This is a genomic window from Halorientalis sp. (assembly GCF_028275115.1).
Taxonomy (GTDB): Archaea; Halobacteriota; Halobacteria; order Halobacteriales; family Haloarculaceae; genus Halorientalis.
This window is the reverse complement of sequence record NZ_JAQCNH010000055.1, coordinates 112,271-157,562: the sequence shown is the minus strand read 5'-3', so window position 1 is coordinate 157,562 and position 45,292 is coordinate 112,271. Positions and strand designations below refer to the sequence as shown.

Annotated in this window: 50 protein-coding genes, 2 tRNA genes and 1 pseudogene (1 of these 53 only partly in view); 26 read left to right on the top strand and 27 right to left on the bottom strand. The window is 63.4% G+C overall.

Going from position 1 to position 45,292, the window contains the following annotated elements; all coding sequences use genetic code 11:
- Positions 1–165 precede the first annotated feature (165 nt).
- Positions 166–572, bottom strand: a pseudogene (gene tnpA / locus Q0964_RS08925) (IS200/IS605 family transposase).
- A 44-nt stretch (positions 573–616) separates the two neighbouring features.
- Here tnpA and Q0964_RS08920 point away from each other — a divergent pair.
- Entirely contained in the window at positions 617–1,921 is a 1,305-nt protein-coding gene (locus Q0964_RS08920) for an RNA-guided endonuclease TnpB family protein (RefSeq protein WP_299266162.1), read from the top strand.
- Positions 1,922–1,961: 40 nt separating this feature from the next.
- On the opposite strand, the gene Q0964_RS08915 is transcribed toward Q0964_RS08920, so the two are convergent.
- From Q0964_RS08915 to purS, 5 genes are all read right to left on the bottom strand, one after another.
- The gene (locus tag Q0964_RS08915) at positions 1,962–3,188 is read right to left on the bottom strand and encodes an RNA-guided endonuclease InsQ/TnpB family protein (protein ID WP_299266157.1); all 1,227 of its coding nucleotides are present in this window, start codon (positions 3,186–3,188) and stop codon (positions 1,962–1,964) included.
- 183 nt (positions 3,189–3,371) lie between these two features.
- On the bottom strand, positions 3,372–4,022 hold the full coding sequence (locus Q0964_RS08910; protein ID WP_299266155.1) for a hypothetical protein: 651 nt from the start codon (positions 4,020–4,022) through the stop codon (positions 3,372–3,374).
- 124 nt (positions 4,023–4,146) lie between these two features.
- Positions 4,147–4,392 carry a DUF7967 family protein gene (locus Q0964_RS08905; protein WP_299266152.1) on the bottom strand — a complete coding sequence of 82 codons (246 nt, stop codon included), beginning with the start codon at positions 4,390–4,392 and terminating at the stop codon, positions 4,147–4,149.
- A gap of 180 nt (positions 4,393–4,572) precedes the next feature.
- Positions 4,573–5,250, bottom strand: a complete 678-nt coding sequence (gene purQ / locus Q0964_RS08900; protein WP_299266151.1) for a phosphoribosylformylglycinamidine synthase I — start codon at positions 5,248–5,250, stop codon at positions 4,573–4,575.
- Positions 5,251–5,326: 76 nt separating this feature from the next.
- Entirely contained in the window at positions 5,327–5,584 is a 258-nt protein-coding gene (purS, locus tag Q0964_RS08895; protein WP_299266149.1) for a phosphoribosylformylglycinamidine synthase subunit PurS, read from the bottom strand.
- Between the two features lie 175 nt (positions 5,585–5,759).
- On the opposite strand from purS, the gene Q0964_RS08890 reads away from it, so the two are divergent.
- Positions 5,760–6,713 (top strand): ferritin family protein, encoded by a 954-nt coding sequence (locus tag Q0964_RS08890; protein ID WP_299266147.1) that lies wholly within the window; start codon positions 5,760–5,762, stop codon positions 6,711–6,713.
- Here the strand turns inward: Q0964_RS08890 and Q0964_RS08885 are convergent.
- Both Q0964_RS08885 and Q0964_RS08880 read right to left on the bottom strand, forming a co-directional pair.
- Entirely contained in the window at positions 6,710–7,369 is a 660-nt protein-coding gene (locus Q0964_RS08885) for a DUF7504 family protein (RefSeq protein ID WP_299266144.1), read from the bottom strand. The genes Q0964_RS08890 and Q0964_RS08885 overlap by 4 nt on opposite strands.
- Complete coding sequence (locus tag Q0964_RS08880) at positions 7,366–8,259, bottom strand: GAF domain-containing protein (RefSeq protein WP_299266142.1); 894 nt, start codon at positions 8,257–8,259, stop codon at positions 7,366–7,368. The genes Q0964_RS08885 and Q0964_RS08880 overlap by 4 nt, the downstream gene beginning before the upstream one ends.
- A 175-nt stretch (positions 8,260–8,434) precedes the next feature.
- Between Q0964_RS08880 and Q0964_RS08875 the strand changes: the two genes are divergently transcribed.
- Both Q0964_RS08875 and Q0964_RS08870 read left to right on the top strand, forming a co-directional pair.
- Positions 8,435–9,418, top strand: coding sequence for a formyltetrahydrofolate deformylase (locus Q0964_RS08875; protein ID WP_299266139.1), 984 nt, complete (start codon positions 8,435–8,437; stop codon positions 9,416–9,418).
- A 267-nt stretch (positions 9,419–9,685) separates the two neighbouring features.
- The gene (locus Q0964_RS08870) at positions 9,686–10,039 is read left to right on the top strand and encodes a hypothetical protein (RefSeq protein WP_299266137.1); all 354 of its coding nucleotides are present in this window, start codon (positions 9,686–9,688) and stop codon (positions 10,037–10,039) included.
- On the opposite strand, the gene Q0964_RS08865 is transcribed toward Q0964_RS08870, so the two are convergent.
- Positions 10,036–11,055 (bottom strand): phosphoribosylaminoimidazolesuccinocarboxamide synthase, encoded by a 1,020-nt coding sequence (locus Q0964_RS08865; RefSeq protein ID WP_299266136.1) that lies wholly within the window; start codon positions 11,053–11,055, stop codon positions 10,036–10,038. The genes Q0964_RS08870 and Q0964_RS08865 overlap by 4 nt on opposite strands.
- Positions 11,056–11,233: 178 nt before the next feature.
- On the opposite strand from Q0964_RS08865, the gene Q0964_RS08860 reads away from it, so the two are divergent.
- The 4 genes from Q0964_RS08860 (at position 11,234) to Q0964_RS08845 (ending at position 16,050) form a co-directional block, all read left to right on the top strand.
- Entirely contained in the window at positions 11,234–13,063 is a 1,830-nt protein-coding gene (locus Q0964_RS08860; protein WP_299266134.1) for a sensor histidine kinase, read from the top strand.
- 249 nt (positions 13,064–13,312) lie between these two features.
- On the top strand, positions 13,313–13,510 hold the full coding sequence (locus Q0964_RS08855) for a DUF8144 family membrane protein (RefSeq protein WP_299266133.1): 198 nt from the start codon (positions 13,313–13,315) through the stop codon (positions 13,508–13,510).
- Between the two features lie 200 nt (positions 13,511–13,710).
- Positions 13,711–15,066, top strand: a complete 1,356-nt coding sequence (gene cofH / locus Q0964_RS08850; RefSeq protein WP_299266131.1) for a 7,8-didemethyl-8-hydroxy-5-deazariboflavin synthase subunit CofH — start codon at positions 13,711–13,713, stop codon at positions 15,064–15,066.
- Between the two features lie 285 nt (positions 15,067–15,351).
- A complete protein-coding gene (locus Q0964_RS08845) occupies positions 15,352–16,050 on the top strand; it encodes a helix-turn-helix domain-containing protein (protein ID WP_299266130.1) in 699 nt (232 codons plus the stop codon).
- Between the two features lie 329 nt (positions 16,051–16,379).
- On the opposite strand, the gene cofG is transcribed toward Q0964_RS08845, so the two are convergent.
- The 5 genes from cofG to Q0964_RS08820 form a co-directional block, all read right to left on the bottom strand.
- A complete protein-coding gene (gene cofG, locus Q0964_RS08840) occupies positions 16,380–17,495 on the bottom strand; it encodes a 7,8-didemethyl-8-hydroxy-5-deazariboflavin synthase subunit CofG (protein WP_299266128.1) in 1,116 nt (371 codons plus the stop codon).
- A 199-nt stretch (positions 17,496–17,694) separates the two neighbouring features.
- Positions 17,695–18,321 carry a 2-phospho-L-lactate guanylyltransferase gene (gene cofC, locus Q0964_RS08835; RefSeq protein WP_299266125.1) on the bottom strand — a complete coding sequence of 209 codons (627 nt, stop codon included), beginning with the start codon at positions 18,319–18,321 and terminating at the stop codon, positions 17,695–17,697.
- Complete coding sequence (locus Q0964_RS08830) at positions 18,321–19,103, bottom strand: hypothetical protein (RefSeq protein ID WP_299266122.1); 783 nt, start codon at positions 19,101–19,103, stop codon at positions 18,321–18,323. Before Q0964_RS08830 ends, cofC begins: the two co-directional genes overlap by 1 nt.
- Positions 19,081–20,262, bottom strand: a complete 1,182-nt coding sequence (locus Q0964_RS08825; RefSeq protein WP_299266117.1) for a tubulin/FtsZ family protein — start codon at positions 20,260–20,262, stop codon at positions 19,081–19,083. The genes Q0964_RS08830 and Q0964_RS08825 overlap by 23 nt, the downstream gene beginning before the upstream one ends.
- A gap of 145 nt (positions 20,263–20,407) precedes the next feature.
- Complete coding sequence (locus Q0964_RS08820; protein WP_299266114.1) at positions 20,408–21,286, bottom strand: complex I NDUFA9 subunit family protein; 879 nt, start codon at positions 21,284–21,286, stop codon at positions 20,408–20,410.
- A gap of 431 nt (positions 21,287–21,717) precedes the next feature.
- On the opposite strand from Q0964_RS08820, the gene tmk reads away from it, so the two are divergent.
- Positions 21,718–22,299, top strand: coding sequence for a dTMP kinase (gene tmk, locus Q0964_RS08815; protein ID WP_299266112.1), 582 nt, complete (start codon positions 21,718–21,720; stop codon positions 22,297–22,299).
- 376 nt (positions 22,300–22,675) lie between these two features.
- Here tmk and Q0964_RS08810 read toward each other — a convergent pair whose 3' ends face one another.
- Entirely contained in the window at positions 22,676–22,999 is a 324-nt protein-coding gene (locus tag Q0964_RS08810) for a DUF7991 family protein (RefSeq protein WP_299266110.1), read from the bottom strand.
- 282 nt (positions 23,000–23,281) lie between these two features.
- The gene (locus Q0964_RS08805) at positions 23,282–23,512 is read right to left on the bottom strand and encodes an Lrp/AsnC ligand binding domain-containing protein (RefSeq protein ID WP_299266107.1); all 231 of its coding nucleotides are present in this window, start codon (positions 23,510–23,512) and stop codon (positions 23,282–23,284) included.
- Positions 23,513–23,628: 116 nt separating this feature from the next.
- Between Q0964_RS08805 and Q0964_RS08800 the strand changes: the two genes are divergently transcribed.
- The 3 genes from Q0964_RS08800 to Q0964_RS08790 all read left to right on the top strand — a co-directional run bounded on the left by Q0964_RS08800 (position 23,629) and on the right by Q0964_RS08790 (position 25,159).
- Positions 23,629–24,318, top strand: coding sequence for a potassium channel family protein (locus Q0964_RS08800; RefSeq protein ID WP_299266104.1), 690 nt, complete (start codon positions 23,629–23,631; stop codon positions 24,316–24,318).
- 2 nt (positions 24,319–24,320) lie between these two features.
- Positions 24,321–24,551, top strand: a complete 231-nt coding sequence (locus tag Q0964_RS08795) for an Lrp/AsnC family transcriptional regulator (protein ID WP_299266103.1) — start codon at positions 24,321–24,323, stop codon at positions 24,549–24,551.
- Between the two features lie 188 nt (positions 24,552–24,739).
- On the top strand, positions 24,740–25,159 hold the full coding sequence (locus Q0964_RS08790; RefSeq protein ID WP_299266101.1) for a DUF1648 domain-containing protein: 420 nt from the start codon (positions 24,740–24,742) through the stop codon (positions 25,157–25,159).
- A 7-nt stretch (positions 25,160–25,166) separates the two neighbouring features.
- Here the strand turns inward: Q0964_RS08790 and Q0964_RS08785 are convergent, their stop codons facing one another.
- From Q0964_RS08785 to Q0964_RS08775, 3 genes are all read right to left on the bottom strand, one after another.
- Positions 25,167–25,682 (bottom strand): DUF5813 family protein, encoded by a 516-nt coding sequence (locus Q0964_RS08785; protein WP_299266098.1) that lies wholly within the window; start codon positions 25,680–25,682, stop codon positions 25,167–25,169.
- A 446-nt stretch (positions 25,683–26,128) separates the two neighbouring features.
- Positions 26,129–26,212, bottom strand: a tRNA-Leu gene (locus Q0964_RS08780).
- Between the two features lie 158 nt (positions 26,213–26,370).
- Positions 26,371–26,712, bottom strand: coding sequence for a ferredoxin (locus tag Q0964_RS08775; RefSeq protein ID WP_299266095.1), 342 nt, complete (start codon positions 26,710–26,712; stop codon positions 26,371–26,373).
- 86 nt (positions 26,713–26,798) lie between these two features.
- Between Q0964_RS08775 and Q0964_RS08770 the strand changes: the two genes are divergently transcribed.
- Positions 26,799–27,269 carry a hypothetical protein gene (locus Q0964_RS08770; RefSeq protein ID WP_299266092.1) on the top strand — a complete coding sequence of 157 codons (471 nt, stop codon included), beginning with the start codon at positions 26,799–26,801 and terminating at the stop codon, positions 27,267–27,269.
- Here the strand turns inward: Q0964_RS08770 and Q0964_RS08765 are convergent.
- The gene (locus Q0964_RS08765; RefSeq protein WP_299266088.1) at positions 27,250–27,798 is read right to left on the bottom strand and encodes a peptidylprolyl isomerase; all 549 of its coding nucleotides are present in this window, start codon (positions 27,796–27,798) and stop codon (positions 27,250–27,252) included. The genes Q0964_RS08770 and Q0964_RS08765 overlap by 20 nt on opposite strands.
- A gap of 37 nt (positions 27,799–27,835) precedes the next feature.
- A complete protein-coding gene (locus Q0964_RS08760; protein ID WP_299266086.1) occupies positions 27,836–28,480 on the bottom strand; it encodes an RAD55 family ATPase in 645 nt (214 codons plus the stop codon).
- Positions 28,481–28,742: 262 nt separating this feature from the next.
- Between Q0964_RS08760 and Q0964_RS08755 the strand changes: the two genes are divergently transcribed.
- Entirely contained in the window at positions 28,743–29,132 is a 390-nt protein-coding gene (locus tag Q0964_RS08755) for a hypothetical protein (protein ID WP_299266083.1), read from the top strand.
- 6 nt (positions 29,133–29,138) lie between these two features.
- On the opposite strand, the gene Q0964_RS08750 is transcribed toward Q0964_RS08755, so the two are convergent.
- Positions 29,139–30,206 carry an anthranilate phosphoribosyltransferase gene (locus tag Q0964_RS08750; RefSeq protein ID WP_299266080.1) on the bottom strand — a complete coding sequence of 356 codons (1,068 nt, stop codon included), beginning with the start codon at positions 30,204–30,206 and terminating at the stop codon, positions 29,139–29,141.
- A 100-nt stretch (positions 30,207–30,306) separates the two neighbouring features.
- Complete coding sequence (locus Q0964_RS08745) at positions 30,307–30,759, bottom strand: MaoC family dehydratase (RefSeq protein WP_299266078.1); 453 nt, start codon at positions 30,757–30,759, stop codon at positions 30,307–30,309.
- Between the two features lie 85 nt (positions 30,760–30,844).
- On the opposite strand from Q0964_RS08745, the gene ahbB reads away from it, so the two are divergent.
- From ahbB to Q0964_RS08715, 6 genes are all read left to right on the top strand, one after another.
- The gene (gene ahbB, locus Q0964_RS08740; RefSeq protein ID WP_299266075.1) at positions 30,845–31,882 is read left to right on the top strand and encodes a siroheme decarboxylase subunit beta; all 1,038 of its coding nucleotides are present in this window, start codon (positions 30,845–30,847) and stop codon (positions 31,880–31,882) included.
- Between the two features lie 202 nt (positions 31,883–32,084).
- Positions 32,085–32,678: a response regulator gene (locus Q0964_RS08735; RefSeq protein WP_299266073.1), complete on the top strand. Its 594-nt coding sequence runs from the start codon at positions 32,085–32,087 to the stop codon at positions 32,676–32,678.
- 178 nt (positions 32,679–32,856) lie between these two features.
- Positions 32,857–33,486: a HalX domain-containing protein gene (locus tag Q0964_RS08730; protein WP_414652141.1), complete on the top strand. Its 630-nt coding sequence runs from the start codon at positions 32,857–32,859 to the stop codon at positions 33,484–33,486.
- Between the two features lie 12 nt (positions 33,487–33,498).
- Positions 33,499–35,310, top strand: a complete 1,812-nt coding sequence (locus Q0964_RS08725) for a histidine kinase N-terminal 7TM domain-containing protein (RefSeq protein ID WP_299266071.1) — start codon at positions 33,499–33,501, stop codon at positions 35,308–35,310.
- 193 nt (positions 35,311–35,503) lie between these two features.
- Positions 35,504–36,436: a GTP cyclohydrolase MptA gene (mptA, locus tag Q0964_RS08720; RefSeq protein WP_299266069.1), complete on the top strand. Its 933-nt coding sequence runs from the start codon at positions 35,504–35,506 to the stop codon at positions 36,434–36,436.
- A 138-nt stretch (positions 36,437–36,574) separates the two neighbouring features.
- On the top strand, positions 36,575–37,081 hold the full coding sequence (locus Q0964_RS08715) for an AN1-type zinc finger protein (protein WP_299266065.1): 507 nt from the start codon (positions 36,575–36,577) through the stop codon (positions 37,079–37,081).
- A gap of 1 nt (position 37,082) precedes the next feature.
- Here the strand turns inward: Q0964_RS08715 and Q0964_RS08710 are convergent, their stop codons facing one another.
- Together Q0964_RS08710 and Q0964_RS08705 are read right to left on the bottom strand one after the other, a co-directional pair.
- Positions 37,083–37,886, bottom strand: a complete 804-nt coding sequence (locus Q0964_RS08710; RefSeq protein ID WP_299266062.1) for a TrmB family transcriptional regulator — start codon at positions 37,884–37,886, stop codon at positions 37,083–37,085.
- A gap of 57 nt (positions 37,887–37,943) precedes the next feature.
- Positions 37,944–39,566: a DUF255 domain-containing protein gene (locus Q0964_RS08705; protein WP_299266059.1), complete on the bottom strand. Its 1,623-nt coding sequence runs from the start codon at positions 39,564–39,566 to the stop codon at positions 37,944–37,946.
- Positions 39,567–39,678: 112 nt separating this feature from the next.
- On the opposite strand from Q0964_RS08705, the gene Q0964_RS08700 reads away from it, so the two are divergent.
- The 4 genes from Q0964_RS08700 (at position 39,679) to Q0964_RS08685 (ending at position 43,417) form a co-directional block, all read left to right on the top strand.
- Complete coding sequence (locus tag Q0964_RS08700) at positions 39,679–40,191, top strand: FxsA family protein (protein ID WP_299266056.1); 513 nt, start codon at positions 39,679–39,681, stop codon at positions 40,189–40,191.
- Between the two features lie 80 nt (positions 40,192–40,271).
- Positions 40,272–40,345 (top strand) — tRNA-Ile (locus Q0964_RS08695).
- 808 nt (positions 40,346–41,153) lie between these two features.
- A complete protein-coding gene (locus tag Q0964_RS08690; protein WP_299266053.1) occupies positions 41,154–41,324 on the top strand; it encodes a hypothetical protein in 171 nt (56 codons plus the stop codon).
- A complete protein-coding gene (locus tag Q0964_RS08685) occupies positions 41,321–43,417 on the top strand; it encodes an AAA family ATPase (protein WP_299266047.1) in 2,097 nt (698 codons plus the stop codon). The genes Q0964_RS08690 and Q0964_RS08685 overlap by 4 nt, the downstream gene beginning before the upstream one ends.
- A 33-nt stretch (positions 43,418–43,450) precedes the next feature.
- On the opposite strand, the gene Q0964_RS08680 is transcribed toward Q0964_RS08685, so the two are convergent.
- Positions 43,451–43,678 carry a hypothetical protein gene (locus Q0964_RS08680; protein ID WP_299266044.1) on the bottom strand — a complete coding sequence of 76 codons (228 nt, stop codon included), beginning with the start codon at positions 43,676–43,678 and terminating at the stop codon, positions 43,451–43,453.
- 58 nt (positions 43,679–43,736) lie between these two features.
- Positions 43,737–44,501: a bacteriorhodopsin gene (locus Q0964_RS08675; RefSeq protein WP_299266041.1), complete on the bottom strand. Its 765-nt coding sequence runs from the start codon at positions 44,499–44,501 to the stop codon at positions 43,737–43,739.
- 265 nt (positions 44,502–44,766) lie between these two features.
- Here Q0964_RS08675 and Q0964_RS08670 point away from each other — a divergent pair, with 265 nt between their 5' ends.
- Together Q0964_RS08670 and Q0964_RS08665 are read left to right on the top strand one after the other, a co-directional pair.
- On the top strand, positions 44,767–45,090 hold the full coding sequence (locus tag Q0964_RS08670; RefSeq protein WP_299266038.1) for a hypothetical protein: 324 nt from the start codon (positions 44,767–44,769) through the stop codon (positions 45,088–45,090).
- Between the two features lie 125 nt (positions 45,091–45,215).
- Positions 45,216–45,292: the start of a CHAD domain-containing protein gene (locus tag Q0964_RS08665; protein ID WP_349254453.1), read on the top strand. The gene runs 904 nt beyond the window's last position; the window shows 77 of its 981 coding nt (coding positions 1–77); its start codon is at positions 45,216–45,218; the stop codon falls past the right edge of the window.

The following is a 45,292-nucleotide window of genomic DNA, read 5'->3' as shown; positions in this document are numbered from 1 at the left end:
ACAATGGAAGAAAGGGAACTGGGGAATGTACCCGGCGCGTTTCGCGCCGAGGTTTCTAGAAAAGAGAACGTTTGTAGCAGAGATTGTGCTTTATTCTATACTACCGGACTCTAAACGAAAAGCAGCGCGAGTTCCCCGCCCCACCGTGGGCGGGGGTGAAGCGCGTCACTCCGGCGCCTGTTCCGTCTCTTCGATATACCGTTCAACCACTTCTTCCGACACTGCTCCCGTCGTCCCCACGTAGTAGCCGACCTTCCAGAATCCACCACCCCAAAAATACGCCTCCTGAATCTCGGGACGCCGCTCCAGCAAATGCTTGCCAGAGTACGACTTGAATTGCCGAGCAATGTCCGCCGGACTGTGCTTCGGGTCTGTTTGCACGAACAGGTGTACGTGGTCGTCGCAATCTCCAACGCCAGAATCTCGTGCCCAAAGTGGTCAGCAGTCTCACCAAACAAATCTCGCATATCGTCCTCCAGTACATCCAGAACCGGGTGGCGGTACTTGGGACACCAGACGAAGTGATACTTGCAGGAACTAACCGAATGTGCATGACTACGGTATTCTTCCATTCCTAATCCCTACATTTATGACAGTCTGGAACAATTGTCAACGTATGGGTGAGAAAGCCACGAAGACGATTCAGACGCGCCTCCACATAGCGTCTGGTGAACGGTCGTGGCTTCACGACGCCCGCCTCACCTCACGCGAGATATTCAACGACACCATCCGCCTCAAACAACGCGGGTACAATCGTACCGAGATACAGCGAGAGGTTGACCGCGACGACTTCTTGCGGAACAACAAGTGCGCGGTCGTCGGCAAAGCCCTCCAAACGTGGGACTCCTACCAATCGCTCAAAGAGTGGTGGGAAAACCAAGACGACCCTGATGGCGGCAAACCGACGCCGCCGAGTACGGACAAACCGGGCGCGTACCCGCTCGTGATGGCGCACACGGAAGGCTACCGTCTCACCGTGGACGACGACACGAACCGCGTCCAGTTCCGCATCAGCCCGAAACCCTACAAGAAGGTGAAAGGACACCTGCGCGGCGAGCCGGACGCGATGGATGAACTTCGAGACGCTCTCGCGTCGGATGAGGTGGATGTGGGGCAGGCCGAACTCCTGTACCGCGATGGCGTGTATTACCTACACGTCACGGTCACACGCGAGTTCGACGTGCCCGAACCAGAAACCGCTGATACTGTAGTCGGCGTAGACATCAACGAGCGCAACGTCGCACTTACTGCCCTCGAACGCGAGACGATGCGGACGAAAGGCACGCTCGTCCTCGACTACGGACAAGTCAAGCAGGAACGCCAACGCTACCACACCATCACCACTCGGTGTCAGGAACACGGCAAGGCGAGTATCCACCGGAAACTCGGTGACAAAGAAGAGCGATTCACCGAGTGGGTGTTGCACCGTCTCTCCCGTGCTGTCGTGGAGTTCGCGGAGCAGTTCCCGAAACCGGTTGTCGTGTTCGAGGATATGAGCGGCATCCGCGACGAAATCAAGTACGGGACGTATATGAACCGTCGATTGCACAAATTGCCGTTCCACAAGTTCGAGGCGTTCGTCTCGTACAAGGCGACATGGCGAGAGATTCCCACGGATACGGTGGACGCTTACTACAACTCAAAGACGTGTTCGTGTTGTGGTGAGCGTGGGTATCGGCAGGGGCGGCGATTCCGCTGTACGAACGACGAGTGTGACGTGGTTCAAGACCACGCTGACCGGAATGCGTCGGTGAACATTGCGTGGCGTGAGAAGGCGAAACTCGACGGTAACACTACGAATTACCGGACTCACAAAACCCAACCGCAAGTCAGGTTGGTGCGTCTGTCCGGGTCGGGGCGCGTAAGCCGCCCAACCTCATCCCGCTCGCTTGCCAAGCAGGGAGTGCTAGCGCACGGCTGAGGGAATTACAAAAGCCTCGGGCCACCGTGCCCGAGGCTGTTTACCTGCGTAGTGCAGTAGGTCGAAAGTGACCATTCGCGTTCACTGTCCCTGACTTCAGAGCCAGTTGACTGGTGGCTCGTTCAGCACCAGACTTGAGCCAGTGCTGAACAAGACGCCACCCGACGTTTCGAGCGGCGTTGTAATCGCTGTGTAGTTCCTTCCCGCATTTCAGACACTTAAATTCGTCACCGTCACGGTTATTTTCGTGAGTAAAGCTACATTCAGAATGACTACACCGTTGACTCGTGTAGTGTGGCTTTACATCGTCCACGTCGATACCATATTCTTCAGCTTTGTATTCGACGTGACGTTGAAGTTCACGAAACGCCCACTGCTGGAACTTTGAACCGTTTGAGATGCGTTCTCGAATATTCTTCAAGTTCTCGAACGCAATAGCCGTACAGTCGTTTTCAACGGCTTCTTGAACAAGGGCTTTTGAGACTCTGTGGAGGTAATCAGCACTCCACCGAGCGAACCGTGACCCGATACTCTTGATGGTGAGGTGTGCCGACCGAGTGCCTGTCTGTTGGAGGTTTCCGCGACGACGTTCGTACTCGTCGCGCTTGTGGTTGAGGCAGTCTGCGTTGCCAAGGAACGCTCCGGTACTGGTGACGGCGAGGTATCCATCCACGTTCAAATCGACCCGCAAAACCACTCCGTTTTGGGTTTGTTCGTCGGTAGAATCAGACTCAACTTCTTTCTTCACGGCGACGTGGAGGTAGTACGTGCCATCACGTTTGTGGAGCGTTGCTTCGCCTTTCTCCCATTCGTCAGTCCAGTAGTCCTCAAACGGCGTCCCTTCCTCGTTGACTGGTGTGACGTATTCGGCAGTCACGCGGTCGTCAACGGTGGCGAGAGATACGTGGTCGTCATTGTAGGTGATGGTTCGACCGTTGTAGACGACGACTGTGCCTTTGAACTCGGGTTTGCTGGCTTTTTCACCGTCTTTGATAATACGGTCTTTGCAGTTCCCGAGTGCTGTGGCTGCAAGGTTGCGGGCACTCTGGACGAGACTGGATTGTAGGGAGAGTTTGTCACGAACGTCAGAATACGTGTCGTCGTGGAGCGTATTCTTCGTGTCCGTGATTTCGTAGGGGTTGTCGTTCCATCCGTGGTCAGCGACGTGTTGGGCCGCCTGACGGAATTGCTCAAACGTCTCATCGAGGGTTTTGTGGTCGTCCTCGGAAACGTCGAGCTTTATTTGGATGTTTCGGACAACCCCCATATTTCATAAGTATAGTTGAAGATACTCAAACCTATATAATATAGTGGGGAGTCGGTTGGCTATCGAACGTAGAATGTGTCATAGAGTGTCGGCTTCCTCCTCGGGGTCAAGCCCTGAGGTATCCGCCTTGATTCTTGATGAATGCTGTCCCGAACTCTCGAACGGTGTCGACCCGCCCCGCAGTCAGATACCGCCTTCGGGCTGGCTCCCGCCACCGGAGCCACGGCCCAGCAGGCTCTTGACTTTCGCCTTGAGTTCGTCGTCGTCGTAGTGCCGAAGCAGTGCCCAGGTCCCGATTTGGACGACGACGCCGACGGCAATCAGCGCGACAGTCCAGGTCGGTGGCGTCGGCACCGAGAGGCTCGCCAGCGGGTCGACGATCGCGCCGGCGTCGAGTCCGGCCCAGATCAGCACCGCGCCCCAGGCCGCGCTGACGAACACGACGACGACCCTCTGGAGGAGTACCGCCAGGACCGCGCCGATGACCGGCCCGGCGAGAATCACGGGGTCCAACAGGTTCGTCAGTGGATTCATCGAGGTGCTCGTCAGCGCGAGCGCCGCGCCAAAGCCCGTCACCGCACCCGGGACGACGAGCATGATGAGGTACACCTTGTTGGCGATGGCGAGACCGACGAACCCCAAAAACAGGATCACGGCGACGGTGGGGATCGGCCCCAGACCGGCAGTGCTGGCCGTAAAAAAGCCCGCGCCGCCGCCAAGCAGGAAGCCGAACAGCTTCAGCCCGGCCCGGTAGAGGAAGACGCCGCCGATTGTCAGGGCGATTCCGACGAGCAGTAGGACGGCTGTGAGTACGATGTTCGACACCTGAATCACCTACCGAACACGTCGGACAGCTGATTTATAAGTGTGCTGGGCGGAGGGCGAGCGGGGAGGGAGGACCCGCGAGGCGGAGGGCGAGCGGGGAGGGAGGACCCGCGAGGCGGAGGGTGAGCGTCGACTACAGCGTGTCGTCGGGGTCGTGGCTCTCGATCATCCGCTCGACTTCGCCGGCGTAGCGCGCCTGGGTGTCCGGGTCGCCGGCGGTTCCGAGGTTCTCCGGTTCGGTCTCCAGTGACACCGTCGTGGCCCGTCCGGGACCAGTGAAACCCGTCAGGGCGCGCTCCTTGCAATACTCCTGCCGGTCGTCCGGCGTGGCGTAGGTCAGAATGACCCTGTTCTGCTCACCGTGAGAGCAAACTCTCACCAGCCTCGACTCACTTCGTTCGCAGAGACGTCGTCGCCGTAGGTGCGTTCGACCAGTCAGACACGCTCGTTCCCGACGGCCCCGTCTGTCGTCGCCATACTCGAACTACGGGCCGACAAAATTTCAGTCCTCGTCGCATTCCCGAAAAAAGAGCGATAGATATTCGCGGGCTGGAAGCGCCTATTCGGTGAATCCTTCGAGAACGCCCTGCCCGTCCGTCGGGCCGATGTCGGGCAGTGCGGCCCGTTCGGGGTGGGGCATCAGCACGGCGACCGAGTCCCGTTCGCCGAGCACGCCCGCGACGTTGTGCTTCGAGCCGTTGGGATTTGCGTCCTCGGTGACGGTCCCCTCGCTGTCGCAGTACCGGAACAGGACTCGGTTCTCGCGGTCGAGTTCCTCCAACCGCTCGTCCGCCACCTCGAAGCGTCCTTCACCGTGAGCGATGGGGAGTTCGATCACCTCGCCTTCTTCGTAGGCGGCGGTCCAGGGGGTGTCGGCGTTCTCGACGCGAAGGTGGACGTGCTCACACTGGAAGCGGGCGCTCCGGTTGGTGGTGAACGCACCCGGCGTGAGTCCGGATTCGGAGCCGATTTGTGCGCCGTTACAGACGCCCAGCACGGGCGTCCCGGACCCGGCGGCCTCCCGGACTGCCGCGACGATAGGCGAGTGGGCGGCCATCGCGCCAGCCCGGAGGTAGTCGCCGTACGAGAAGCCGCCGGGGAGGACGACACCGCTGGTGTCGTTGAGGAGTCCGTCCTCGTGCCAGACGAGTTCGGCGTCGACGCCGAGTTCGCCGAGCGCCCGCACGGCGTCACGGTCGCAGTTCGACCCACCGAACTGAATCACCGAGACCGTCACACGAGCCACCCCCTGGTGGCGACTGTGACCGGGCGGGCGACGAGCGTCCGTCGGCCGCGAGCGGGAGTGAGTGGGGTCATGTGTCCCGTTCGGCGACCGCCACGGTGTAGTCGTGTATGGTCGGGTTCGCGAGCAGTCGCTCGGCCATCTCGTCGGCGCGCTCCGTTGCCGCGTCGGCGTCGTCGGCGTCCACGTCGATCTCGAACTGGTCGGCCGACCGGAGGTCGTCCAGGTCGAAGCCCAGCCGTTCGAGTTGGCGCTGAGTCGTCTCGGCCTCCGGGTCGAGCACCCCGTGTTTCAGCCGGACCGTCACGGTCGCGGTGTACGTAGTCATCGTCAGGATTGGCGTGACCGTCGAGGTTAACATTTGTTATCTCTAACCGTATGCCAACTTTATTTCTAGATAGATGACATCAAAAGAACCTTACCGAAAGTCGGTCTGTGTAAAACTCCCTCGACACTGTGGCACCAGGGTTAATCACGGGTGCCGCGTTGGCAAGTACCATCCCATGACACAGATCAGGGACACCAGTCGTGACATGCGCATCGATCCGGACTCGTTCGCCGGTGGATACTTCCGCAACGCCGTCTACCGCCACTGGGACCCCTGCGAGGACGTCCCACAGGAACTGCTCGAGCAGGACCGCGAGCGCCTGCTGGCTCACGACGGCGACGAAGAGAAGTTCGAGGCACTGCGGACGACGCTCGCGCTGTTCGGGGCGGGCGAGGAAGCAGTCACGGAGGACCTGATGCCGCTAGGGATGGTGCTCGACGACATCGACGACCAGATGTTTCTCTCCACCCAGATCTACGAAGAGGCCAAACACACCCAGTTTTTCGACCGGTACTGGCGCGAAGTCATCGATCCGGTTGCGAGAGCGGAGGACGCCGAGGTCACTCGGCCCACCGACCAGCGGTACTTTCCCGAGGGGTACGTCGAACTGTTCGACCGGACGGAGGAAGCTATGGAGCGACTTCTGACCGACGACACTCCCGAGAACCGCGCGAAGGCATACTGCCACTACCACCTCACCGTCGAGTCGGTGCTGGCACAAACCGGCTACTACGGCATTTCCGCGCGGTTCAGCGACGGTGGCCCCGACGTCTACGACGACGACGTCGACACCCCCGAACTCGAAGGGCTAGTCGAGGGGATCAACTACATCCGGAGCGACGAGGGTCGACACGTCGGCTTCGGGATGCAGAAAGTTCGACACCTTATCCACGAAGAGCGCGTCGACGAGACCGTCGTACAGGACACACTGATGAACCTGCTGCCGTTCGTCTCCGAGGCCGTCGAGGCGACCCGAACAGAAGACATCGACCCGACGCCGCTGATCGAGTACGCGACGGACAAGGTGCGCCGACGTATCGACGTGCTGACGGAGAGAGACGCCGAGTTGCCGGCGGTCGAGCGACTGGTGACCCTCGAAGAGGACCGCGACGGGACCAGCGCCGATTAAATCTTCTGCCAGCCCTCTGGCTGGTCGGGGAGACCCCGAACTCGGAGTTGATGCTTGCCGTCGTCGGTCCGGCGCACGTCGACACGACCGTCAAACGTCTGGGCGATCGAACTGACCGTGCGCTCGTCCCGTGCGCTCGGGTCGACCACACAGGCCGCCACTCCGTCGGCCGACCGGACGCGGCCGGTGACCGTGTGGAGGAATCGGTAGACCGGTTGAAGTTCGTCGACGTACATCAACAGTGTCGAAATCGAGAGTAGCCCGGTTCGAACCCGCTCGACGCCTCCGGTGTACAGCCCCTCGTACAGCGAGGAGAACTCGATGCCGATGCCGGTCAGGTCGCCGGGCGAGCGCACAGTTTTGATGTTCGTGTCGTCGCTACTGCCGCTCGTCGAGCCACACTCGATGACGGCCATCCGCGCCCGGTCGAACGTGCCGCCGACGCCGCTGTAATCGTCCAGAATCGTCGTGCCTGTATCGTCGGCAGCGACGAGGACTACCCCGTCTCCGGCCCGTTCGCCGGCCGCGAGCATCCGGAGCGCGACCGCGTTCGTCCCGGCGAACGGTGGGCCGGCGACGAGCAGGTTCGTCCCTGGCCGGACTGGCTCGATCGGCAGTTCGTCGAACTGATAGCGCTGCTGTGCGTCCTGACTCATCGGTGTTCGCCCTCCCCCCGTGCCGCTCGCAGGCGACGCCTGAGATCTAGCTGCTCGGCCGCCTCGCCGGCCAGCAACTGCAGATACTGAACCTCCGACTCGGAGAACGACCGCGGTTCGTCGTCGGTGAGACAGAAACTCCCGAGGGCCGCGCCGTCGGGTCCGTGAAGCGGCACGCCAGCGTAGGCGCGGATATCCAACCGGTCCAGCGCGTCGTTGTGTTCGAAGCGGGCGTCGTCGTGTGTGTCCTCGATGGTCATCACGTCGGGCTCGAGTATCGCGTGGGTGCACATCGTCTTCTCCCGCGCCAACGGGTCGAGAGCCGGACCCTGACACGAGAGGAACCGTTCTTCGTGTTCGTCGAGGATGCCGACGAACGCCCGGTGGACCCCGAAGTGACGCAACGCCAGTTCCGTCAGCCGGTCGAGCGCCTCCTGTGCAGCCAGTCCCTCGATGTCGTACCGGTTGAGCGCCGCGAGCCGCGTTTCCTCATGGTCCGGCAGCGGATACCCAACCTGACTCCGCCGTGTGACGAGTTCGTCGATCAGCCGCCGCAACCGGTCGTGTGCGTTCGGGTGTCCCCTGGTGAGGAACTCCGCGACTATCCCCTCGAAACCAGTCGTGTCGACTTGACCCGTCGTCACGTCGGCAAAGAGGATACAGGGCGTATCGGGCACGGCCTCCCGGGCCGTGGTAAACAGCTCCAGTCCATCCCCGTCGGGAAGGGTGTACGCCGCCACGACACAGTCGACTGCTACTGTCGTGAGCGTCTCCGATGCCGTCTCGAGGTTTGCAGCCTCGTGGACGTCGAGTCCGGCCCCGGACAGTGCTTTCGCTGTCGCCGTCCGGGTCCGGTCGTCGCCGTCAGCGTACAACACAGTGACCGGCATACACTATTGTACAGGCGTAACTCCACCACGTACAAATATCTATGGCAGCTTTCAGGTCCGTGAAACGACCGCCGCGTCGGTTGGCCGACAGCACATCGAAAAACAACCTTTTTCGCCGGGCGTTGCACAGAGATATCATGACTGCGGTCGCCGACAGTGCCAGCTGGTGGTTACAGTGAAAAAACACAAACTGACAGAGATCACCGTCGTTGGAGAAGACGACACCGGTCTCATCGCGAACGTCACCTCCCTGCTGTTCGAGCGGGGCATCAACATCGAGGACCTCGACCAAGCCGTCAGGGAGGGCGTCTTCCGGATGACCATGCACGTCGACACGTCCGAGATGGTCTGCACCGAAACGAAACTCCGGGAGGACGCCGACGAGCTCGGCGAGGACCTCGGCGTCGACATCCAAGTCCGGTTCCCCGCCGAGCGCGAAACCCAGACCATGGCCGTCCTCGTCACGAAGGAGTCCCACTGCCTGGAGGCTATCTTCGAGGCCTGGGCCAACGGTGACCTCGGCGCGGAGGTGCGCGTCGTCATCGGCAATCACCCCAATCTGCGACCGCTGGCCGAGAAGTACGACGTCCCCTTCCACGACGTCGGCGACGAGAAGGGGACGCCCGACGAGGGCCACATGCTCGACCTCCTGCAGGAGTACGAGGTCGACCTCGTGGTCCTGGCGCGCTACATGCGCATCCTCAGCCCGGACGTGGTCTTTCGGTACGAGAACAGGATCATCAACGTCCACCCCTCCCTGTTGCCCGCGTTCCCCGGCGCGTCGGCGTACATGCAGGCTATCGAGGCGGGGGTCCGTATCGCCGGTGTCACAGCGCACTACGTCACGACCGACCTCGACCAGGGGCCGATTATCACCCAGCGGGCGTTCAACGTGCCCGACGACGCGAACGAAGAGGACCTGCAGCGTATCGGCCAGCCGCTGGAAGCCGAAGCCCTCATCGAGGCGATCACACTCCACCTCAACGACGCCGTCTCGGTCCACCGCGGCCGGACGACCCTGCGCGACGACCTCGACACCGACGCGGTGCAACTGGGCTCACCCGAGGTACTTGACGACGCCAATCCCGACCGGCCCATCGACGGGCTCGGCGAGATTGTAGCGAATCGGGGCGGGGAGGAAAGCGAAGCAGACGACTGAGGACAGCGAGTGAGTTGGCCTCGCGGTCGAACGGCTGACCGGAGTGCGACCGAAGAGCGAGCGACGATGGAGGAGCCCGAACAGCGGAGCGAACCGGCACGCCCCAAACGACCGAACGGGGAGCGTGGTGACCCGTGAACGGGCCGACCGACAGGACGCCGGTGGGAACGAGTGAGTCCCCGACACGGCCCGAACTGACTCCCCACTATATTAAATACCAGATTTGTTCGGGTGCATTTATTATCCACGACGAAAAATACAGGCACAATGCTGTCGAACAAACTGACCGAACTGGGGGGCGTCGTCCTCATCTTCGCCGGCATGCTTACCGTCGGCTACCTGACACAGGATGACAGATTCGGATTCATTGTTCCGATCCTGTTCGTGATGAACATGGGGGTCGGCATCTCCGGGATGGGACTGCTCGCGCTCTCGAAGCCGAAACTCGCGCCTGTCGGGGGTGTCGTCGCCATGGGTCTGTCGTTCCTTACCTTCCTCGTCATCTGGGACGCACCGCTGTGGGTAGTTCCGACAGTGTTCGGCGGGGCTCTCTGTATCGTCGGGCCGATTTCGGCGCGGTTCCTCCGCCCCCGACCCTCCGGCTCTGGGTCGGGTTCTTAGAGGGACTGGATGGTCTCGACGGCCGTGTCGAGCGGCGGTGCGTCGAACAGTTCTCGCCCAACGTAGGCGTTCGTCCCGGCCGTGTAGAGGTCTCTGGCAGCGTCGACGACGTGACCCGGGAGCGGTTCGGGTTCGCGCTCACAGCGTGACTTCCAGTCGGCTACGTCCTCGGCTCTGGCCCGTTCTTTGGCTTCGGTGACGGCCTCGACCCACTCGGGCTGGGTCCGCTTGTGGTACTGCCGAATAACCTCCTTGGAGACCTCCTGTCCGGCGACGGAAAACCGGTTCTCGTCGAAGGTACCAACCACGTCGGCGACTCGAACTTCGCCGTCGTAGTAAAACGTCTCGATCTTGCCGTCCTCGTGAACCAGCCCGACCTCACTGGCCCGTTCGGTGACGATTTCGTTCACCTCGAGAGCGAGCGCCTCGAGCCGGTCGACGTCGACTGAGCCGGCAAGCCGGTCGGTCTCGCTCCGGGCGAGATAGCGGTCCGACGCCTCGAGTTTCGTCGAGAACTCGACGACCGGTTCGGGGAGGTCGACCACTCTCTGGGGCCACTCGCTGTGACCGAGGCCGAACTCGGTGGGGTCGGCGCGGGACCGGAGGCTCGACCCGACGGGAACGGTGTTGCGGAAGACGATCTCCAGGGGGATCAGGTGATTCTCCCCCGCGTCGGCGTAGTAGGCGTCGTAATCGTACTCGCGGCCGTCGTGTGGCAGGTCCGGAACCTGTGTGAGTTCGATGGCCATCTCCCGGGGCGGACCGGCGACTTCGGTGAGCGGGACCACCTCACCGCCGCTGATAACGCCCTCGTAGTGGGTCGGGACGCCCGCGTCTTCGAGCAACTCGAAGTTGTACGCGCCCATCGCACAGAGGCTCGCGCCTTTGTTCGGGATGTCGTCGGGCATCTTCCCCCAGTCGAACACCGAGTAGTCGTCGGTGAACACGAACGCGCCCCGCCCCAGTTCGGTCGCCGTGGCCGGTCGCTCGACGCGAAAATCCTTGACGCTCGTCATCGGTCACACCCCGTCGCTCCGGGGCCGGTCCCGGGCGTGGCTGTCACAACAGTCATTGTCCGTTGGTCCCCGCGGCGTCACTAAGGGGTTACTATCCCCACGGGCGCCGGCCGGCCGCCGTGATTGCACGCCGCCCACGTGTGGAATCAAAACTGAAAATTCGGGGCGAACCTACAAGATGGCCTGTGGTCGACTGTCGATAGCACGGATGCTGGCGAACGCGCTGTGGGCGGGTTGGTACCTGTTCAGTACGATCGTGATGGCGGCTTTCGCGTACGTGTACTGGACGAACCGGAACGTCCGGGGACTGGAGTATCTGCTCGCCGCCGCGGTACTCGGCAGCCTACAGTCGCTTTTGTACCTGCTCTCGCTGGTCGCGCCGACGGTGACGACGACGGTACTCTTCTGGAAACTGTTCGGCGTTCTCGCGGCGGTCGTCGTCTTCCTCTGGTACCTGTTCGTGGTCGCCTGGACCGAGTGGGCCGTGCTGGCCCGCCGCTCGGCGCTCCTGTTGGTCGGCGGCCCGCTGGCGGTCTGTGTCGCCCTGCTCGTGACCAACACCGCCCCGGCGGTACCGGGGGTACACTCGCTGTACTGGTCGTCGGTGTCCGTCCCGACCTCGAACACTTTGCTCTCGCCTCCTGCCTTCGAGAGCGGGCCGGTCGCCCTCGCACAGAGTGTCTACTCGCTGGGCCTGCTGATGGGGATGGTCGGACTGCTCGTCGGCTTCACCCTGCGTTCGGACCAGCGTCTTTACCGCTGGCGCAACACGATGCTGGTCCTCGGCGGCATAGCTGGTCTCCTCTTTGCCGTCGGTTTTGCCTTCCTCGACCTGCCGTACGAACCTCACCCGCTGGTCTACGTCCTCGCCAACAGTTTCGTCGTCCTCGGAGTGGTCCGGTTCAGCGACTACGACGTGGTGTCTCTGCCGGAAAACAGCCTCATCGAAGCCATCGACGGGGCGATTCTCGTCTACAGCGTCGACGGGACCGTCATCGAACTGAACGAGGCGGCGAAACTCGTGCTCGGAGTTACGGACGAGGCCGTCGGCCGCGGTGTCGTCGGTGTGGTCGAACTCTCCGAGTCGCTGCCCAGCATCCGGGGCGACGAGAGCGGCACCGCGGCCGCGTCCCCTGCAGGGGTCGCCGACGTACTCGACGGTCACGAGTTCACCACCGGCATCAACGGTGTCTCCCGAACTTTCGTCGTCCGGGTGTCCCGCCTCGACGACGACGGTGACCATCTGGGCTGGACGGTCCTCTGTTACGACGTGACCGACCTCCGGCAGCAACAACAGGAACTCGACCTGCTCAAGCAGGTCCTCAGCCGCGTGTTACGGCACAACGTCCGAAACGACCTCTCCGTGGTCAAGGCAAACGCACAGATGCTCGCCGAGGAGACCTCCGGCCTGCAGGCCGAACGCCTCCAGACCATCATGGATAAAAGCGACAACCTGCTCGACGCCAGCGAGAAGGCCCGGACCGTCGAGAAACTGCTCTCGGGTAAACGGACCCGTAGTGAGTTCGACGTCGCCGAGATGGCCAGCGAGGCCATCGAGACCACCCATCGGGAGTTCCCTGGGGTCTCCTTCGAGACCGACCTGCCCGACACCTGTCCGGTCCACGCCCACTGGGCGCTCGCCCACGCCATCGACAACGTCGTCGAAAACGCCGCGATGCATAACGAGGCCGACGACCCACAGGTCGCCGTCACCGCCGAGTGTGACGACGACAACGCCGTCGTCCGGGTCGCCGACAACGGCCCCGGCATCCCATACAAGGAGGTCGAGGTCCTCGAACGCCGGGAGGAGACCGCCCTCGAACACGGTTCGAGTGTCGGGCTCTGGCTGATCGACTGGATCGTCGACCTCTCGCAGGGCGACATCGGATTCGAGAACACCGACCGTGGCTGTACCGTCACGATCGAACTGGAGGCCGCGATTCCCGGGACGGACATCGAGGACGAGGACGCGACCGACCTCAATCTCGGAATCGGCGCCGACGACTAGAACCCACTTTTTACTGCGGGGGGTTCGCGACGCGAACCCCCCGTTGCAAAAACTTGGGGAAAAACGACGGAACTCGCGCCGCTGGCGCGAGTTCCGGGATTCCCGCGAGTGACCGCAGGGAACGAGTGGGGACTTGTCAGAGGCGTGGCGGATGCTAGTTTCAGCGAGAATAGTGTGCAAATGCCGATAGATTTGGAGTGCAAACATAGCGCCGGAAAAGTTAGGATGATTGTTCAATACGATTGAAGTATGGCTGAGAAGAACCTCGTAGAGTTTATTAAAGAGTGGCAGACGGGTATGCTTCTTTTTTTCGGGTCCCTCGCAGTCGCTATTGTTCTAATGTCGATCCTGAGTTCTGCGGGACCAGTCTACGGTATATTGCTTGGGTTCTTTGGCGGAGGAGTATTGGCATTTCTTACGTTCTCATACGTACTGTACGGTCGGTAAAGACACGCTCTTCAATGCACACCAGCATCCGCGCGACCGAAGGGAGCGCGGTTCACGGAACTCGCGCCGGTGGCGCGAGTTCCGCCTTTTTTCACCCATGTTTTTTGACGGGGGTTGAGCGCTCGCCGTGGGCGAGCGCGAACCCCCCGTGAAAAAAGATGGCGCCACGTATATACCGGTCCCGCCCCTGCCACGAGTCAATGCCTGATGCGGTCACGCCGTCGGTCCCGCGGGGCGAGTTCGACTTCCAGCACCGCCCACAGACCGACCAGTCGTTCGAGAACGCGCTCGAAAAGGCCCGGACCGGGGACCGACTCACCGTCGACGACGGGATTGAGTTGCTCACAACCGGGACCGACCGACCCGGAATCGACCGCGCACGCAAAGAACGCGTCCTCGAAGCCGCCGACCGTCGGCGCGCCGAAGTGGTCGGCGAGGAGGTCACGTTCGTCGCCAATCTCAACAACAACGTCACCACAGCGTGTAACACCGGGTGTCTGTTCTGTAATTTCAAGGACCGCTCCGAACAGTTCCGGACGAGCTATCAGGACGACCACGATGGGTTCACGAAGACGCCCGCCGAATCCCGCGAGATCGTCGCTGGCGCGGCCGAACGGGGCATCTACGAGGTGACTTCGGTCTCGGGGCTCCACCCGGCGTTCGCGCTCGACGACGACCATCGCGAAATCTTAGAGACCAGCGAGCGGGGCGACCTGAACTATCGACCGCCCGCCGAGTACGAGACGGACCCGGGGAACTACGTGGGACAGATCGAGGCGATGAGCGTCGACGGCGTCCACGTCCACTCGATGACGCCCGAGGAGGCTTACCACGCCCGTCGTGGGACGGACTGGTCATACGAGGAAGTGTTCCGCCGACTGCAGGCGGCGGGACTCGACTCGGTTCCGGGGACGGCTGCCGAGATTCTGTCCGACGAAGTTCGCAACGTCATCTGCCCCGGTAAGATCGACAGTGGTGAGTGGCTGGAGGCGATGGAGGCGGCCGCAACCGTCGGCCTCGACACCACGGCGACGATCATGTACGGCCACGTCGAGAACGAGGCACACCGGGCGCTGCATCTGGACCGCATCCGGGACCTGCAGGACCGGACCGGCGCGATTACCGAGTTCGTTCCCCTATCTTTCGTCCACCAGGAGACGCCGCTTTTCGAGCGCGGGATGGTAGACACGGGGGCGACGGTCCACGAGGACGAACTGATGATCGCCGTCTCGCGGCTCTATCTGGACAACGTCGAGCACATCCAGTCCTCCTGGGTCAAGTACGGTGATGCACAGGGACTGAAGATGCTCACCTGCGGGGCCGACGACTTCATGGGAACAATCCTCAGCGAGGAGATTACGAAACGCGCTGGCGGCGGCTTCGGAGAGTGTCGCTCGGTCCGGGAGTACGCCGACATGATCACAGCCATCGGTCGCGTCCCCGTCGAACGGTCGACCGACTACGAACACCGTCGCCGAGTCGATCCCGCTGCCGACACCCTCGGTCCGAGGCTCGGCCCTCAAGCCGACGGGACGCCACTCGTCCCCGAAAACTGACTGGCGACCGTGGCTTCGACGGTCCGGGAGCGGCCGCGCGACCGTCGCGGTCTTTTATACATATACTCTCTCAGAAACGAATGTAATAAATCCACTTTGAATAGGCGGGTCAAAACCCAAGACGGCTCCCCGATTACGCTAGAGTTGCAGACGGGCTAACTGGAGTGTACGGCCCGGGAATTCCTGATTCGGCGGCCAGCAACGCCGCCGGTCGATTCCCCATCCCCCCTTCTCCACTTCGCATCAACGAAAGAACTATTTCACAGTTGGAACAACGAGCGGACGATGCGACATGTGACGGTTCGACTCTCGCTGGACGCCCCGCAGTTCCACCCGTTCGTGGGTGAGTTGCTCGCCGACCCCGTCGTGTCTGTCCAGCGGGTCCACCGGGCGGACCTCCTCGACGACGGGACCCTCGTCGTCCTCGCGGAGGGGACCGGCGACCGGGGCCGATTCGAGTCCATCGTGCAGGCCGCGGACCCGGTTCGAGAGTGTAGTCTCTCGGGAGAACGCACGTGGTACGCATACCTCTCCGTCGACCCGACGGAGTTCGCGCGGACGCTGCTGCAGACTCGGCGCTCCTCCGACGTGTTCGTCAAGTGGCCAGTCGGCGTCGTCGACCAACGGACTGTGGAGGTGACTTACGTCGGGCACGACAGCGGCTTCCGCGAGAAAATCGCGGCGTTACCGGAGACCATCGACGTGGAGATCGTCCGGACTGGGACCTCCTATCCCGACGCCGAGCAACTGCTGGAGAAACTCACCGAGCGACAGCGCGAAATATTCACCGCCGCCGTCGAGCAGGGATACTACGCTGACCCACGCCGCACGACTCACAAGGAACTGGCAGAGGAACTCGGTTGCTCGGCCGCTAACATCGGCGAACACCTCCGCAAAATCGAAGCGACCGTGTTCCGCGAACTCCGCGCGCTCGACCGCACCCCTGGCCCCACCGAGGACGACGCGGCCACCCTGTCCTGGTGACCGGGCGACTCTACGTGGCGTCGACCGCTGGTTCATCCAGGTCAAAGCTCGAACCGAGCGCCGTTTCGGGCGTCGCCTGACGCGAACGAGTAATGCGGCTCCAAACAGTGCCACTCCGTACGCGACCGTCACGTACAGGTAGTCGCTTCCCGTTTTTTGTCCGCCAACGAGAGAAACGAACCGTAGCCGACGACCGCCGGTGCCGCCCACGTGAACCGGGACACGTGGTCCGTAGTCGACAGCACCGCTCCGGCCCCGAGAGCGGGTGTTATTTCCACTGTTGATGCCCGAGCAGTAGACAGAAGACGGTCTGATACACGGAGCCAGTATCAATCGGACGACGCACTCGTCGGGTTCGTTCCGCGGTCGCGGACGGTCCGGAATCGGTCGCCAGTCCCGTCGGGAGCGTCGATGGCCGCGACGATGCGGTCCGAGAGCCACTCGTCCGTCGCGTAGCGGTCGTACACCGGCAGTCGCTCCCGCAGGGGGACGCCCGCGTGGTCGGCGACCGCCCGGAGTTCGTTCAGTGCGGGCCACTCGTAGTCGGGATTGACGTGATCGACGGTGACCGGCGACACGCCACCCAGGTCGTCGATTCCGCAGTCGACCACCTCGCGTGCAGGTGCGAGGTTCGGTGGCACTTGGACACTCACGCTTTCGGGCAGACAGGCCCGGGCCATCGCGACTGTCCGCCGGAGCGCCTCCACACTCGGTGACCCCCCGTTCCAGCGCTCGTTGTCGACGACGGGCTGGACGATTACCTCCTGGATATGCCCGTATCGCTCGTCGAGTTCGCGAATCGCCAGTAGCGACTCGGCTCTGTCCGCCCAGTCCTCCCCGATTCCGACGAGGATACCGGTGGTGAACGGGACGCCGAGTTCGCCCGCCGTCCGGATGGTGCGGAGCCGCTGACCCGGCTTTTTTCCGCGCGGCCCGCCGTGTGCCTGTACCTCCGCCGTCGTCTCCAGCATCACGCCCATTGAGGCGTTCAGGTCCGCGACTTCTGCCATCTGGTCGCGGGTCTGGTCGCCGGGATTGGCGTGCGGGAGCAGACCCTCCGCCAGCGCGATCTCGCATGCCTCCCGCAGGTACGTGTGGATCGAGCCGTGGCCCCACTCGTCGAGTTGGTCGTGGATCGCAGTGTAACGGTCGTCAGGGTCGTCGCCGAAGGTAAACAGTGCCTCGGTACAGCCGGCCTCGGCGCCGCGCCGGACCGTCTCCCGAATCTCGTCGGGGCTCATCAGAGTGGCCTGTCCCGGCGCGTCGTAGTAGGTGCAGTACGTGCAGGTATATCGGCAGGCCGTCGTCAGCGGCACGAAGACGTTCCGGCAGAAGGATAGTTTGGCGGCTGGGTCCACGTCCGCCGGCCGCACGTCGAGCAACTCCTCGATGTCGTCGTCAGCGACGGTCAGATCGACGTCGTACTCGTCGGTCCCCGGGATCACGTTCAGGTGTGTGTCGTGGACCGCAAAAAACGTGTCACCTCCGCATTCGGGAGGGGCCGCCGACGGCCGCCACGTCACGACCGGTCGACCGACTCCGCGCCGCGTCCGCACCGGCCGCCCAGGTCGTTCGACCACACCGGGCAGCCATCGAACGTCGACCGACGCCGGAGGACGACCATCGGGGGCACTCCGGCGGTCATCAATTGGCTCGGGTAACCTCGGCGCGACCGTCCGCGACCGTGACCGCGAAGCCGGCGTCGACCAGCCACTCGCGGGCCCGCCCCTCGCCGTGCAGGAGGACCTCCGCGAGGTCCGCCGGCTCGTCCACGTCCGTCGCCAGCCGGAAACTGTCGACCTCCGTCACGTCGGCGCCAATATCGTGAGCGGCTTCGCGGTGGTCGCGGATCGACGCGCCGTGGTAGTCCGTCCGAAACTCGGGGTGACGGGTCACGACGGCGTTAGTCCCTGCGCCACGGCCCGGAGCCAGCACCACGTCGCCGTCAGTCTCGAACAACCGGTCGACTGCGGCCGGCGTCGCCAGGGCGAGGTCCGCCATGACGACGCCGACCGCATCGGCCCCACCGTCGAAAGCGTCCGCGAGCGCGGCGTTTACTGCCGTCGTCAGTGGCCGGTCGTCGACCGTGACGGGAGCGTCCGCGTCGACGGCGGTCGTCGCGAGGACCTGCGGGTCGTGGTCACGCCCGCTAATTGCTTCGAGCACGTCGGCACACATCGCGCGAGCAAAGGCCGACCGCTCAGACGGCGAGAGTGTCCCCGCGAGCCGCGTCTTGGGTTCGTCGGTGGCCAGGGGGACGAGAACGTCCATCAGCGCAGTTTGTCGTAGTCGTCCTGCTGGTTGCGCCAGTACCAGACGCCGCCACCGACCAGTGCCAGCACGAGGATACCCGCGCCACCGAAGACGAGTAACTGGGTCGTCTGCTGTGACTGTTGGGTCTCCTGGGCCGCTTCTTCGGCGTTTTCGGCCTGCCGGATTGCGTTCCCGAAGTTCTCGTTGTCGTACGACGAGATGGCGCCCTGCAGGGTGTCTTCTGCCTCGCTATCACCGCCGACCGCATCGATGGCCTCCCGTGCGCTCTCGATAGCCTGCCGGGCCTGCTTACTGTTCTCGGTAAAGTATTCGATGTCGGCGGAGCCGATCTCGGTTTGCTGGTCGCCGCTCACCCGGTAGAGCGTGATCGCAGAGAGGTTCTGCCGGGGGTCGTAGTTGTACTCGCTCCGGTTGGGCATCGTCCCGGAGACGCTGATTGTGATTTCCTCGTCGTCGTTCTCCTGACTGACTGCCGTCTCGATGCTCGATCCCGACCCGCTTTCGTTCTCGATTCCGGCGTTCCCGAACTTTGCTTTGCTGAGCTGCCAGGTAACGTCTCCCGTGAGGTTCGACTCCGCACGGAGCGTCCATTCGCTGGGGGCGTCGTCGTAGAGATTACTCACCGTCAGCGTGGCGCTCGTCTCGGCCTCTGACTCAACCTCCTGTGGCACGTTCTCGTCTGTGACGGTAACGGCCGCTGCTGTCCCGACCACGCCAACGACCGCGACCGCGAGTAGTATGAAGACGACACTCCGTTTAGAACAGGGGATCGAGTTCATCATCATCGTCCTCGACTAACTCCTCTAAATTCGCTTTGCTTTCCTGCCGGATTTCGTCGATATTATCCTGGGCCTCGATAGCCACCTGCTGGAGTTCCTTGATCCGGGGCACGTTGTGGACGCCCGACAGTAAGATGACGCTGGCGACGTAGTCGGACTCCGGGACCGGGTAGTCACCACCGCGGACCTCCATACTCCCGGTCTGCTCTTCCAGCCACTTTCGACCGCGCTCTATCCCCTTCCGGTTGAGGTGACGTGGCGGACCACTCAACACGAGCAGTGCCCGCTCGGCACCGTCAATCTCACAAGGCAGGGTCAACCGCCCCAGCGCGGCTTTGCGGACGAGACTGGTGATGCGGTTGGTAGTGTTTGCGGTGTCCATCCCGTCGTCGCTGTCGTCTCCTTTGAACCGCGAGAGTAACCCGCCGCTGCCACTCTTGGGTTCGACCTCTTCGGCGGCGTAGCCGACCGTCGAGACGCCACCGCCTGCGAGCGTGTTGATAATCTCGCTGGAATCGACGACGCTCTCGGCGACTGCGCCGCCCTGTTCGACCTCCCCTGCACCGAAGAGGATACCAAAGCGTTTGACGATCTCGTCGTTGATCTCGTCGTAGCCGCCCTGGACGGACTCGCCGGACTTCCGCCAGGCGTCGTTGTCGAACACCAGTAGGTTGTCGACTTCCCGGACGAACGTCTGGAAGGAGCGCGCGGCATTAAGCGTGTAGATACCACCCTCGTCGCCGCCGGGTAACACGCCCATGCCGTACACCGGTTCGGTGTAGATCCGTTTGAGATGTTTCGCCAGGACGGGGGACCCACCCGACCCGGTCCCGCCGCCGAGACCGGCGACGATGAGGAAGGCGTCGACCTCGTGGACAGGGATGTTGTCGATCGCACCCTGCACCTCGTCGATATCTTCCTCCGCGATCTCGGCGCCGAGTTCGTTGTCGGCGCCGACACCGTGTCCCTTCACCCGGGCCTGCCCGATCAGCACCCGATTGTCCTCCGGTACACGGTCCAGTCCAAGTAAATCGGCTTTAGCGGTATTGACGGCGACCGCGGAGCGGACGATCCCGCTCCCGGTTCGTTCGTCGTATTCCAGGAACTTGTCGACGACTTTCCCGCCCGCCTGGCCGAAACCGATCATCGCGAGTTTCATGAATCGTCTCCGTGTGAGAAGAAACAATCAGATTACGGCTATAAGTTTTACCCCCAAATATCAGCAAATAGAACGCCGAGTTTAATTCGCGACCGCCTGAAAGCAGCCCGGTTAATGAGGGATTAGAAGCAGCAAAAATGGGTGCTTACGCCCGCGAATCCACGTATTCGCCGAGCTTCGTCAGGTCCTGGCGGTCGACGCCGAAAGCTGTAATATCGTTGTCGCTGGTGGTATTGTCGAACTGTAACGACCGGTACTGGTCGCCGCCCATCGGGAACCCAGGAATCGACCCCGCGAGTTTGAGGCCAACCCCAGCCAGCCCCATCGGAACCGGGACGATGATGCTCCCCCGGACCATCTTCGCGATCTCCCGGAGCGTCAGCACCTCGGCGCCGCCGATCTCGTAGACCTCGCCGACGTGGGGGTCGTCTTCGATGGCGTCCGCAAGCATCGGCACGAGGTCACCCACCCAGACTGGCTGGAAGTTGGTCTTCTTTCCGCCGCCGGGCAGCGGCGCGAGGCCGGGCGGCGTGAGCTTCTTTGTAAACGAGACGAACTCGCCACCCTCCCCGAACACGACCGACGGGCGGAAGATTACCCAGTCGAGATCTGAGGCGGTGACGATGTCTTCGGCCTGTCCCTTCGCTCGGATGTAGGCCGTCGGCCCGTCCGGATCGGCGCCCAGGGCGCTCATGTGGAGGAGCCGGTCCACGTCGTATTCCTCGGCCGCCTGCACGACGTGGCGCGCACCCTCCGTGTGAATCTCGACGTGCCGCTCGTTGCCGCCCTCGGGCTGGAACAGCGGTGAGAGCGCCACCAGGTACACCACCGCAGCCTGGTCTTCGAAGGCACCCTCGATCGAATCGTAGGCCGTCACGTCACCGCGTACCGTGTCGACGTCGGCCGGGAGGGCCTCGCTCTCCGGCTCACGTGACAGGACCGTCACGTCGTGGCCCCGGTTGCTCAACTCCCTACTCAGGTTCGTTCCGATGAAACCGCTGCCGCCAACGACGAGAACGTTCATACGACTCACCGTTCGAATTATCTGCGTTTAAAAGTACCGCGACCGGTCAGACACCGGCTAGCGGCCCGGTGTCCCGTGACTTTCCCCCGGAACGAGAAACGGCCGCAGGCGGGTCGCGCCCGTTAATGGAGTTCGACTGCGTCACTCGTCGCTCCGTTCGACGGTTCGGAACCGGCAGCGGCCGCACTGGCCGTGCGACTGAGTCCGTGGTTGCCCTCGATAAAAACGTGTGCCGCCTGTCCCCCTCGCTGAGAGCGCGGCAGTGGCGTTGCCGTCGAGGCGTCCCACGGTGTCCATCCTCGGAGACCGCAGTCCCGTCACGGTCGCGGAACCGAAAGCCGACCCGTCTCAGCGGACGGCGCGGCCGGCCCTCTGCCTCCCGGGCCGAACGGGAACGGCCGATTTACAAACACCGCCCGCCCAACACCGACATGCTCATTACGCTGGAGGGAATCGACGGCAGCGGTAAAACCACCGTCTGGGAGGGCCTGCGCGAGGAACTCGACGGCTCGGTCACTTTCACGCGCGAGCCGACCGATTCCTGGTACGGCGAGGCCGCCGAACGATCCATCGGCGACGAGGCCGCCGACCCGCTTGCGGAACTGTTCCTCTACACCGCCGACCACGCCGACCACCTCTCGCGAGTCGTCCGCCCTGCGCTCGACGCCGGCCACCTCGTCGTCTCAGACCGTTACTCGGACTCGCGCTACGCCTACCAGGGTGTGACCCTCGATGGAACTGTGGAGGACCCGATGGCCTACGTCCAGCGCGTCCACGACCCGTTCACGCGTGCGCCCGACCTAACCCTCTACTTCGACGTGGCTCCCGAGACCGGTGCCGAGCGCAGCGGGACGACGAACAAGTTCGAGGCGGCGGACTACCTCGCTCAGGTTCAGGACAACTACGAGCGGTTGATAGACGCAGAACCCGACCGGTTCGTCCGGGTCGACGCCACCCAGTCACCCGAGACAGTCCTCGCGACTGCCCGGAGTGAAATCGAACGTCGGCGCTAAGACGCTGTGATTCGGTTCCCGTCTTGTATTTCAACGGAGTATCAATATCACTATCCAGTTACATCTGGATTCGAAGGTCGGGCCAGAACTGTTGGTTGCTGGCCCTGACGAGCGACCGGCTTCTGGCATAATTATCGAAGACTGGAGTATTGAGCATCTGGAGGCGTTCGTGACTCGATTTATAACCTCCCTCTATGACGACCAGGGCAACGAGACGGCGAGAGTCTACCGCGTTCCCTACGAATGTTGTGTACGTTTTATGACCAGAGTGGTGGGAGAGGTCGCAGGCAGTGAGCTTCACGACAAGCAGAAAAAAGAACTATTCAAACTGGAATCGCGGCCATTTCAGCCGTCGGATGTAGTCTCTTCCGTTGAACTACGTTCGCTGGCGGCGGTTGTCCGGGACGGACACGTCGTCCGGCGCGGGCATCCAGAAGAAATCGAAGGCGATGCCCAGCGCGAGCGGGACCAGGACCGTGAGCGCCATGACGGTACTCGCGCTCCCCAGGTTCGGGCCCAGAACGCTCCCGAGCAGTATCGTCGTCCCCACCAGCGGTACCGGCGTGAGGACGACGGCGTAGAGCGCGCTCCCCCACTGCGTGTTCAGCCGGACACGAAAAAAGCGGGTCGCCAGCGCCGCGATAGCCATGTTCAGGCCGACGATGACCAACAGCCCGGCGATTTCAACCATAGAGACCATGTACGTAGTATATACCGAGACTGCTTGATGGTGTCGAAGTCGCGAATCTGCCACCGCGTTTGTTCACTGCCGTGTCCTGAGTGGAGCCGGACACCGGGCCGTCGACGAGCGCACAGTCCCGGACTCGGACGAGGCCACACGGCTGTCGAAACAGTCCCGGCCTTCGCGTCGAGCAACGCGTTTGAGTTCGCCTATGAGTCACTGCCGCCGCGACCGGTAGCACAGTGCGAGGCGGGTCGTGGCCGACACGGCAGCGAGTGACGGGCCGCCGTCGTTTCCTGACTACTCTAAGCAAATATAGGTTCGCGTGTCCACGACGCCGTCGAGGTCCCGGACGTCCGTCGCGACGGAGTGCATCACGTTGTACACCTCCTCGCCCTGGGCCTCAATAATAATGTCGTACTTTCCGGCGACGATATGTGCCTCGGTGACCCCCGGGAGCGACTGTGTCGCTTCCAGTAGCGCCTCCGACCTGCCCGCCGCCGTCTTCACCATGATGTAGGCCCGAAGCATGTCCCTTGCTACTTCACCACACATCAAAAGCTTTTATCCAGATACAATGCCGTTTCGCATCATAACTGGCAGGCCTCCGGAATAGATTTATCCCTTCCCGTGGCAGAGTATGGCACATGAGAATAGTCATCATGGGTATCGGTCGCGTCGGGCTCCGGACCGCCCGCGTCCTGCAGGAGAACGGCCACGAGGTCGTCGTCGTCGAGAATGACCCGACCTCGGCCGACCGCGCCCGGAAAGAAGGGCTCGACGTGATCGAGGGTGACGGCTCGACAGAAGCAGTACTCGCGAAGGCCGATCTGGCGACTGCGGATGCTCTGGGCGCGCTGTCGGGCAATCTGAACGACAACTTCATCGCCTGCATGATCGCCAAACACCACGGCTGTCGCACGGTACTGCGAATCGACGGGGGCTACCGCGAAGACATCTATCGGAAGTACGCCTCGGAGGTCGACGAAGTGATTTACCCCGAGCGACTGGGCGCCATCGCTGCCAAGAACGCCCTGATGGGTGGGTCGATCCGCGCCGTCGCCGACATCGCCCGGAACCTCCAGATGGTCGAGTTGACCGTGACGGCCGACTCGCCGGTGCACGGCTACACCCTGAGCGAACTCGAACTACCCGCGAACTCCCGCGTCCTCGCTTTCGGCAAACAGGACGCAGCCTACGGCCTCCCTAGTGCCGACGCCTCGTTGGAGGCGGACGACCGACTGGTCGTCCTCGCCGACTTCGGTGTGCTCGACGACGTGTGTCGAATCGTCGTCGGGGACGACCGGGCCCGCGCCACCGCTGCAGGGGGTGTCTGACCGTGGTCGTCGCCTACGTCATGGTGAAGGCCCACACTGGCGACGCCGACCGCATCAAGGCCGACATCGACAGTGTCGACGGCGTTGTTGAGTCATCCATCGTCGCCGGCGACGTGGACTTCATCGCGAAGGTCGAGGTGGACTCCCCCGCCGCCGTCAAGGACGTGGCCGCCTCCGGTATCCAGGAGACCGACGGCGTCGAGAGCACGCAGACGTACATCGCGATGGATTAGGGCTCCCACTTTTTACTGCAGGGGGTTCGCTGGGCGAACCCCTTTACAAAAACTTGGGGAAAAACTGCCGCGAGCGCGAACAGCGCGCTCGCGGTTGCTGTGCCCGTGCGACCGCAACCGCTCAGCCACCGCAACCGATCAGCCACCGCTCCGGTACGCACTTCTCCCCGCCAGCAGACACTGTCCCCATGGCCCGGTCCCTGACCCGTCTTGATGCGATGAGCGGTGGACTGGCTCTGCTCACCGCGCTGGCCGGTCTCGCCGTCTACCCCCGCCTCCCCGCCGAGATGGCGATCCACTTCTCGGCGTCGGGACAGCCCGACACCTTCGCCCCGAAGGCCGTCGCGGTGGCGGCCGTGCCGGTCGTGATGGTCCTGACTCACGCCGTGTTACGGTGGTCGGCCCGGGTCGATCCGCCGGACGACCCCCGAACGATGACCGGCATCACGGTCGCGACGATGCTCCTGCTCGCGGCCGTCCAGGGACTCGTCCTCGCCGTGAACCTCGGCTACGCCGTCCCGTTCGACCTCGTGCTGGTCGGTGTCCTCGCGTGGGGCACGCTGGTCGCCGGCTACGGCATCGTCCGCGAGTACGGACTCGGCGTCTGACTGCCGCTCACAGTGGCGTCCCGCCGCGGCTCCCGTCCCCACCCTGGCTCGCCGCCTTGCCCATGAGGTCCGCGACGACGCCCTCGTAGTCGTAGCCCGGCACGACGCCCTCGACGTAGGTCCCCTCGACGTACTCCGCGAAGGCCTTCGCCACGTCCGGCGCGCGGTCGGCGTTGTCGAACTCGAAGGCGAACTCGGCGACGGCCTCGGTTCCGTCTTCGGTGAGCGTCATCTCGTCGAGTGTCACGTCGGTCCGGGTGACCGACGGTGCGTCTTTCAGCCGGCGCTCGAGAGTGTCGAACCAACCCGCCTCCACGGCGTCCCCCACGTCGCCGTCGACGGCCGCCGATAGCATCGGTGTCTGCACTACCAACCGGTAGGAGAGCGCCCAGTCGTCGGTCTCGGCCGCCGTTACGCGGCCGTCGAATCGCGTCGTCGTCACGACGAAGCTGTCACCGTCGCGCTCGAAGGCCTCGTGACCCTCGAAGGCACGCTCGGCTCGCTCGGGAATCCCGTCAGTCATTGCCTTCGAATAGGTGAGCGGACGACAAAAACGCGTTGTGTCGGAGTTGGATCTATTACCGACCTTCGGCGGAGACGGACGCGCGTGCCCTTCACACCACCCCACTTCGCCGGGTTCGTGTGTTTCGACCGCTGCGCGGCCACTACTCGCGGTTACGACTCGGTCTCCATGCGGTCCCCGACCGTCTCTCACTCTTCTCTCCCCTCGCTCCGGTCGAGCGCGGCCGCCAGCGGTCCGGCCCGTTCGGGACCGGTCCAGCTCATCTCGCGGCCCCGAGAACGTCGAGGACGCCTCTCGTTGCGACTCCAGACGAGAACAATCCGTCGCGCGAGAGAGGGATTCGAACCACGTGGAGACGGTCGCCCTCAGTGCGTTCGGGTGCTGAGACTCCCCTGATTCAAATCACATAACGATTCGCCCGCGCCACGAACTGTGGCGCGGCCTCATGCGAGGGAGGGGATTTGAACCCCTGGACCCCTACGGGAGCGGATCTTAAGTCCGCCGCCGTTTCCAGGCTTGGCTACCCTCGCACATTCGTTTCTCCATCCGTGAGGGGTTTGTCGGTTTCGGTCCGCCACGGCTTCGTTCGCCCCGTCAACCGGCGGCGCGCCAAACGACCGCACCCCGGTGACGTCTGCTGGGCTGCAGAGGGCAACCGCTCCACAGCGGGACAACCCAGCGGTGACGCCTACCAGTCGACGCTGAGCGTCCCGTCGCCCTCGGGGTCAGGGGCGACCTCCTCGTTCGTCCGGCGATCCACGACGTGGATAATTCCCTTGTCCTTTTTCGCCGGACAGGCCTCCGCGGCCGCGACGTTGTGGTCGAGTTCCTCCTCGTCGAAGAAGTAGGCCTCGGGCTTGGCGATACCGGTCGAGATGTCCAAACTCCAGTTGTCCGAGTACTCCGCACACTTGCCCGCGCCGAAGCACTTGTTCGCCTCGAAGATGATCTTGTACGGCTTCGCTTCGACCGGCGGCGCGTTCTGCTCGCCGATCTCGCTGGGATCCACCGGTTCGTCCGCCTCGCTCATACCACCACGTTGTGCACTGCCGACCTTTCGTCTGTCGCTTCCGGTCCGGAGGAACACCCTCTTTCCACTGGAACACACGTCTACCCATGGTCGGTCGCAGACGCGCTATCGCAGCTACTGGCGTCACAGCCTTCGCCGGCTGTCTCGGCATTGGTGACTCGACCCTGACTCGGTCGTCGCCCGACGGTGACTTCGCTGTCTCCCGTGTTCGCGGGACCCGTCCCTCTGCCTGTCGAGTCGAGCACGCCATCGGCGACCGATTCACCGCCGCCAACACCGCACAATTCGTCGTCCTGACAGACGGCCAGCAGGGTGGCGGTTGGGCCGTCTGGGCTGGCGGGGAACTGGCCTGCCAACCGTCTCCGGCCGAACCAGGCGACGATATCCTCGTCGGTGCGCCGACCAACGTGGCCCGGTTCCGAATCCGCTGGCGTGGTCCCGGCGATGCAAAAAGACGACCGCGAGCGTCGACGCCGAAACCGTCTCACCCGAGCGTCCCGAGGACGGCCAAGACTGTACCGGCGTACAGACGCGGGATTAGCTACCGTGGAGCGTGACGTCTTCGATTTCGACCGGGTCGTGCGGCTCGTCCTGCCCGTCCGTCGACACGTTGCCGATCTCCTCGACGACGTCCATGCCGTCCGCGACTTCGCCGAAGACGGCGTGTTTGTCGTCCAGGTGGGGCTGGGCGTCCAGCGTGATGAAAAACTGTGAGCCGTTCGTGTTGGGGCCGCTGTTTGCCATCGAGAGCTTGCCGGGGCCGTCGTGGCGCAGTTCCTCGTGGAACTCGTCGTCGAACTGGTAGCCGGGACCGCCGCGGCCGGTGCCGGTCGGGTCTCCGCCTTGGATCATGAAGTCCTCGATGATCCGATGGAAGGTGACCCCCTCGTACAGCGAGTCGCCGCGGACCTCACCGCTTTCGGGGTCCTCCCAAGTGGTCGTCCCGGGCGCGGGGTCGTCGTCGGCCGCAGGGTCGTGTTTCGCCAGGGTGACGAAGTTCTCGACGGTCTTCGGTGCACGCTCGTCGAACAGATCGATCTCGATGTCGCCGTGGTTCGTATGCAGCGTCACCGCCATGTCGCTCATAGTTTTTCTTCCGCTCGGTCGGGTGAAAAGTCTGGTGCTAGTCGCCGACGGTCGCGGACACACCTGCCTCGTCGAAGCTAAGCTCGACCAGCCCGAACGGCGTCCCGCCCCGAACTTTTGTGACCGCCAGACAGGTCTTGACCGACCGGTCGACCACGTCCATCCGCACGTCCCACACCTGATCGGCCCGGGCCAGCGTCATGTCCCGCCGGAGGACCGACGGCGTGTTCTCGTGACAGTGAAACAGCCCGACGCTGTCGGTCATCCGGAGCGCCCGCTTACAGGTGTCCAGAAAATCGGTGTACCGATGTCGGTCGCCCTGTTCCAGCTCAGTCGTCGGATCGACGACCAACAGCGAGTTGGCTTCCAGTCCACCCAGGAACTCCTCGGGCGCGCCGAGCGCGTCGTCGCCGTCGACGGAGCGGACGTCGACGTCTAGTGCCGCTTTCTCGACGGGCACGGCCGTCGTCAGCGCGTCGGCGACCTCCTCCGCCGGCCGGAGCGCCGAGAGGTATCGCGTCGAGTTCGCGGCCGCCATCGCGTACAGGAGCGGTTCGCTCTGTGCGCGCGGGAGCGCCGATACCGCGACGAGACTCCCCGCCGGGACACCGCCACCGAGACCCCTGTCGAGCAGGTCGACACCCGTCGAGAGCCGGCCACTCGGCGTCGTATCGTCACTCATTGTCCGACCGAAGCGGTTGGGACCAATAAGCCTACCGCACCCCCACGTTTTTATTTCGTCGGGTTCGCGCCCCCGGCGCGAATCGCTCCTCGGAAAAAGCTGGGGCAAAAACTGGCGCGAGCGGCGTCGCCGCCCGCGAGAACCGGCGCGCTCCGCGCGCCGGATACTCGTCCACACCGCTGCCCACCTATTTGACACCGCCTCCACACCCGCACGACACAGACAGTACGTGTTTTATGTGCCTGCCCGCAACGGTTTCGACATGAGCAATCGAGAGGCCGACGCATCCGGGTCTGCGGGATGGCTGACGCCGGAGAAGACGATTTTCAGCATCTGTGCCGCTCTCGCACTCCCGGTCGTCTACTTCCTGACCGAGCGCCTGGGGACGATCACTTACCCCGCGACCTTCGCGACACTGGCCATCGTGTTCATGCCACCCTTCGTCTACCGGAGCTACTGGCCGGATAGCTACGACATGCCTCGCGCCGCCGGCTGGGGGGCGGTCGCCGGAACCGTCGTCGCCGGCCAACTCCTCGCCATTATTTTCCTCTCGGTCCCGGTTCTCGGCGGCGACGGGGCCGTGCTGCTGGCGTTCGCGGCGGTCGTCGCCGCCGACTACGCCGTCGCCCGATTCGTAATCGGGAGCCGGTGACGGGGGTCAGAACGCCCGGAGGTCGTCCAGCACCGCTTCGGCGTCGCCGCTTTCGATGACCTCTCGCGCGGCTTCGAGTCCGTCTTCGAGGCTGTCCACGTCTTCGCGGGCGTACATCCGCAGGGCGGCGTTGACTGCAACTGCGTCGGCGAACTGGTCGTCGCGGTCACCTGTGAGGACCGCTTCGGTGATCGCGGCCGACTCGTCCGCGATGTCCTCGACTTCCAGGTCCTCGCCGCTGAAGTCCATGCCGTAGTTTGCAGTTTCGATCTCGAAGTCCGAGAGCTCCTCACCGTCGGACCACTCCGCGACGACGGTCGACCCCGGCCGAATGTCGTCGTACCCCTCCTGGCCCTGGAACATCAGCACGCGGGACACGTCCTGTGCCTGGGCCTGCCGGAAGGTGTCGACGATTTTCTCCGCGAAGGCCAGGTGGTAGAAACTGCCCAGATGCACGTCGGCATCGGCCGGGTTGGCAAGCGTCTCGACGGTGTTGACGAACGAGCGCACACCCATCATATCCCGACGATCCCAGAGGTCCTCGATGCCAGGGTTGAACGCGGGCTGGTAGTAGTAGCCGAAACCGGCCTCGTCGACCATCGCTGCGCTCTCCGTGGGGTCGAGTTCCGTGCGAACGCCGAGTTCGTCCAGCACGTGCTTGTACGCGTCGAGCTTCTGGGTCGGCACGCGGTCGCCGGAGTGGACGACGACTGGCGTACCGGCCGCGGCCGCGACGACACCCGCGGCGACGCCGAGGATGGCCGTCGAGTGTTTGCCGTCGTAGTTGGCCCCGCAGTCGACGGGGTCGGCGTCGGGTGGAGCCACCACGACGGATTCCTCGCGCATCACGTCGGTGTAGGCGGCCAGTTCCTCCGGACTGTTGCGCTTCCAGCGGTTGGCCAGCCAGAACGCCCCCAGCGTCGTGGGGTCGGGCTCGCCGGCAAGGATTCGCTGGAACGCCTCCCGTGCTTGGTCACGGCCCATGTCCTCGGCGGACTTGTGACCGGACCCGACGACCTCGGTCATCAACCGTTTGAGCGGCCATTCACCGAACTGCTGACTCGCTTGTGCCATAATCGACTATCGGCACGCCAGCGCGAAATAGTTCACGAAGCCGGCGCTGTCGATTCGTTCGAAAATCGGGACCGACGCTCCGCAACCGGACAGTAACTCCTCACTCCTCGGTCGCTCGTCTCTCGATCATCCCGAGCCCGACCCAGGAGATGACGGGCTCGCCGTCCTGGTTGTAGCCGGTCAACCGGCTGTCGACCTCCCCGACACCGGGACGGTCGCCATCGCGCTTCTCGACGACTTCGTACTCGACTGAGAGTTCGTCGCCCGGTCGAACCGGACGGATCCACCGGAGTTCGTCGACGCCGCGGGCACCCTGTGAGGCCCACTCGGCGTTCTCCATGGTCTCGACCAGCAGCCGCATACAGACGGCCGCGGTGTGCCAGCCGCTCGCGGCGAGGCCGCCGAACATCGTGTCTTCGGCGGCCTCGGGGTCCGTGTGAAACTCCTGAGGGTCGTACTGCTTTGCGAACTCGAGAATCTCGTCCTCGGTGACCTCGTAGCTGCCGTGTTCCTGCGTGTCGCCGACCGCGATGTCCTCGTAGTACGTGGGCATTGGCGAGGCGAGTATCGCCGGCAACTTAGCGGTTTCGCGCCCCAGAAGCGACACCGTTACACTGTACAGGTCCTAACAACCGTCAATGAGTCTCCAGTCGGGTGACTGGCGGTCGGAGCTGGACGACGTGGACGCGGCACTCGTCGACGGCTACCAGAGCGGCTTTCCGGTGGCGGAACGCCCCTTCGCGGTCGTCGGCGACGACCTGGGAATCGACGCAGCCGATGCGCTGACCCGTGTTCGAGACCTCCGCGAGGCCGGTCTGTTCCGTCGGTTCGGCCCCGTTCTCAACCCACCGGTAATCGGTTCGTCTACGCTTGCGGCCGTCGCGGCCCCGGAGGACCGCTTCGACGAGGTGGCCGAGGTAATCAACGACCATCGACAGGTCAACCACAACTACCGCCGCGAACACGAGTGGAACATGTGGTTCGTCGTCACCGCCGGCTCCCGGGAGAAACGTGACGCGATCATCGACGATATCGAGTCCAAGACGGGCCTGAGCGTCCTCGTCCTCCCGATGCTGACGGACTACTACATCGACCTGGAGTTTCCGGTGGTCAACGGGGACCGGTTCGCGCGTGAGTCGATCAGCGAGACCGACGCCTCCGCGACACGGATCAGCGAGGACGCCGCCGCGAACCTCTCGGCGGTCGACCGCCGACTCCTGCTCGAAATTCAGGACGGCTTTCCGCTCACAGAGACGCCCTACCGGGACGTGGCGGCGGCCGTCGACGCGTCGGTCGACGACGTGCTCGACAGCGTCGTGACGCTGCGGGAAGACGGCTGTATCAAACGCATCGGTTGTGTCGTCAACCACGTCACGACGGGATTCGACAACAACTGCATGGTCGTCTGGAACGTGCCCGACGACGAACTCGACGCGTGGGGTGAGACCGTCGGCGCGCTGCCGTACGTCACGCTCTGTTATCACCGCCCGCGCCGCCCGGGGCAGGACTGGCAGTACAATCTCTTTACGATGATTCACGGCCGTGAAACCGAAGCCGTCGACACGAAAATCGACGAACTCGCTGGCGAGTACCTTCCCGTCGAGCACGAACGGCTCTACTCCACGGAGACACTGAAACAGACCGGCGCGCGGTACGACGAAATCGTCGGCGAGTAGCACAGCCGTGAACGAACTGGACGACCCCTTCTCGTCCACGTCCGTGGGACGCCGAGTGGGGACACGACGGCGTCGTCGCCGGGTCGGGGTGCCACGTCGCAGTGGGCCGCTGTTGGTGGGTTATCACCGGGGTTGACGCTTTTCCGGGCCGAAACTCCCGGAAGTCTTATGATTCTGTTAGGGTATAGCTGCTAGCGATTAAATGAGCACAGGTGACCTCCACACCGTGTTGGTGGTGGACGACGAACCGGACGTGGCCGACGCGTACACTGCGCAGTTGGAACAGGAGTACCACGTCAGGACGGCCTACAGCGGTGCGGAGGCACTCACAGCACTCGGACCGGACGTGGAAGTCGTGTTGCTCGACAGACGGATGCCGGACGTGTCGGGCGACGACGTACTCGAAGAGCTCCGTGACCGCGACCTCGACTGCCGCGTCGCGATGGTGACGGCGGTCGACCCCGACTTCGACATCATCGAGATGGCGTTCGACGATTACGTCATCAAGCCAGTCTCGCGCGAGGACCTGTTCGACACTATCGAGCGACTGCTCGTCTGTGCCGAGTACGAAGAGAAACTCCAGCACTACTACTCGCTGACCTCGAAGTACGCCACGCTTCTGGCAAACAAGAGCAACACCGAACTGGAAAACAGCGACGAGTTCCACGACCTCCGCGACGAACGCAACCACGTCCGGCAGGACTTGGAAGACACAGTCGCTCGATTCGACGACGAGGCGTTCGCGACGGTGTTCCGTGAACTCCACGACAACTCCCGCCCCGTCACCGAAGAGTGACACGGCCGACGAGCACACACCTGCCGGGTCAGCACCGAAGAACTCGGCCCGGATTTCGTGTTTCGTTCGTTACTGTATTCGATAATTGAAGACGGTTCGTTCGCCAATCCACGTTACAGAACGCTCCCGACCCCCGCATCTGGTTTTCAAGTCTGAATACCAGGCGGAAACTTTTTTTATGCCGTTCGTCAACTTCCACAGTGAGTGGATAGGTTTGGGCGAAACAACAGTCCTCATCGTCGACGACGAATCAGCCGTTACGGATGTCTACGCGGCTCACCTGCAGGACGAGTACGACGTCCGGACGGCGTATGGTGGATCGGAGGCGGTCGAGGAACTCGACGACGACGTCGACGCCGTGTTGCTCGACCGCAGAATGCCGGGGATGTCGGGAGACGAAGTTCTCGCACACATCCGTGAGCAGGGGTACGACTGCCGCGTCGCGATGGTGACGGCGGTCGACCCCGACTTCGACATTCTGGATATGGGTTTCGACGAGTACGTCGTCAAGCCAGTTTCGCGGGACGACCTCTACGACACGGTCGAACAGCTCCTGACGTACTCGACGTACGACGATACGTTCCAGGAGTACTTCTCACTGGTCTCGAAGCGCGCGGCGCTCGAAACCTCGAAGAGTCGGTCCGCGCTCGAAACCAGCGAGGAGTACCAGGCGCTGACCAACGAGATCGAGGAACTCGAGGGGAACCTCGACGACGCCGTCGGCGACCTCGAAGACGACGAGTTCGGCGCGCTCTTCCGGATGCCGGAACCCGACCTCGACTCGATGGACTCGACGTCACAGCCGTAACGGGCCCTACACATGGCCTGGCAACACTCACCGCCCGCACTCCTCTATGTGGGTCTCGCCGTAGTCGTTGCCGGACTCAGTGTGTGGGTGTACCGTAACCGGCGGCGCTCCGGCACGAAGCCGTTGGTCGGCTTGACCGCCGCCACGTCGCTGTGGGCGCTTTTTGCCGGCCTACAACTCACACAAACCGGTCTGTTCGGTCGGCGCGTGTTTGCCAACGCCACGTACCTCGCTATCGCGGTCGTCCCGGTTTTGTTTCTGTACTTCGCTGAATCGTACTCCGGCCACGAGACGCCGCTGACCGGATTCGGACCGGCACCGCTTCTGTTCCTCCCGGCTATCACGCAGGTCGTCGTCTGGACGAACCCGTTCCATCACCTGATGTGGGAGCAGTCTCGGTTGTTTCAGGCCAGTACGGCCGCGGTGCCGCCAGTGCTCACGGGGTCGTGGTTCCTCGTCCACACGGTCTCCTCCTACGCGCTGCTCGTCGTCGGATCGTCCCTCCTCGTCCGGATGCTTCTCGTCTCTGACACCCTCTACCGTGGGCAGGCAGTCGCGGTCCTCGTGGGCACGTTCACACCCTGGGTCGTCAACGCGTCCTATCTCGGCGGGGTCGTTTCCTTCCCGTTCGACCCGACGCTGGCCGCCTTCTCGATCACTGCGGCGGCGTTCGTCGTTGCCATCTACCGCCACCGCCTGCTAGAGATGGTGCCGGCGGCCCGCGAGGTCGCGCGAGACGAACTGATGAACAATCTCGTCGAGGCCGTGTTCATTCTCGACGACGACAAACGGATCATCGACTACAACAGCCGCGCGGCGCGACTCGCGGGCGACGACGACTCGCTGCGCGGCGACCCCGTCGTGGAGGTGTGTCCGAACCTGCACGACGTTCTGGCACAGGCGGAGAGCGTCGGGCCGGAGACCGAGGCCATCGGTACGGAGCTGGCGCTCCGACGCGATGGGAAACTCCGGCATTACGACGTACAGGTGACGGCGCTGCGGCGCGCCGGCGGCCTGTTGACGGGCCATCTCGTCAGCCTCCGGGACGTGACCGATCAGCGCCAGCGCGAACAGCGCCTGAACGTGCTCAACCGCGCGCTTCGGCACGATCTGCGCAACGAGGCCAACGTCGTACTGGGGTACGCGGAACTTGGCAAGCAGAACAATCCCGAGGCCGAGTGGGTCGACGCCATCGAGAGCCACGTCTCGGGGCTGATCGACCTGAGCGAAAAGGCTCGCCAACTCGAACAGGCGCTGGACAGTGAGCACGTCGCCTCCCGCCGGCTCGACGCGGTCGAGGTAATCGAGACCGTCGTCGACGACTTCGAGGCCGAACGGCCGGACGTGAGCATCGAGACCGACATCCCGGAGACCGCGCACGTCTCTGCTATCGAGTTCTTCGCCGACGCCGTGGGCAACGCCGTGGAGAACGCCATCGAACACAACGACAACCCAGAACCGCTCATCGAGGTTGCCGTCTCTGCGTGGGCCGACGACGACGAGTTTGCCATCGAAGTCGTCGACAACGGCCCGGGAATCCACGAGGAGGAGCGTGCCGTCCTGTTGCGCGGCCGGGAGACGCAGCTCAATCACATCAGCGGTCTCGGGCTCTGGATTATCAACTGGATCGTCACCGAGTCCGGCGGCACCGTCCAGTTCGAGGAGAACGACCCGCGAGGCTCCGTCGTGACGATTCGAGTGCCGATAGCCAGTGGCGAACCGGGCGAGCACGACCTGGACGACGGCGTCCGCGACACGGCTGGCGGTGACGACGCTGACGCGGACTCCGGAGTCGGACCGCAGGCACGGGACGCCCGCCGTTGAGGGCGCGCGGACGTCGTCTGTCGTCGTCCACCACCTGACTGGCGACGGACTGGCCCGTTCGATGTCCCGATAACCGTCCAGTCACGGCCCGCTGTCACGTCTCGTCAGTACCGCTTCGGTGGCTCCCGGTTTGGCTCGCACAAACGGTCGTCTTCGAAAGCCCTAACGACGGTTCAGTCCCAAACCACTCCTGATGAGTCAGCAACTGCCGGATGTCCAGGCGACCAGTCCGGATGTATCCGTCGGACTGAATCGCGTCGGAGTTACCGGTGTCGAGAAACTCGTGAAACTCGGCCGGACCGACGAACGCCCGATCGTGTTGATGGCCGAATTCGAAGTGTTCGTCGACCTGCCGTCCTGGCGAAAGGGTGCTGACATGTCCCGGAACATGGAGGTCGTCGACGAGACGCTCGAAGCCGCGGTCGCTCAGGAGGTCCACCGCGTCGAGGATGTCTGCGGTGACGCCGCAGAACGACTGATCGACAAACACGACTACACCACTAAAGCGGAGGTGAAGATGGAGGCCGAGTTCGTCACTCGCGAGCGAACCCCAGAGTCCGACCGCCCGACACAGTCGACGGCCGACATCATCGCCTCCGCGACCGCTACCGAGGACGGCACCCGTGAGGAGATCGGTGCTCGTGTCACCGGCATGACCGTCTGCCCGTGTTCGCAGGGCATGAGTACCTCCCGGGCCCGTGAGACCCTGCGTGGACTCGACGTGGAAGACGAGGTCATCGACGAGTTCCTCGAAGAGGTGCCCCAGGCGGGTCACTCACAGCGCGGGCACGCGACCCTGACCGTCGAGAGCGAGGGGGCACCCGAGGCCGACCTCAACGACATCATTCGAATCGCCCGCGACTCGATGAGCGCCCGCATCTACAACCTCGCCAAGCGCCCCGACGAGGACTACATGACCTACGAGTCTCACAAGGACGCCAAGTTCGTCGAGGACTGCGTCCGGGCGATGGCCGAGGGCGTGGTCCAGACGTTCCCCGACCTGCCCGACGACGCCATCGTGACGATGAAACAGTCAAACGACGAGTCCATCCACCAGCACAACGCACACGCCGAGCGAGTGGCGGAGCACGAGACGCTGAAAGCCGAAGTGAACGGCAAGGACTGACACAGCAACAGCAGCCGCGGGCCGCGATGAACGGGGTCTTTCCCTGGCGGAGACGGGACCGATCGCTAGTTCACGGCCTTCTTTCGAGTCGTCCGCACAGGAGTAACCTTCTTATCAGTCCTCGAATTGCACTGTTGCATGGGGGTTATCTGTCCGTCGTGTGAGAACGAGGTCTCGAACACATACGGCTGTCGGGACTGCGGGGGGACGTTCTGTGTCGACTGTCGACTGCCGGACGACCACGAGTGTGCGGCCACGGTCGAGGCCGATGGCGGAACGAGAACGGCCGGTGACCCGTGGGATCTCTCGGTGACGGTCCCGGCCGGACCGCGGATTACGGCGTTCGTTCCGGCCTGGCGCGTGCTTCCCTGGTGGGTGTACGTGTTGCTCGCGGTCGTGTTGTTCCCGCTCACGACGGTAATCCTGGCCCAGCAGGTGTACCACGAGCGAGTGACCGCCAGCGAATACGCGTGGCGACCCAGTCGCGTCTACTACGTGCCGCTACTGGTTTTCACCATCGCGCTGCTGATGTCGCGTCCGTCGCTTCCCGGAATAAACACTCACTGGGTCGTCATGGCCGTATTCGGGTACTTCTGGGGACTACCGGCGACGGTCATCTACGCCGTGCAGCGACGCGGCCGCTGAGTCACAGCGTAAGCGGGTCGGCCTCCTCCCACCGCGGGTCGAACTCCGAGCGGACGTTGGCGGCGAACTCCCGGTCTTTCAGGTCGATCACGGCGAAGGTCTCCTCGGCGTTGAGCGGGTGCGGCACCTCGATACAGACCTCGGCGTTGTCGATCAACTCGAACGTGCCCGACACGTTGTGCGAGGTGCGGACGGAGAACTGCTCGTGACGGGCCAGGTGTGACCGATAACGCTCGCCAACGCTCTCGGGCAGTTCGCTGACCAGTTCCGGGCGCATCAACAGCGAGACGTTGACGCCCCGGTCCAACGCGTTACCGAGTTCCTCGACGATCAGGTCGCCAACGGTGTCCATGTCGAACTGCTGGGAGGAACTCGAGGCGACCATGATGATGCGCTCGTCGGCGGCCGCGAGCCGTTCGACCAGCAGGTCGACGGTCTCGTCGGGACCGACCGCCGCGGTCCAGAACGTCTCCTCGACGGGTTCGGCACTCTCGAGTTCGCCGACGAGTTCGTCGACGATGCCCTCGTACTGCTGGGCTTTCTCCTCGAGTTCGCGCTTCTTGTCCTCGAGGAGCCGGTCCAGCGCCGTCTGCGGCTCGACGGCGACGTACTTTTTCGGTCGACTCGCGCTCTGACTGCGGACGAGATTGTAGGTCTCGATGCTGTTCAGAACGTCGTAGATCCGGCCCATCGGCACGTCGCTGACACGGGACAACTCTTTGGCCGTTGTGGGCCCCGTCTTCAGCAGCGCGCGGTAGGCGCGCGCCTCGTACTCCGACAACCCGAGGTCTCTCAAGCTTGCCATTGCAAAGCGGTCGGCTGCCGGGAATATAAACGCATCGCAGGTTTACCACAGTGGTTTTTATGAACCGGTGGCGAGTTCAGCGAGGCCGTCCGGCGTTTCCGCGGTGCCGGTCACCTCGCCGTCGTCGACGACTTCGGCCGTGCCGTTGAGTCCGTCCGCACCCGGCACGACGACGGCTTCGTGGTCTGCGACGCGGAGCGCGGCCCGGTGGAGGTCGCTCCCCGCGGGCGCGCCGACCCGGAAGACACGGAGCGACTGGAGCCGTGAGGCGACCGTCGCGTAACTCGCCACCTCGACGCCCATTCGCTCGGCCGCACCGGCGAAGGCCGCAGTCGCCTCGCGGGCCCGCTCGTGATAGCGGTCTTGGCCCGTGAGCGCCGCCAAATCGATCAGCGCGTCTGCGAATTCGATGTTCGTGTCCAGCGGATAGAGTGGTTCGCCGAGCAGTCCCGGACCGCTGGCAGCACCGTCGCGGAACGCGCCACCGTCGGCCTGACGTTCGGTCAGTGTGTACTCTGCCACCGCCGTGGCCTCGTCACCGTACTCTCCGGTGACCTGCCAGGCCGTCGTCAACCCGTGCAAGACGCCGGCCTGGTCGGCGAGCAGCCCCGACTCGCCGGTTGCCTCGTCGGTGCGGTAGTGGGTCACCTCGCCGTCTTCGACCAGGCCGTCGAGGACGGACTCGAGTGCCCGCTCGGCGTACCGACGGGCCGGTTCGTCGCCCGTGTACGCGTGGAGCGCGAACAGGGCACCCGCGGCCATACCGTTGCGACCCGCTAACACGGTCTCGTCGACGTTCGGCGGGTCGGCGTCCTCGCGGTCGGTCGGACTCATGCGGTAGTAGTCGTCGTCACCGGCCTGACTGGCGGCGAACGCCTCGCCCGTCCACAGGTCCGTGGTGAGAAACTCGACGGTTGTCTCGGCCGTTTCCCGATAGGACTCCTCGCCGGTGTAGCGGTAAGCGCGGGCGAACGCCCGGACCAGCGCCGCGTTCTCGTCGAGCAGTTTCTCGCGGTGCGGGTCGCTCCAGTCTCGCCCCGTGGCGAAACGGTAGAAGCCGCCGTCGTATGTGTCGAGCAGGTGGGTCTGGATCGCCTCCAGCGTCCGGGTGGCCTGGTCGCGGGCTCTGACGAGCGCGAACTCCACCGTTCGGGGGAGCGGAAACTTCGCGTCCGACCCCCAGCCGCCGAACTCGTCGTCGAAGGCCCCCAGCAGCTGTTCGACCATGTGTTCCTCGATACGGGCACGGACCTCGCCGCTCGGGGGCGTCCCGTCCCGGAGCGCACGCGGGACGCGGCCGGCGTCCTCGCCCTTGCCGTCCCAGGTGCGTCGCACGGAGTCCAGAATCTCCCGGAAGCCGTCGACTCCGAGGTATCCCGCACCGGTCAGGATGTCGCCGTCGGGCGTGCAGAACACCGTCGATGGGAACCCGCCCATGTTGTAGCGTTCGCGGACCCGCGGGTGCCGGTCGACGTTCACTCGGACCGGCACGAAACCGTCGTTGATGTTGGCCGCGATGCGTGGTTCGGTGTACGTGGTCGCGTCCATCTCGTGACAGTGAGCACACCAGGGGGCCGACAGCGAGAGCAGAATGGGCTTTTTGGCCCGGTCTGCGACGTCGAAGGCGTCCTGGCCCCACTCGCGCCACTCGACGTTGGTACGCGCCGCGGAGTCGTCCATATCACCCGGTAGCGGTCCCCGAACAAGTATCCTGCGCCCCGGGTCCAGGTCCGAAACCGGAAATCCGGCCGGAAGCGGTTCTATTTTGAGTGCCGGTCCGCTACTGACCGACATGCTCCGTATCATCGGGCTCCTCCTGCTCATCCCGCTACTGGACATCGTGTTGCTGGTAGCGATCGCGGGCTGGATCGGCCCCCTCTACACCGTAGCGCTGGTCGTTCTCACCGCGCTGATCGGGATGCTCTTGGTCCGCGCCGAGGGTCGTCACACCCTCCAGAGGATACAGGGAAAACTCGCACAGGGCGAACCGCCGACCGACGAACTCATCGACGGCGGGTTGCTGCTGATCTCGGGTGCAATGCTGCTGACGCCTGGGGTCGTCACCGACCTTGTGGGGTTAGTGCTGGTCGTGCCGTTCACCCGGTACCCCGTGCGTCTGGCGACAAAACGATGGGTGGTCACGCCATACGTCGACGCCAAGACCAGGGGTTTCGCCACTGGTAACGTGTACGTCGGCGGCTTCCCAGGCGGAGAGGGACAGGGCCAGAGCCAACCCGGCCAAGGCTCCCGGGACACCTACGAGGTGGATAGCGAGTCCTACGACGTGGACGACGACTCGAACTAACGGGCGTGACCCCCCGCTACTCTCCCGGTGAAGAGAAACGCTTAACAGAGGCAGGACGGAACGTACATTCGCGCTCACCTGGGCCAATAGCTCAGTCAGGTTGAGCGCTCGGCTGATAACCGGGAGGTCACCGGTTCAAATCCGGTTTGGCCCACCTTCGCTTCGGACACTCCACAACGACCAGACGACGGTGTGTCCGTCGTCTGTCGTCCGTCGAATCCGCTACCGTTTCGACTGTCCACCGGAAGCCAACGTCCAGTCCCTCAGAACGCGAACGACCGACAGAGCGTCCGGTCGAAACGAACTACACCCAGTCGGTGAGCACGCAGACAGAGGATGTGCCACACCGCGACGAGAGGTGAAACCCCGTGCCGGCGAGTGCGCGTAGAGCAACAGCAGTACACCGTCCGGGCCGACGGAACGTGAGCTCCGGTCCAGCGTAGCTTGTGGGTCCACCACCCGGGACTGTCGGCTCGTCTGTCACGGTGCGTCGACTCCAGCAACGGCCACCTGGCCGCCGGGGCGTAACTGCGCCGAACCGTGGCCGATGAAGATGTATACTCGAGGAGCATAACTGTGATGCCGCTGTGCAGTGGTTCAGCCGGGTGAGCAATCCAGGTCAGTAGCCCTCACTCACCGGCGTTCGGTATGGGAGTGATTATAGTGTCTGACGTGCATACTACACATACTAATGGACACAGCGAGAATCATATTTGGAGCGCACCTGTTTATCGGTGCAATTTTTGTGCTGTTCGGTGTGTTTGCTGGCGTAAACGGTAATCCAATACAGTTCGTCATACTCTCGGGCATCGCCGTTATGATCGGGTTTCTTGGACAGTATGCGGGTCGAGCCGCGGCGAGACGGTAGAGCAAACAGAGGAATGGCTAAGACGATAGAGGTCTAGAGACCGGAATACGGCAGAAATTCTATGAGTGGATTCAATCCAGAAGATCGAGCCCCGATGGCGGTCGCGGTCACCGTCGTGATACTGGCCAATATTATCGGCTATACCCTCGGTGTAGTCATCTTCGTGAGCATTCTTGCCGCTCCGTTGGCCGTCGGTGCGTTCCTCGTGTGCCGATACCTGCTCTACGGTCGTGCGTTGCCGGACGCGCTTGCCAACAAGTCATGACGCAGTCGGTCACGCTATCAGTCAGCATCAGCGACACCGTCACAGCAGCACGTATTCCCACGGCGGTGCAGTCCAAACTCGCGGTCAGCGACGGTGACACTATCGCGCTCAATCGTGGCGTCAACGACGGCACCGTCGCAGTCGTACGGGGAGACGAGTCCGTCCAGACGGGGCAAATAGTGGTCTCGCCCGACACGGCAAACCAGCTTGGCCTGTCCGGTGGCGAGTCGGTGGCGGTCACTGCCGCCGACACAGCGACAGCCACCGCGGTGACGGTCGCCCCGGTGCCGCGACTGGCTATCCGTAGTGGCGAGCAGTTGGTTCGGGACTCACTGCTCGGTCGTCCGATATCTATCGGCAACACAGTATCAATCTCACTGTTCGATGGGGCACTCGACGTCCCTCTCCGAATCGTCTCGACGAACCCGTCCGGGCCGGTGGTTATGCGCGAGAGCACAGATGTCGTCATCGAGGACGGGCCGGCTCCGCTGCAGGGCGCCGATACGGAAACCCCACTCCCCTCGACGGCGGTCGGCGGATACACGTCGACCATCGATTCGCTCCGCACGACCATGGAGGCCCTGGTGAGCTACCAATCGAAGAGTGGGGACGTGCCTGACCGTCGCGCAGGGATCGTTCTCTCCGGAACACACGGCGTCGGGAAGACACATCTGCTCCGTCACGCGGCCTGGCAGACGAATACGAGCATCTCGCGGGTCGGGCCACAGAAGCTCATCGACGGCGGCGTCGACAGTGTCGCCGACGCGCTCCGCTCGGCGGGCACCACTGCACAGGAAAGTGGGCAGGGCATCGTCCACCTCGACAAACTGGACACCGTTATCTCGGAAACCGACGAGGCGATCGCCGCAGCCCTGCGTGACTGGGTCGATCAGCTCCGCTCGGCAACCAGCGTGACAATCGTCGCCGAAGTCACAGACGAGTCCACGCTACCGGTCGACCTGACCGGTGGTGACCGTCTCTCCAAGAGTATCTCCGTTCCGGAGCCCACCCAAGCCGACAGGGCTGAGATACTCACGACCCTCGCGGTGGGAACTGATGTGGACGACACGGTCGACTTCTCGACGCTCGGGCAACGCGCGTTTGGCTACGTCGCGGCGGACCTCGTTACACTGTGGCTGACTGCAGTGGAGCATGCCGCGACGGGCATGAACGGCTCCGGGCCCGTCACGGTGACGCGGGCAGATCTGCACGCGGCTCTGGAGTCCACTGAACCGGCTGGAATGGGCGGCGTGTCACACCAGATTCCAGACGTGTCCTTCGACGATATCGGTGGGTTAGGCGAGGCCAAACGGGCGCTCCGCCGGACTGTCGAGTGGCCACTCACCAGGCCGGAGCTATTCGAGGCGGTCGATATCGACGCTCCGACCGGGCTGTTACTGTACGGGCCGCCAGGAACCGGAAAGACGCTGCTCGCCCGTGCCGTCGCCTCGACGAGTGACGCCAACTTCATTCCGGTCGACGGGCCGGAGATTATGGACCGGTACGTCGGTGAAAGCGAACGTGCTGTTCGGCAGCTGTTCGACCGAGCGCGTGCGAACGCGCCGACTGTCATGTTCTTCGACGAAATAGACGCCATCGGGACGACGCGGTCGTCAGACGAGACGTCGCAGGCGGCCGAACGCGTCGTTTCGCAGCTACTTACCGAACTCGACGGCGTCAAAGGAAAGGACGGGGTTATTGTGATCGGGGCTACCAATCGTCCCGACCTGCTCGATGACGCCTTGCTTCGACCGGGGCGGTTCGACCGAACTGTCAGTATCGGAATGCCAGACCGACAAGCCCGAGAGGAGATATTCCGTGTCCACACCGCCTCACACGCGCTCGACGACGCCCACAGGCGAGAGCTAGCCGAGCGGACCGACGGCTACACCGGGAGCGACATCGCTGCAGTCGTCCGGGAGGCGGGACTGTTGGCAGTGGAAGAAGCGGTGGAGGCGTCGCCGAGAGGCTCGGTGGACCGTGCCGAGATTCAGGTTACCCCGGACCACTTCGGACGGGCTCTCAAGCAGGTCGAACCGTCACTCACACCGGCGGCTCGCCGCCGCCACGAGTCGCTGGATCGGTCCGAGTAGTGTCGAGAACGCCCCGCCGAAGGGGGGCTACAATTACTCCAGTGTCCGCTCCCGGTGAAGCGTGAGCACTGACAGGATAACGCCGGTGAGGCCAACACCTTCGATGGCGAGTACGATCCAGAATGCGGGTCTGAACTCCAGCCCGAACGACTGAATCAGCGGTAGCGCGAACAGACCGAAGACAGCCACGGCTGCGGAGACGACGAGTCCGCCGAGCGATTGGTAGTTCAGTGACTTCGGGACATCGCCTGCCTCACTCATGATAGTACACTCTCTGGGGGGGCCGCGACAGCAATAAAAAACACGTCGTTCTATGTGATTAGTCGGCGGTTGCTTCTTCAGCCGATGGCGTCGGCGCGGAGTCGCCGCCCATGATGGCGCGGCTCCGAAGCAGAATGAAGCCGAACCCGATCTTGGCGAACAGGTCGAGCACCATGAAGATGAGCGTTTCGCCGAACAGACCGACGAGGCCGAACCCTTCGGTGCCGACGAGCCACGCGACGGGGTAGATTGCCCACGAAACCAGGATGATGTTCCGGAGCGTACTGAACGTCGATTGCGTGTCCGCGCCGGCATCCGACGCCGCCTCACCGACCACGACGACCAAGTAGTACAGCACGAACAGCATCGCGATGGTGCTGATGGTCCAGAAGGCGTAGCGTGCGACGGGAATCTTCATCAGCGCCGCAGCCAGCCCCGTGACGATCATGAACGCGTCGATGCCGACCAGCGTTGCCATGTCACGGTTGCTCGCTCCTGCGAGGAGACCGATGTCAAGCAACAGTAACGGCGTTGTGAACAGCCAGTCTGCGTACCTGGCCCAGTAGATATCCAACACCTGTCCGTTCACCAGTTCGACTTCTGTCAGGCCGAACCCGAAGAACATCGACAGGTACGACGCAGCTGCGATACCTGCGATGAGGATCGTGATGACGAAAAACTCCTCCTGTTCGGGGTCCTGAACGTCCCAGCCTTTGGCCATGAAGTAGACCATACCCAACAACATTCCAACCGTTCCGAGGGCCAGCCAGATGCCCTCTCCCTCGACGCCGAGGCTCGATACCTGCAGCAGTGATTGTACCATATTACATACTACGGTATGTGCCGATTACATATAATCAGGCACCCAAACTAGTGTGGCATGCACCGTTGAGTGTGGGGTACCCAGGGGGATTCGGTGCCACGAGCGGTCGTGACAGTAGCTTGGGCAGACGAGCCTGCTGGGGTGGTGTCGCCTGCGAGGCTGGTTCAACGTCGACTCACTCCCGAAGCCAGTGCGACGGTCAAAACGCCTCGAACGCGTTCACGGTACCAATAGATTGAATCAGCAGAGTCTCATATAGTGTGATATGGGACAGGAAGAGGAAACTATCGAGTCGGAAACCGAGGAGCAAAGTGCCGAGACGACAGAAAGCGAGAGCGACGCAGTTCTCGACGTCGATGCCGCCACCGAGACGGACTCCGTCGAAGAGCTTCGCGAAACGGTTCAAGAACAACAGGAGCAAATCGCCGAACTGAACGATCTGTTGCTCGACCTCTCGACGCGGGTCGCCGATGGGAACTCGATGGGCGTCTGTCCGGACTGTCACGGTGCGGTCGTCAAACTCAACCCGTGGTTCCGCTCGGCCAAAATAAAGTGCACAGACTGCGAGCGCGTCTTTCACGAGTATTGAACTGAACTGTGTCCGCGAGTTATTGCGCCCGCTCGTGAGTTCATACCAACCAGCAGACGCAGTCCAGGAGCCACCCCTGTGCGCAAAACGCCGGCCACGATTCGTTTACTGACTGTCCTGACGGCCTGATCATAGACTCCCACGAGACCATCCACGAGGTTCGCAAGCGGTGCAAAGAGGCACGGGCCACTGCCCGTCTCGT

Coding starts and splice junctions, on each gene's coding strand:
- Q0964_RS08920 (WP_299266162.1), top strand. CDS start 617: ATGGGTGAGAAAGCCACGAAGACGATTCAGACGCGCCTCCACATAGCG.
- Q0964_RS08915 (WP_299266157.1), bottom strand. CDS start 3,188: ATGGGGGTTGTCCGAAACATCCAAATAAAGCTCGACGTTTCCGAGGAC.
- purS (WP_299266149.1), bottom strand. CDS start 5,584: ATGACTACGTACACCGCGACCGTGACGGTCCGGCTGAAACACGGGGTG.
- Q0964_RS08890 (WP_299266147.1), top strand. CDS start 5,760: ATGACACAGATCAGGGACACCAGTCGTGACATGCGCATCGATCCGGAC.
- Q0964_RS08885 (WP_299266144.1), bottom strand. CDS start 7,369: ATGAGTCAGGACGCACAGCAGCGCTATCAGTTCGACGAACTGCCGATC.
- Q0964_RS08880 (WP_299266142.1), bottom strand. CDS start 8,259: ATGCCGGTCACTGTGTTGTACGCTGACGGCGACGACCGGACCCGGACG.
- Q0964_RS08870 (WP_299266137.1), top strand. CDS start 9,686: ATGCTGTCGAACAAACTGACCGAACTGGGGGGCGTCGTCCTCATCTTC.
- Q0964_RS08865 (WP_299266136.1), bottom strand. CDS start 11,055: ATGACGAGCGTCAAGGATTTTCGCGTCGAGCGACCGGCCACGGCGACC.
- Q0964_RS08860 (WP_299266134.1), top strand. CDS start 11,234: ATGGCCTGTGGTCGACTGTCGATAGCACGGATGCTGGCGAACGCGCTG.
- Q0964_RS08855 (WP_299266133.1), top strand. CDS start 13,313: ATGGCTGAGAAGAACCTCGTAGAGTTTATTAAAGAGTGGCAGACGGGT.
- cofH (WP_299266131.1), top strand. CDS start 13,711: ATGCCTGATGCGGTCACGCCGTCGGTCCCGCGGGGCGAGTTCGACTTC.
- Q0964_RS08845 (WP_299266130.1), top strand. CDS start 15,352: ATGCGACATGTGACGGTTCGACTCTCGCTGGACGCCCCGCAGTTCCAC.
- cofC (WP_299266125.1), bottom strand. CDS start 18,321: ATGGACGTTCTCGTCCCCCTGGCCACCGACGAACCCAAGACGCGGCTC.
- Q0964_RS08830 (WP_299266122.1), bottom strand. CDS start 19,103: ATGAACTCGATCCCCTGTTCTAAACGGAGTGTCGTCTTCATACTACTC.
- Q0964_RS08825 (WP_299266117.1), bottom strand. CDS start 20,262: ATGAAACTCGCGATGATCGGTTTCGGCCAGGCGGGCGGGAAAGTCGTC.
- Q0964_RS08820 (WP_299266114.1), bottom strand. CDS start 21,286: ATGAACGTTCTCGTCGTTGGCGGCAGCGGTTTCATCGGAACGAACCTG.
- tmk (WP_299266112.1), top strand. CDS start 21,718: ATGCTCATTACGCTGGAGGGAATCGACGGCAGCGGTAAAACCACCGTC.
- Q0964_RS08810 (WP_299266110.1), bottom strand. CDS start 22,999: ATGGTCTCTATGGTTGAAATCGCCGGGCTGTTGGTCATCGTCGGCCTG.
- Q0964_RS08805 (WP_299266107.1), bottom strand. CDS start 23,512: ATGCTTCGGGCCTACATCATGGTGAAGACGGCGGCGGGCAGGTCGGAG.
- Q0964_RS08800 (WP_299266104.1), top strand. CDS start 23,629: ATGAGAATAGTCATCATGGGTATCGGTCGCGTCGGGCTCCGGACCGCC.
- Q0964_RS08790 (WP_299266101.1), top strand. CDS start 24,740: ATGGCCCGGTCCCTGACCCGTCTTGATGCGATGAGCGGTGGACTGGCT.
- Q0964_RS08785 (WP_299266098.1), bottom strand. CDS start 25,682: ATGACTGACGGGATTCCCGAGCGAGCCGAGCGTGCCTTCGAGGGTCAC.
- Q0964_RS08775 (WP_299266095.1), bottom strand. CDS start 26,712: ATGAGCGAGGCGGACGAACCGGTGGATCCCAGCGAGATCGGCGAGCAG.
- Q0964_RS08770 (WP_299266092.1), top strand. CDS start 26,799: ATGGTCGGTCGCAGACGCGCTATCGCAGCTACTGGCGTCACAGCCTTC.
- Q0964_RS08765 (WP_299266088.1), bottom strand. CDS start 27,798: ATGAGCGACATGGCGGTGACGCTGCATACGAACCACGGCGACATCGAG.
- Q0964_RS08760 (WP_299266086.1), bottom strand. CDS start 28,480: ATGAGTGACGATACGACGCCGAGTGGCCGGCTCTCGACGGGTGTCGAC.
- Q0964_RS08755 (WP_299266083.1), top strand. CDS start 28,743: ATGAGCAATCGAGAGGCCGACGCATCCGGGTCTGCGGGATGGCTGACG.
- Q0964_RS08750 (WP_299266080.1), bottom strand. CDS start 30,206: ATGGCACAAGCGAGTCAGCAGTTCGGTGAATGGCCGCTCAAACGGTTG.
- Q0964_RS08745 (WP_299266078.1), bottom strand. CDS start 30,759: ATGCCCACGTACTACGAGGACATCGCGGTCGGCGACACGCAGGAACAC.
- ahbB (WP_299266075.1), top strand. CDS start 30,845: ATGAGTCTCCAGTCGGGTGACTGGCGGTCGGAGCTGGACGACGTGGAC.
- Q0964_RS08735 (WP_299266073.1), top strand. CDS start 32,085: ATGAGCACAGGTGACCTCCACACCGTGTTGGTGGTGGACGACGAACCG.
- Q0964_RS08730 (WP_414652141.1), top strand. CDS start 32,857: ATGCCGTTCGTCAACTTCCACAGTGAGTGGATAGGTTTGGGCGAAACA.
- Q0964_RS08725 (WP_299266071.1), top strand. CDS start 33,499: ATGGCCTGGCAACACTCACCGCCCGCACTCCTCTATGTGGGTCTCGCC.
- mptA (WP_299266069.1), top strand. CDS start 35,504: ATGAGTCAGCAACTGCCGGATGTCCAGGCGACCAGTCCGGATGTATCC.
- Q0964_RS08715 (WP_299266065.1), top strand. CDS start 36,575: ATGGGGGTTATCTGTCCGTCGTGTGAGAACGAGGTCTCGAACACATAC.
- Q0964_RS08710 (WP_299266062.1), bottom strand. CDS start 37,886: ATGGCAAGCTTGAGAGACCTCGGGTTGTCGGAGTACGAGGCGCGCGCC.
- Q0964_RS08705 (WP_299266059.1), bottom strand. CDS start 39,566: ATGGACGACTCCGCGGCGCGTACCAACGTCGAGTGGCGCGAGTGGGGC.
- Q0964_RS08700 (WP_299266056.1), top strand. CDS start 39,679: ATGCTCCGTATCATCGGGCTCCTCCTGCTCATCCCGCTACTGGACATC.
- Q0964_RS08690 (WP_299266053.1), top strand. CDS start 41,154: ATGGCGGTCGCGGTCACCGTCGTGATACTGGCCAATATTATCGGCTAT.
- Q0964_RS08685 (WP_299266047.1), top strand. CDS start 41,321: ATGACGCAGTCGGTCACGCTATCAGTCAGCATCAGCGACACCGTCACA.
- Q0964_RS08680 (WP_299266044.1), bottom strand. CDS start 43,678: ATGAGTGAGGCAGGCGATGTCCCGAAGTCACTGAACTACCAATCGCTC.
- Q0964_RS08675 (WP_299266041.1), bottom strand. CDS start 44,501: ATGGTACAATCACTGCTGCAGGTATCGAGCCTCGGCGTCGAGGGAGAG.
- Q0964_RS08670 (WP_299266038.1), top strand. CDS start 44,767: ATGGGACAGGAAGAGGAAACTATCGAGTCGGAAACCGAGGAGCAAAGT.